Origin of the sequence: Paracraurococcus lichenis, from assembly GCF_030657435.1 — a bacterium.
In the GTDB taxonomy this organism is placed as follows: Bacteria; Pseudomonadota; Alphaproteobacteria; order Acetobacterales; family Acetobacteraceae; genus Paracraurococcus; species Paracraurococcus lichenis.
In genome coordinates this window covers 1-55,922 of record NZ_JAUTWS010000011.1, presented here as the reverse complement: position 1 = coordinate 55,922, position 55,922 = coordinate 1, and the positions used below count along the sequence as shown (strand labels likewise).

General features: G+C 73.8%; 49 protein-coding genes (1 of these 49 running past the window's edge). 24 read left to right on the top strand and 25 right to left on the bottom strand.

Going from position 1 to position 55,922, the window contains the following annotated elements:
• The 3 genes in view from hypC to hypE are tightly spaced (each overlapping or abutting the next) and all read left to right on the top strand, a layout consistent with a single transcriptional unit that may run on beyond the window.
• Positions 1-197, top strand: partial view of a HypC/HybG/HupF family hydrogenase formation chaperone gene (gene hypC, locus Q7A36_RS13290; protein ID WP_305104185.1) — the 3' portion only. 25 nt of this gene lie to the left of the window's left edge; 197 of the gene's 222 nt are visible here — the last part of the coding sequence; its start codon lies beyond the left edge, outside the window; it ends in the stop codon at positions 195-197.
• Positions 197-1,327, top strand: coding sequence for a hydrogenase formation protein HypD (gene hypD, locus Q7A36_RS13285; protein ID WP_305104184.1), 1,131 nt, complete (start codon positions 197-199; stop codon positions 1,325-1,327). Before hypC ends, hypD begins: the two co-directional genes overlap by 1 nt.
• Entirely contained in the window at positions 1,324-2,355 is a 1,032-nt protein-coding gene (hypE, locus tag Q7A36_RS13280) for a hydrogenase expression/formation protein HypE (RefSeq protein WP_305104183.1), read from the top strand. The genes hypD and hypE overlap by 4 nt, the downstream gene beginning before the upstream one ends.
• Positions 2,356-2,389: 34 nt before the next feature.
• On the opposite strand, the gene Q7A36_RS13275 is transcribed toward hypE, so the two are convergent.
• Entirely contained in the window at positions 2,390-7,117 is a 4,728-nt protein-coding gene (locus Q7A36_RS13275) for a PAS domain S-box protein (RefSeq protein ID WP_305104182.1), read from the bottom strand.
• On the bottom strand, positions 7,114-7,893 hold the full coding sequence (locus tag Q7A36_RS13270; RefSeq protein WP_305104181.1) for a Crp/Fnr family transcriptional regulator: 780 nt from the start codon (positions 7,891-7,893) through the stop codon (positions 7,114-7,116). Before Q7A36_RS13270 ends, Q7A36_RS13275 begins: the two co-directional genes overlap by 4 nt.
• 285 nt (positions 7,894-8,178) lie before the next feature.
• On the opposite strand from Q7A36_RS13270, the gene Q7A36_RS13265 reads away from it, so the two are divergent.
• The 4 genes from Q7A36_RS13265 (at position 8,179) to Q7A36_RS13250 (ending at position 14,193) form a co-directional block, all read left to right on the top strand.
• Positions 8,179-9,831 (top strand): acetolactate synthase large subunit, encoded by a 1,653-nt coding sequence (locus Q7A36_RS13265; RefSeq protein ID WP_305104180.1) that lies wholly within the window; start codon positions 8,179-8,181, stop codon positions 9,829-9,831.
• A 139-nt stretch (positions 9,832-9,970) separates the two neighbouring features.
• Positions 9,971-12,832: a bifunctional diguanylate cyclase/phosphodiesterase gene (locus tag Q7A36_RS13260; RefSeq protein WP_305104179.1), complete on the top strand. Its 2,862-nt coding sequence runs from the start codon at positions 9,971-9,973 to the stop codon at positions 12,830-12,832.
• 446 nt (positions 12,833-13,278) lie between these two features.
• Positions 13,279-13,695: a rhodanese-like domain-containing protein gene (locus Q7A36_RS13255; protein ID WP_305104178.1), complete on the top strand. Its 417-nt coding sequence runs from the start codon at positions 13,279-13,281 to the stop codon at positions 13,693-13,695.
• 24 nt (positions 13,696-13,719) lie between these two features.
• The gene (locus tag Q7A36_RS13250; RefSeq protein WP_305104177.1) at positions 13,720-14,193 is read left to right on the top strand and encodes a DUF3237 domain-containing protein; all 474 of its coding nucleotides are present in this window, start codon (positions 13,720-13,722) and stop codon (positions 14,191-14,193) included.
• 63 nt (positions 14,194-14,256) lie between these two features.
• Here Q7A36_RS13250 and Q7A36_RS13245 read toward each other — a convergent pair whose 3' ends face one another.
• The gene (locus Q7A36_RS13245; protein ID WP_305104176.1) at positions 14,257-15,201 is read right to left on the bottom strand and encodes a tripartite tricarboxylate transporter substrate binding protein; all 945 of its coding nucleotides are present in this window, start codon (positions 15,199-15,201) and stop codon (positions 14,257-14,259) included.
• A 57-nt stretch (positions 15,202-15,258) separates the two neighbouring features.
• Positions 15,259-16,227 carry a tripartite tricarboxylate transporter substrate binding protein gene (locus tag Q7A36_RS13240; protein WP_305104175.1) on the bottom strand — a complete coding sequence of 323 codons (969 nt, stop codon included), beginning with the start codon at positions 16,225-16,227 and terminating at the stop codon, positions 15,259-15,261.
• Between the two features lie 129 nt (positions 16,228-16,356).
• On the opposite strand from Q7A36_RS13240, the gene Q7A36_RS13235 reads away from it, so the two are divergent.
• Positions 16,357-17,052 (top strand): substrate-binding domain-containing protein, encoded by a 696-nt coding sequence (locus tag Q7A36_RS13235; protein WP_305104174.1) that lies wholly within the window; start codon positions 16,357-16,359, stop codon positions 17,050-17,052.
• Between the two features lie 8 nt (positions 17,053-17,060).
• Here the strand turns inward: Q7A36_RS13235 and Q7A36_RS13230 are convergent, their stop codons facing one another.
• Positions 17,061-17,741, bottom strand: a complete 681-nt coding sequence (locus Q7A36_RS13230; RefSeq protein ID WP_305104173.1) for an amino acid ABC transporter permease — start codon at positions 17,739-17,741, stop codon at positions 17,061-17,063.
• 64 nt (positions 17,742-17,805) lie between these two features.
• A complete protein-coding gene (locus tag Q7A36_RS13225; RefSeq protein WP_305104172.1) occupies positions 17,806-18,486 on the bottom strand; it encodes an amino acid ABC transporter permease in 681 nt (226 codons plus the stop codon).
• Between the two features lie 56 nt (positions 18,487-18,542).
• Here Q7A36_RS13225 and Q7A36_RS13220 point away from each other — a divergent pair, with 56 nt between their 5' ends.
• The gene (locus tag Q7A36_RS13220; RefSeq protein ID WP_305104171.1) at positions 18,543-19,157 is read left to right on the top strand and encodes an MORN repeat-containing protein; all 615 of its coding nucleotides are present in this window, start codon (positions 18,543-18,545) and stop codon (positions 19,155-19,157) included.
• A gap of 24 nt (positions 19,158-19,181) precedes the next feature.
• Here the strand turns inward: Q7A36_RS13220 and Q7A36_RS13215 are convergent, their stop codons facing one another.
• A complete protein-coding gene (locus tag Q7A36_RS13215) occupies positions 19,182-19,940 on the bottom strand; it encodes an amino acid ABC transporter ATP-binding protein (protein ID WP_305104325.1) in 759 nt (252 codons plus the stop codon).
• A 77-nt stretch (positions 19,941-20,017) separates the two neighbouring features.
• On the bottom strand, positions 20,018-20,884 hold the full coding sequence (locus tag Q7A36_RS13210; RefSeq protein ID WP_305104170.1) for a transporter substrate-binding domain-containing protein: 867 nt from the start codon (positions 20,882-20,884) through the stop codon (positions 20,018-20,020).
• A gap of 337 nt (positions 20,885-21,221) precedes the next feature.
• Here Q7A36_RS13210 and Q7A36_RS13205 point away from each other — a divergent pair, with 337 nt between their 5' ends.
• Together Q7A36_RS13205 and Q7A36_RS13200 are read left to right on the top strand one after the other, a co-directional pair.
• A complete protein-coding gene (locus Q7A36_RS13205) occupies positions 21,222-21,437 on the top strand; it encodes a hypothetical protein (protein ID WP_305104169.1) in 216 nt (71 codons plus the stop codon).
• Positions 21,438-21,520: 83 nt separating this feature from the next.
• The gene (locus Q7A36_RS13200; protein WP_305104168.1) at positions 21,521-21,937 is read left to right on the top strand and encodes a cupin domain-containing protein; all 417 of its coding nucleotides are present in this window, start codon (positions 21,521-21,523) and stop codon (positions 21,935-21,937) included.
• Positions 21,938-21,980: 43 nt separating this feature from the next.
• Here the strand turns inward: Q7A36_RS13200 and Q7A36_RS13195 are convergent, their stop codons facing one another.
• The gene (locus Q7A36_RS13195) at positions 21,981-23,546 is read right to left on the bottom strand and encodes a porin (RefSeq protein ID WP_305104167.1); all 1,566 of its coding nucleotides are present in this window, start codon (positions 23,544-23,546) and stop codon (positions 21,981-21,983) included.
• 331 nt (positions 23,547-23,877) lie between these two features.
• On the opposite strand from Q7A36_RS13195, the gene Q7A36_RS13190 reads away from it, so the two are divergent.
• Positions 23,878-25,302, top strand: a complete 1,425-nt coding sequence (locus tag Q7A36_RS13190; RefSeq protein WP_305104166.1) for a DUF839 domain-containing protein — start codon at positions 23,878-23,880, stop codon at positions 25,300-25,302.
• A gap of 206 nt (positions 25,303-25,508) precedes the next feature.
• Positions 25,509-26,429 carry a hypothetical protein gene (locus tag Q7A36_RS13185; RefSeq protein ID WP_305104165.1) on the top strand — a complete coding sequence of 307 codons (921 nt, stop codon included), beginning with the start codon at positions 25,509-25,511 and terminating at the stop codon, positions 26,427-26,429.
• 70 nt (positions 26,430-26,499) lie between these two features.
• Here the strand turns inward: Q7A36_RS13185 and mtnA are convergent, their stop codons facing one another.
• Entirely contained in the window at positions 26,500-27,591 is a 1,092-nt protein-coding gene (gene mtnA, locus Q7A36_RS13180) for an S-methyl-5-thioribose-1-phosphate isomerase (protein WP_305104324.1), read from the bottom strand.
• 204 nt (positions 27,592-27,795) lie between these two features.
• Here mtnA and pal point away from each other — a divergent pair, with 204 nt between their 5' ends.
• Complete coding sequence (gene pal, locus Q7A36_RS13175) at positions 27,796-28,308, top strand: peptidoglycan-associated lipoprotein Pal (protein ID WP_305104164.1); 513 nt, start codon at positions 27,796-27,798, stop codon at positions 28,306-28,308.
• Positions 28,309-28,705: 397 nt separating this feature from the next.
• Positions 28,706-29,095 carry a response regulator gene (locus Q7A36_RS13170; protein ID WP_305104163.1) on the top strand — a complete coding sequence of 130 codons (390 nt, stop codon included), beginning with the start codon at positions 28,706-28,708 and terminating at the stop codon, positions 29,093-29,095.
• 200 nt (positions 29,096-29,295) lie between these two features.
• Here the strand turns inward: Q7A36_RS13170 and Q7A36_RS13165 are convergent, their stop codons facing one another.
• From Q7A36_RS13165 to Q7A36_RS13155, 3 genes are all read right to left on the bottom strand, one after another.
• Positions 29,296-30,189, bottom strand: coding sequence for a sulfite exporter TauE/SafE family protein (locus Q7A36_RS13165; RefSeq protein ID WP_305104162.1), 894 nt, complete (start codon positions 30,187-30,189; stop codon positions 29,296-29,298).
• A gap of 670 nt (positions 30,190-30,859) precedes the next feature.
• Positions 30,860-31,378, bottom strand: coding sequence for a UPF0262 family protein (locus Q7A36_RS13160; protein WP_305104161.1), 519 nt, complete (start codon positions 31,376-31,378; stop codon positions 30,860-30,862).
• Complete coding sequence (locus tag Q7A36_RS13155) at positions 31,371-31,844, bottom strand: DUF983 domain-containing protein (RefSeq protein ID WP_305104160.1); 474 nt, start codon at positions 31,842-31,844, stop codon at positions 31,371-31,373. Before Q7A36_RS13155 ends, Q7A36_RS13160 begins: the two co-directional genes overlap by 8 nt.
• Positions 31,845-32,078: 234 nt before the next feature.
• Here Q7A36_RS13155 and Q7A36_RS13150 point away from each other — a divergent pair, with 234 nt between their 5' ends.
• Positions 32,079-32,786: an aspartate/glutamate racemase family protein gene (locus tag Q7A36_RS13150; RefSeq protein WP_305104159.1), complete on the top strand. Its 708-nt coding sequence runs from the start codon at positions 32,079-32,081 to the stop codon at positions 32,784-32,786.
• Positions 32,787-33,168: 382 nt separating this feature from the next.
• Positions 33,169-36,039, top strand: coding sequence for a PAS-domain containing protein (locus tag Q7A36_RS13145; RefSeq protein ID WP_305104158.1), 2,871 nt, complete (start codon positions 33,169-33,171; stop codon positions 36,037-36,039).
• A 63-nt stretch (positions 36,040-36,102) separates the two neighbouring features.
• On the opposite strand, the gene Q7A36_RS13140 is transcribed toward Q7A36_RS13145, so the two are convergent.
• From Q7A36_RS13140 to Q7A36_RS13115, 6 genes are all read right to left on the bottom strand, one after another.
• Positions 36,103-36,396 carry a hypothetical protein gene (locus Q7A36_RS13140; protein WP_305104157.1) on the bottom strand — a complete coding sequence of 98 codons (294 nt, stop codon included), beginning with the start codon at positions 36,394-36,396 and terminating at the stop codon, positions 36,103-36,105.
• A gap of 107 nt (positions 36,397-36,503) precedes the next feature.
• Positions 36,504-37,328: a calcium-binding protein gene (locus Q7A36_RS13135; protein WP_305104156.1), complete on the bottom strand. Its 825-nt coding sequence runs from the start codon at positions 37,326-37,328 to the stop codon at positions 36,504-36,506.
• A gap of 186 nt (positions 37,329-37,514) precedes the next feature.
• Entirely contained in the window at positions 37,515-38,492 is a 978-nt protein-coding gene (locus Q7A36_RS13130) for an N-carbamoyl-D-amino-acid hydrolase (RefSeq protein WP_305104155.1), read from the bottom strand.
• Positions 38,493-38,665: 173 nt separating this feature from the next.
• Positions 38,666-39,175, bottom strand: coding sequence for an AAA family ATPase (locus tag Q7A36_RS13125; protein WP_305104154.1), 510 nt, complete (start codon positions 39,173-39,175; stop codon positions 38,666-38,668).
• A gap of 212 nt (positions 39,176-39,387) precedes the next feature.
• Positions 39,388-40,785 carry a dipeptidase gene (locus tag Q7A36_RS13120; RefSeq protein WP_305104153.1) on the bottom strand — a complete coding sequence of 466 codons (1,398 nt, stop codon included), beginning with the start codon at positions 40,783-40,785 and terminating at the stop codon, positions 39,388-39,390.
• A gap of 79 nt (positions 40,786-40,864) precedes the next feature.
• On the bottom strand, positions 40,865-41,449 hold the full coding sequence (locus Q7A36_RS13115) for a TetR/AcrR family transcriptional regulator (RefSeq protein ID WP_305104152.1): 585 nt from the start codon (positions 41,447-41,449) through the stop codon (positions 40,865-40,867).
• Between Q7A36_RS13115 and Q7A36_RS13110 the strand changes: the two genes are divergently transcribed.
• The 4 genes from Q7A36_RS13110 to Q7A36_RS13095 all read left to right on the top strand — a co-directional run bounded on the left by Q7A36_RS13110 (position 41,402) and on the right by Q7A36_RS13095 (position 46,490).
• Positions 41,402-41,503: a zinc-binding dehydrogenase gene (locus tag Q7A36_RS13110; RefSeq protein WP_305104323.1), complete on the top strand. Its 102-nt coding sequence runs from the start codon at positions 41,402-41,404 to the stop codon at positions 41,501-41,503. The two genes, Q7A36_RS13115 and Q7A36_RS13110, sit on opposite strands and share 48 nt — an antisense overlap.
• A 269-nt stretch (positions 41,504-41,772) precedes the next feature.
• The gene (locus tag Q7A36_RS13105; RefSeq protein WP_305104151.1) at positions 41,773-42,468 is read left to right on the top strand and encodes a CBS domain-containing protein; all 696 of its coding nucleotides are present in this window, start codon (positions 41,773-41,775) and stop codon (positions 42,466-42,468) included.
• A 24-nt stretch (positions 42,469-42,492) separates the two neighbouring features.
• Positions 42,493-44,958: a cation-translocating P-type ATPase gene (locus Q7A36_RS13100; RefSeq protein ID WP_305104150.1), complete on the top strand. Its 2,466-nt coding sequence runs from the start codon at positions 42,493-42,495 to the stop codon at positions 44,956-44,958.
• 545 nt (positions 44,959-45,503) lie between these two features.
• Positions 45,504-46,490, top strand: a complete 987-nt coding sequence (locus Q7A36_RS13095; RefSeq protein ID WP_305104149.1) for a Bug family tripartite tricarboxylate transporter substrate binding protein — start codon at positions 45,504-45,506, stop codon at positions 46,488-46,490.
• Between the two features lie 110 nt (positions 46,491-46,600).
• On the opposite strand, the gene Q7A36_RS13090 is transcribed toward Q7A36_RS13095, so the two are convergent.
• Entirely contained in the window at positions 46,601-47,407 is an 807-nt protein-coding gene (locus tag Q7A36_RS13090; protein WP_305104148.1) for a class I SAM-dependent methyltransferase, read from the bottom strand.
• 113 nt (positions 47,408-47,520) lie between these two features.
• On the opposite strand from Q7A36_RS13090, the gene Q7A36_RS13085 reads away from it, so the two are divergent.
• Positions 47,521-48,948, top strand: a complete 1,428-nt coding sequence (locus Q7A36_RS13085; RefSeq protein ID WP_305104147.1) for an alkaline phosphatase family protein — start codon at positions 47,521-47,523, stop codon at positions 48,946-48,948.
• A gap of 104 nt (positions 48,949-49,052) precedes the next feature.
• Positions 49,053-49,373: a hypothetical protein gene (locus Q7A36_RS13080; protein ID WP_305104146.1), complete on the top strand. Its 321-nt coding sequence runs from the start codon at positions 49,053-49,055 to the stop codon at positions 49,371-49,373.
• A 246-nt stretch (positions 49,374-49,619) separates the two neighbouring features.
• On the opposite strand, the gene Q7A36_RS13075 is transcribed toward Q7A36_RS13080, so the two are convergent.
• Positions 49,620-51,017 carry a carotenoid oxygenase family protein gene (locus Q7A36_RS13075; protein WP_305104145.1) on the bottom strand — a complete coding sequence of 466 codons (1,398 nt, stop codon included), beginning with the start codon at positions 51,015-51,017 and terminating at the stop codon, positions 49,620-49,622.
• A gap of 72 nt (positions 51,018-51,089) precedes the next feature.
• Between Q7A36_RS13075 and Q7A36_RS13070 the strand changes: the two genes are divergently transcribed.
• Positions 51,090-51,998: a DUF1186 domain-containing protein gene (locus tag Q7A36_RS13070; RefSeq protein ID WP_305104144.1), complete on the top strand. Its 909-nt coding sequence runs from the start codon at positions 51,090-51,092 to the stop codon at positions 51,996-51,998.
• A gap of 9 nt (positions 51,999-52,007) precedes the next feature.
• On the opposite strand, the gene Q7A36_RS13065 is transcribed toward Q7A36_RS13070, so the two are convergent.
• The 4 genes from Q7A36_RS13065 to Q7A36_RS13050 form a co-directional block, all read right to left on the bottom strand.
• Positions 52,008-52,955, bottom strand: a complete 948-nt coding sequence (locus Q7A36_RS13065) for an N-carbamoyl-D-amino-acid hydrolase (RefSeq protein ID WP_305104143.1) — start codon at positions 52,953-52,955, stop codon at positions 52,008-52,010.
• Between the two features lie 3 nt (positions 52,956-52,958).
• Positions 52,959-54,350 (bottom strand): dihydroorotase, encoded by a 1,392-nt coding sequence (locus tag Q7A36_RS13060; RefSeq protein WP_305104142.1) that lies wholly within the window; start codon positions 54,348-54,350, stop codon positions 52,959-52,961.
• Positions 54,351-54,437: 87 nt separating this feature from the next.
• The gene (locus Q7A36_RS13055; protein ID WP_305104141.1) at positions 54,438-54,929 is read right to left on the bottom strand and encodes a VPLPA-CTERM sorting domain-containing protein; all 492 of its coding nucleotides are present in this window, start codon (positions 54,927-54,929) and stop codon (positions 54,438-54,440) included.
• A 96-nt stretch (positions 54,930-55,025) separates the two neighbouring features.
• Positions 55,026-55,922: LysR family transcriptional regulator (locus Q7A36_RS13050; protein ID WP_305104140.1), on the bottom strand; the 897-nt coding region annotated here is incomplete at its 5' end.

Genomic DNA, 55,922 nt, shown 5'->3' with positions numbered 1-55,922 from the left:
TCCTGGAGCTGCGCGGCGAGACGGAGGCGGTGGCGGAGCTCGGCGGGGTGCGCATCCCCGTCTCGCTCGCCCTGGTCGAGGATGTCGCGGTCGGTGACCATGTGGTCGTCCATGTCGGCTATGCCCTGGCGAAGATCGACGCGGCGGAGGCGGCGCGCATGCTGGACGCCCTCGAACAGCTTCCGCAGGTGGCGTGATGCGCTACGTCGAGGAGTACCGCGACCCCGGCCTGGCCCGTCGCATCGCCGCAGCCCTGGCGGCCGAGGCCGATCCCGCCCGGCGCTACCGGCTGATGGAGTTCTGCGGCGGCCATACCCATGCGATCTGCCGCTATGGCCTCGAGGACCTGCTGCCGCGCAACGTGGAGCTGATCCATGGCCCGGGCTGCCCGGTCTGCGTCCTGCCGGTCGGCCGGCTGGACATGGCGATCGACCTCGCGCTCAGCCGGGGCGTCATCCTCTGCACCTTCGGCGACATGATGCGCGTGCCCGGGCGCGACCGCCGCAGCCTGATGCGCGCCAAGGCGGAGGGCGCCGATATCCGCATGGTGCTCGGCAGCGCCGATGCGCTGCGGCTGGCGCGGGAGAATCCCGGGCGGGAGGTGGTGTTCTTCGCCATCGGCTTCGAAACCACGGCGCCGACCACCGCCGTCGCGCTGCTGCAGGCGGCGGCCGAGGGGCTGCGGAATTTCTCCGTCTTCTGCAACCACGTGCTGACGCCGGCCGCCATCGCCGCCATCCTGGCCGCGCCCGAGACCGGGGAGGGGCGGCTGCGCATCGACGGCTTCATCGGCCCCGGCCATGTCAGCACCATCATCGGCAGCGGCCCCTACGAGGTCTTCGCCGCGCTGCACCGCCGGCCGATCGTCGTCGCGGGCTTCGAGCCGCTCGACCTCATGCAGGCGGTGCTGATGCTGGTACGGCAGATGAACGAGGGCCGCGCCGCGGTGGAGACGCAGTTCGCCCGCGCCGTGACGCGGGAGGGGAACCGCCGCGCCCTCGACCTGCTGCAGCGGGTCTTCGTCCGGCGGGACGGCTTCGAGTGGCGCGGCCTCGGCCATCTGCCGGACAGCGCGCTGGCGATCGCACCGGACTATGCGGCCTTCGACGCCGAGCGGCGCTTCGGCATGGCCTACCAGGCGGTGCCCGACCACAAGGCCTGCGCCTGCGCCGAGATCCTGCGCGGCGTGAAGAAGCCGGCGGATTGCCGCATCTTCGGCACCGCCTGCACGCCCGACATGCCCATGGGGTCCTGCATGGTCTCGCCCGAGGGCTCGTGCGCCGCCTATTACAGCTATGGCCGCGCCCGCATGGAGGCAGGGGCATGAGCGCGGTGAGGCGCCGACGCCTCGACCTCGCGCAGGGGCGGGTCGAGCTGGCGCATGGCGGCGGCGGCCGCGCCATGGGCCAGCTCGTCGAGGAGGTGTTCCGCGCCGCCTTCGACAACCCGGTGCTCGCTCGCGCCGAGGATGCCTCGCCCATCGGCGGCGGGCTGGTGATGACGACGGACAGCTTCGTCGTCTCGCCGCTCTTCTTCCCCGGCGGCGATATCGGCTCGCTCGCCGTGCATGGCACGGTGAACGACCTTGCCATGGCCGGCGCGGCGCCGGTCGCCCTCTCGGCCGCCTTCGTGATCGAGGAAGGGTTCCCGCTCGCCGACCTCGCGCGCATCGCGGCCTCCATGGCCGCGGCGGCGCGGGAGGCGGGCGTGCCGGTCGTCACCGGCGACACCAAGGTGGTCGAGCGCGGCAAGGGCGACGGCGTCTTCGTCACGACGACGGGCATCGGCCGCTGCCGGCCGGGCATCGCGCCTTCGGCCGGGCAGGTGCGGCCGGGCGACGTCATCTTGCTGAACGGCCCCGTCGGCGACCACGGCGTCGCCATCATGGCGGCGCGGGAGGGCATGGAATTCGCCGAGCCCCTGCTCTCCGACAGCGCGGCGCTGCACGGGCTGGTCGGCGCGCTGCTCGCGGCCGCGCCGGGGGTGCGCTGCCTGCGCGACCCGACCCGCGGCGGCCTCGCGGCGACGCTGAACGAGGTCGCCGACCGCTGCGGCTGCGGCATGCTGCTGCAGGAGGCGGCGATCCCGGTCCGCCCCGCCGTCGCCGCGGCCTGCGAGCTGCTCGGCCTCGACCCGCTGCACGTGGCCAACGAGGGCAAGCTCGTGGCGATCCTGCCGCCCGGGGAGGCGGAGGCGGCGCTCGCGGCGCTGCGCGCCCATCCCCTGGGACGCGAGGCCGCCCGCATCGGCACGGTGACGGAGGATGCGCGGCGCTACGTGCAGATCGACACGCGCTTCGGCGGCCGGCGCATGGTGGACTGGCTCGCGGGCGAGCAGCTTCCGCGCATCTGCTGACCGGGCCGGTCCGTCCCCACCCTGCGCCGCCGCGTCAGTGCGCCGCCTTCAGCCCGGGGATCCCGGCCTGCCGCAGCACGCGGGCGAGCCGGTCGAAGAGCGCCTCGGGCGCGGCGGGCTTGCGCAGCAGGGCGAAGGGGCCACCATGCTCGGCGAGCTCCAGGCGCCCGGGCCCGGCATCGCCGGCATGCCCGGTCACCAGGACGGAGGGCAGCCGCGGCAGCCGCGCCCGCAGCGCGGCGAGGAGGTCGAGGCCGTCCATCGGCCCAGGCATGGCGAGGTCGGTGACCAGGGCATCCGGCCGCAGGCCCGCCTCCACCAGGTCCAGCGCCGCGCCGGCGTTCTCGGCCTGCCACACCGCATAGCCCTGGTCCTCGAGCTGCGCCGCCAGGACCGTCCGCACCTCGGGCGTGTCCTCGGCCAGCAGCACCCGGAGTTCGCCGGAAAGCGGCGGCATTCGGGAGACGCCGTCCCGGGTCCCCTCGGGCAGGCCGGCATGGCGGTCCGGCACGCGCGGCAGCCAGACCGAGACGGTGGTGCCGCGCCCCGGCGCGCTCTCGATCGACAGGCCACCGCCCGACTGCTCGGCGAAGCCGCGCGCCATGGCGAGGCCGAGGCCGGTGCCCTTGCCCTTGGGCTTGGTCGTGAAGAAGGGCTCGCTGACCCGCGCCAGCACCTCGGGCGGCATGCCCTCGCCGTCATCGGCGACGAAGAGGCGGACATAGACGCCCTCCGCGAGGCCGGGCGGGGCGCCCGCCGCGCCCGGCACCGTCGCGGCCTCGGCGCCGAGGGTCAGCCCGCCGCCGCCGGGCATGGCGTCGCGCGCATTGTTGGCGAGGTTGACCAGCACCGCCTCGAGCTGGCCCTTGTCGGCGAGCAGCGGCGGCAGGCCCGGCGGCACCTCGGCCCGCAGCGCGATGTTCGCCCCGATCATCGGCCGCAGGAAATCCATCAGGCCCGCGAGCAGCGGCGCGGGGCCGACCGGCTCGGCCTGCAGCTCGCCGCGGCGGGCGAAGGAGAGGAGACGGCTGGTCACCGCGGCGCCGCGCCCGGCCGCCTCGGCGGCAAGGCCAAGATAGCGCCGCGCCTGCTCCGGGTCCCGCAGCAGGCGCTTGGAGGCGAGCGTGATGCCGCCCTCCACCGCCTGCAGCACGTTGTTGAAGTCATGCGCGATGCCGCCGGCGAGCCGCCCGAGCGCCTCCATCCTGGCCGCATGCGCCAGCCGCGCCTCGGTCGCGGCCAGCGCCCGGCCGCGCTCCTCGGCCAGGCGGTCGAGTTCCTCGGCCAGGCGGTCGAGTTCCTCGGCCTCGCGGGCCAGGACCTCCCGCGCATGGACCATGTCGGTGACGTCGAAGTTCAGGCCGACCAGGCGCAGGGCATGACCATCGGGCCCGGGCATGGCCTGGGCATGGCTCCGCAGCCAGCGGACCGCGCCGTCCCGGTGCACGATGCGGAACTGGTGGCCGAAGGTGCCGTTGCCCGCCGCGACGGCGGTGGCGATGGCGGCGTTCAGGCCCGGCGCGTCGTCCGGATGCACGCGGGACAGGGCCTCGGCGCCGCCCGGCGGCTCGCCCGCCGGGTCCAGGCCGAAGAGCGCGGCCACCCGGGCATCCATCTCCACCCGGTCGGACAGCAGGTCCCAGGACCAGTGGCCCATGCCGCCCGCCTCGAGCGCGAGCTGCAGCCGGGCCTCGCCCTCCAGCCGGGCCTCCTCGGCCCGCTTCTGGTCGTCGATGTCGGTGCAGGTGCCGACCCAGCCGGTGATTCGGCGCTCGCCGTCGCGGATCGGCGCGCCGCGGCAGAGGAACCAGCGGAAGGCGCCGCCGCGGTGCCGGAAGCGGAACTCCTGCGCATAGGGCGTGCCGGCCGCGACCGCGGCGGACCAGGCCGCATGGGCGGCGCCGCGGTCGTCCGGATGCAGGGCCTGCTGCCAGCCATCGCCCATCAGGGCATCGGCCGCGATGCCGGTGAAGGCGGCATAGCGAGGGTTGACGTAGAGGTTGCGGCCCGCCGTGTCGGTCTCAAAGACCAGCGCCGGCAGGGATTCGGCGATGGCGCGGAAGCGTGCCTCGCCCTCGGCCAGGACGCGGGCGGCCAGCACCCGCTCGGTCACGTTGGTGATGACCACGACCACGATCGGCTCGCCCGCACCGGTCGAGCCCGGCTCGTAGGTGACGGCGAAATGCTCGTCGGCCACGCCCGCCGCACCAGGCCGGTGCAGATCGTACTCGACCCGCTCGCCGCCGAAGGCGCGATCCAGCCGCGGCCGGATCTGCCCGGCATAGACCGAGGGCAACACCTCGGCGACCGACCGGCCGAGGATGTCATGCGTCGGCAGGCTGAGGATCTCGGCATAGGCGCGGTTGGCGAAACGGTAGCGGTGATCGCGGCCGACCACGACGAGGCCGACCCGCGCATTCTCGGTCGCGGTCCGCAGCCGCGACTCGCTCTCGGCCAGGGCCTCGCGCGCCCGTCGCTCGCTGTCCACGTCCAGCAGCGCCACCACGCCGCCGGTGACCTTGCCCTCCGCATTGCGCACCGGGCGGCCCATGATGCGGGTCCAGGCCCGGGTGCCGTCGCCGCGCTGGTAGAGGACCTCGATGGCCGGGCTCTCCTCGCCCTCCTGCACCATGCGGGCGAGCGGGTATTCGTGCCCGTCCACCCGGCTGCCGTCGGCGTGGTAGGAGACCCACTCGTCATAGCTGTCGATGTCGGGCGAGTGCAGCACCGGGTGGCGCAGCATCTGCTCGACATAGCGGTTGCCGCCGATGATCCGGCCCGAAGGCAGCTCGGCCATGACCAGGCCGACGGGCACCGTCTCCACCACGGTGCGGAGCTGCGCCTCGCTCGCGGCCAGCGCCGCCTCGGCACGCCGCTGCCGGGTGAGGTCGATCAGCACGCCGAGCCCCCGCAGTGGCCGGCCCGCGGCATCGCGCTCCACGATGCCGCGGGAGACCAGCCAGCGTTCGCCGCCATCCGCGGCCGGCTCGGCCGAGCGGAAGCTGGCCTCATAGGGCGCGCCCTCCGCCATGGCCCGGCGCCAGGCCTCGGCCGCCGCGGCCCGGTCGTCCGGGTGCAGCGCCTCCACCCAGGTCTCCGCGCCGGCCTCCAGCGGCCCGATGCCGAGGAGGTCACCGGCCTCGCGCGACCAGCGGCCCTGGCCCGTCACCAGATCCAGCTCCCAGGTGCCGACGCCCGCCCCGGAGGTCGCCAGCCGCAGCCGCGCCTCGCTCTCGGCCAGCGCCTCGGCCGCGCGGCGCTTGGCGTCGATGTCCAGGGTCGCCACCACCGCGCCGGTGATCGTGCCGGCGGCGTCGCGGATCGGCGCGGCATTGGAGCGCAGCCAGGCGAGGCGGCCGTCGCCGCGGCGGTAGCGGTATTCGAGGACCGGCGTCGCCTCCCCGGCCAGGGCCCGGGCCAGCGGAAACTCGCTGCCGGCGACGCGCCGGCCGTCCGGGTGGTAGGCCTCCCACTGGCCGTACTCGGCGATCCCCGCGGCGGTCATCACGGGATGGCCGAGGATCGCGTCGAGCCGCAGGCTGGAGAAGGTGATCCGCCCCGAAGGCGCCTCGGCCAGGGACACGCCGACGGGCATGTGGTCCAGCACCGTGCGCAGCCGCGCCTCCCGTCCGGCGAGCGCGGCCTCCGCGGCGGCGAAGCCCTGGCGCAGCGCCTCCAGCTCCGCCACCCCCGCGGGTGGGATCGCCGCCGCGGAGCCGGCCGCCGGCGGCCCATCGGCTTCCGCGAGCGCGCGCGCATAGACCTCCAGCCGGCGGACCGGCAGCAGCACGCCGCGCGCGATGACGACCGCAAGGGCGCCGCCGAGTGCCAGGGCGAGGGCGGCGCCGGCGCCCAGCGCCAGGGCCGGGGCGCGCCAGGCGGCGTTGAAGGCGGCGGCGGGCTGCGCCACGACGGCCGCCCAGCCGGGGGCGCTGCCGAGCCGGTGGACGCCGAAGACCCGCTCGGCCCCGTCGAGCGCGACCGCGCGGTAGAGGCCCGAGGGGGCGGCGGCCAGCCGGCGCCGGCTCTCCTCCGGGATGGTCTGCCCGGGCAGCCGGGCGTCGAGCGCATCCGAGCGGGCGACCGGCGCGCCATGCCCGTCCGTGACCGCGGCGAAGAGGCCTGCCGCGAGACCCTCCTCGGCGAGGAGGCGCCGGAGATCCTCGGGGTCCAGGCGCAGCGCGAGCACGAAGGGAATGCGGCCGTCGCGCAGCACCGGCACGGCGACGCCGACCACGGGCCGGCCCGCCACCGCGCCCGCCACCAGATCGGTCACGAGGGGCCGGCCGGTCTCCGCCACCGACCGGAAGTCGGCCGCGGCCACGGCCCCGGCCGGCCTTCCCGGCGGCAGCGCGGTGTTGACGACCTGGCGGAGCGAAGCGGCGTCCAGCAGCACGGCGGTGGTGCCGAAGCTCGCCAGGACACGGCGGGCCTGCGCCTCGAAGCGTGCCAGGTCGGGCTCCGGCCCATCGAGGGCCTCTGCTGTGGCGAGGCCGCGGGCGAGGTCGATGTGGCGGTCGATCTCCCGGTCGAGCGCGAGGGCGAGGGCGCGCGCCGTGTCGCGCAGCCGTGCCTCGGCGGCGGCCTGGCGGCCTTCCACCGCCTGCCAGGCGGCGAGGCCGCCGAAGGCGAGGGCGGGCAGCAGCACCGCGAGCACGAGGCCGAGCAGCAGCGTCGTGAAGCGCACCCGGGGCAGGCGGGGAGGGCGCCGATCGCCGTCCGGCGGGACATCGAGCCCCGCCGGGCAGGAGCGATGCCTCACCGGCCGGCCTCCGGTCCCGGCAGCAACCGGCCATAACGGCAACGGAGGGCGGCGTGGCACTCGCAGGCGGCGCCCTCCAGCCCGGCGCGGTCGAGCACCCGGACGCCGCCCCGGCTCAGCCGCACCAGCCCCTCGGCCTGCAGCGCGAGGGCCACCTCGCCCACGCTGGCGCGCCGGACGCTCAGCATCTCGGCCAGGACTTCCTGGGTCAATGGCAGGGGCGCGGCGGCGTCGCCAGACCGGTCCTGGGCGGTGAGCAGCCAGCGGGCAAGGCGGGCGCGGAGCGGATGCTGCGCATTGCAGGCGGCGGTCTGCAGCGCCATCGACATCGCCGCCTCGGCATGGCGCGCCAGCAACTGCCGGAGCGCGGGCGAGGCAGCGGCCGCCCGGGCCAGGCTGGTGGTCAGGATCCGCGCCGCGGCGCCGGGCATCTGCACCACGCCGCGGGTATAAGCCTCGACGGCGGCATCCGCGGCATCGACACCGAGCCCGACGGCGCCCTCCAGGCCGACGGTCACCGTCTCGGTCGTGCCGCCGTCGCGCAGCGGCAGGACCAGCGAGATGATGGTGCCCGCATGCGGGAAGTGGACATGCGGGGGGACCTGGCCCGGCTCGAACAGGATCTGGCCGCGCACCAGCCGCACCTCCTCGAACTGGTCGGCGAGGCCTGCCAGGTCCTGGCGCGGAAAGGCTGCGAGCAGGCGGTTGTGCGCAGCGGGGCGGGTGGGATGGCGGGCCGGGCGGGTGCGGCGAGCCGAGGCGTCCTGTGAAACCATCAACCCCAATCGTAATTGCATTGAGCACAACGCGCGGCACGATGGTCATCTCGCGCATTCGGGGGATAGCCATTTCGTATACCGACTTTCTGCACGGTAGACGGCAGATCTGTATATTTTTTCGATCCGTTACGCCGGGCGATGGTGGGAGAGCCTGGGTTCTGCCGGCGCGATGCTGCCTTCCCGGCCATTGGCAGCGCCCTCCCGGTGCGTGATCCTCCGCCCGGCGAGCCCGCGTCCTGCCCTCCACCCGACCGGGCCCCATGACCGACGAGGAAGACCGCGATGACCAAGGCGTCCGACCTGCTGGTGGCGGCCCTCGAGAACGAAGGGGTGGACCGCATCTTCGGGGTGCCGGGCGAGGAGAACCTCGACGTCGTCGAATCCCTGCGCGGCTCGCGGATCGACCTCGTGCTGACCCGGCACGAGCAGCCGGCCGCCTTCATGGCGGCGACCCATGGCCGGCTCACCGGGCGGCCGGGCGTCTGCCTCAGCACCCTCGGGCCGGGCGCCCTGAACCTCGTCACCGGCGCCGCCTATGCGCATCTCGGCGCCATGCCCATGGTCATGCTCACCGGCCAGAAGGGGATCAAGGGCAGCCGGCAGGCGGGCTTCCAGATGGTCGACACCGTCGCGGCCATGCGGCCGCTGACCAAGATGACGCGGCAGGTCGTCGCCGGCGCCACCATCCCCACCCTGGTCCGCGACGCCTTCCGCACCGCCATGGAGGAGCGCCCCGGTCCCGTCCACCTCGAACTGCCCGAGGATGTCGCGGGCGAGGAGGTCGGGCCGCCGCCGCTGATCCCACCGCACCCGATCGAGATCCCGGTGGCGCACCGCGCGGCGCTGGATCGTGCCGCCGAGATGATCCTGGCGGCGGAGCGGCCGCTGGTCATGCTCGGCGCGGCCTGCAGCCGGCCGCGCACCACCGCCGGTCTGCAGGGCTTCGTCCGCCGCACCCGCATCCCCTTCTTCACCACGCAGATGGGCAAGGGGACGGTCGCGGGCGGCTCCAACCTCTACATGGGCACCGCCGCGCTGTCGGAGCGCGACTACGTGCACGAGGCGATCGAGCGCGCCGACCTCATCATCGCCATCGGCCACGATACCGTGGAGAAGCCGCCCTTCCTCATGGGGCCGGGCGGGCCGAAGGTGATCCATGTCAGCTATACCCCGGCGCATGTCGAGCAGGTCTATTTCCCGCATGCCGAGGTGGTGGGCGATGTCGGGCCCAGCCTGGAATTGCTGGCCGACCGGCTGGATGGGCGGCTGCACCGGGCCGGCGCCCTGCTGCCGCTGCGCGAGGGCATCCTCGGCCGCATCGCCGACCGCGCCGAGGAGGACCGCTTTCCGCTGACCCCGCAGCGCCTGGTGCATGACGTCCGCCGGGTCATCCCCGAGGACGGGATCGTCGCGCTCGACAACGGCATGTACAAGATCTGGTTCGCCCGCAACTACCGCACCACGGTGGCGAACACGCTGCTGCTGGACAATGCGCTGGCGACCATGGGGGCGGGCCTGCCCTCGGCCATGATGGCGGCGATGCTGCATCCGGACCGGCGGGTGCTCGCGGTCTGCGGCGATGGCGGCTTCATGATGAACAGCCAGGAGATGGAGACGGCGGTCCGGCGCCGGCTGAACCTCGTGGTCCTCGTCCTGGAGGACGGCGCCTTTGGCATGATCCGCTGGAAGCAGTCGGTGGACGGCTTCCCGGACCATGGCATGACCTTCGGCAACCCGGATTTCGTCCGCTACGCCGAGGCCTATGGCGCGCGTGGCCATCGCATCGGCGCCGCCGCGGAGCTGGTGCCGACGCTCGAGGCGGCCTTCCGGGCCGGCGGCGTGCACCTCGTCGCGGTGCCGGTCGACTATGCGGAGAACCGGCGCGTCCTGGTCGAGGAACTGGCCGCGCGCCTGCCCGTCGCCCCGCCGGCCTGATCCGCAGACCTTGTCGGGTGTGGCGCCGATCGGCGCCGCTTTCCGTCGTCCCCTGGCGATTTAGGCACCGGTCCGCTCGGTTCGTGTCGGGCGCGCGCTGTACACGGCGCCACCGCTTGCACACGCGACCAGGGGCACCATGGACGGCGACGCGAACAGAATGGGGCGCGAGCTCTCGCCGCCGGCCGGTCCCGGCGCCGGGGAACGGCAGGCGGCTGACGCTCTCCCGGCGCCGCCGCAGGCCGCCTCCCCGAGGGCAGGCGGCCTGCGGCTCCTGGTCGTCATGGCCTTCCTCCTCGGCCTCGGCGTCGCCGCGAATGCCGCCCTCTCCGTCGTCAGCCAGCGGGACCGTGCGCTGCATGCGACCGGGGAGCATCTGCAGCGCCTCGCCCTGATCCTGGCGGACCAGGCCGAACGCTCGTTCCAGGGCGTGGAGCTGGTGCAGACCGGCATCGCGGAGCGGCTGCGCGCCCAGGGCGTCACGACCCTCGACGCCTTCCGCGCCGCGACGAGCGGCCTCACGGTGCACGAGGAGCTCCAGGGGCGCATCGCCGGCCTCGAGCAACTCGACGCCCTCACCCTCGTCGATGCCGATGGCAGGCTGATGAACTTCAGCCGCTACTGGCCGATCCCTTCCGTGGATGTCTCGGACCGCGACTACTTCAAGGCGCTCAAGGCCGACCCGGCGCTGACTCACTTCATCGGGGAGCCGGTGCCCAACCGCGGGACCGGGACGCTGACCTTCTACATCGCCCGCCGGGTGTCCGGCCCCGGCGGCGAATTCCTCGGCATGATCCTCGGCGCGGTCGAGCTGGCCTATTTCGAGCGCCTCTACGCGGCGGCCGCGGCCGGCGCGGAAAGCCGCATCTCGATGCGGCGCGACGACGGGCTGCTCCTCGCGCGCTACCCCGCCGCGGCCGGGCAGGCAGGGCAGCAGCGCGCCAATGCCGACCTGCTGCAGGCGATGCTGCATTTGGGCACGCCGGAGCGCCTCACCCGCGGCGCCAGCTCCATCGACGGCGTGGACCGCCTCACCGCGACGCGCCTGCTGAAGCGCTATCCCGTGGCGGTATCCACGAGCCTGACCGTGGAGGAAGCCCTGCGGGACTGGCGCAAGGAGGCGTTCTATCTCGTCTCCTCCGCGGTCGTGCTCGAACTCGCGCTCGGCTGCGTGGCGATGGTCGGCTTTCGCCGCGCGCGCGACCAGATCCGGCTCGCCGCCGCGCAGAGCCAGGCGGAGCGGGCCGAGGCGGAGCGGGCCCGGGCGGAGACCGAGCTCGCGGCGGCCATGCAGCGCGAGGCCGCCGAGCGGTCGGCGCGGCTGTTGAACGCCCGCTTCGGCGCCGCCCTCGATGCGATGTCGCAGGGCCTCTGCATGTTCGATGCCGAGGCCCGGGTGGTGGTGGCGAACGGGCGCCTCGGCGCGCTGTTCGGCGTGCCGGCCGGCGTTCAGGCCCTGGGCCTGCACTACGACGACATGGTGGACCACGCCGTCGCGGCCGGACACCTGCCGGCCTCCCTTGCCGCGATGGTCAAGGCGGAGACCGCGGCGCGCGTCGCAGCGCGGGAGACAGTGTCCTATGTGCGCGACCTCGGCGATGGCCGGAGCGTGGCGACCTGCCTCACGCCGATGGAAGGGGGGGGCTGGCTCGCCACCTTCGAGGACATCACCGAGCGCCGCCGCGCGGAGGCGCGCGTCGCCCATATGGCGCACCACGACACGCTGACCGGGCTGGCCAACCGCGCGCTGTTCATGCAACGCCTGCAGGAGGCGCTGGCGCGGGCAAGGCGCGGCGGCGGCGTCGCGGTGCTCTGCCTCGACCTCGACCGCTTCAAGGCGGTCAACGACACGCTCGGCCACGGGGTCGGCGACGGGCTGCTGCGGCAGGTGGCGGCGCGGCTGCGCGAGAGCGTCCGCGAGACGGACACCGCCGCCCGCCTCGGCGGCGACGAGTTCGCGGTGATCCAGGACAGCACGGACCAGCCCCGGGACGCCCGGGCACTGGCCGAGCGCCTGATCGCGGTTCTCTGCGAGCCCTACGAGGTCGAGGGGCACCGGCTGTCGATCGGGGCGAGCGTCGGCGTCGCCCTCGCGCCGACCGACGGCGACACCACCGAGACCGTGATGCGGAATGCCGACCTCGCCCTGTATCGGGCGAAGTCGGAGGGCCGCGGCGTCTTCCGCTTCTTCGAGCCGGAGATGGACGCGGTCATGCAGCGCCGGCTCTCGCTCGAAATGGATCTGAGGCGCGGCCTCGAGGCCGGCGAGTTCGAGCTGTTCTACCAGCCGGTGGTCGATGCGGTCACTGGGCGCATCGGCGCCTTCGAGGCGCTCGTCCGGTGGCGCCACCCCGGGCGGGGTTTCGTCCCGGCGGAAGAGTTCATCCCGCTCTGCGAGGAGACCGGCCTCATCGTCCCGCTCGGCGCCTGGGTCCTGCAGCGGGCCTGCGCGGATGCCGTGTCCTGGCCCGGCAGCCTCAAGGTCACCGTGAACCTCTCGCCGGCGCAGTTCGCCGGGGCGGGGCCGGGTGCCGCGGTGGCGGCGGCGCTGGAGGCCTCCGGCCTCCCCGCGTCGCGGCTGGAGGTGGAGATCACCGAGGCGGTGATGGTCAGGGATGCCCCGGCGACCCTGGCGATCCTGCGCGCGCTGAAGTCGCTCGGCGTCAGCGTCGCCCTCGACGATTTCGGGACCGGCTACTCCTCGCTGAGCTATCTCCGGGAGTTCCCCTTCGACCGGGTCAAGATCGACAAGTCCTTCGTCTCCGACCTCAGCCGCGACGAGGGCAGCGCCGCCATCGTCACGGCCATGATTGCGCTCTGCGGCAGCCTCGGCATGGCGACGACCGCCGAGGGCGTCGAGACCGTGTCGCAGATGGCGGCGCTCGGCTCCATCGGCTGCACGAACCTCCAGGGTTTCCTGTTCAGCCGCCCGGTCCCGGCCTCCGAGGTGCCGGCGCTGTGCCAGCGCCTCGACGAGGCGGGCGCGCTGCGCGCTCTCTGACCCGGTCGCGCCGGCGGCGGCGCGGCGAACCCGATGCATGCCGGTCGGCATTCATGCAGGCCGGCATCGGGCCGCGGCAGGGGTGGGATCGCCGCCCGGACCGCCGGTGTGGAGGCGGCGGGGCAGGGGCCGCGCCCGCACCGGGTCGCCACCTGGGTCACCGGCGTGAACCGCAGCATCGGGGCAGGCGGATCCGCATCATCGCGCGCGGCAGCGGCTGCGCGTGGTCTCGGCCAGCGGCTCCGCCGCCGGCCGCGGCGTCCCGGCCCGGACCGCCGGTCGCTCGCTGACCAGGCTGGAACCCTACGCGGGCTACCTGGCACCCCGTCGCCGACCACCCGGGGCGACCCTCGGCGGTCATGACCCGGGCTGTCGTCCGAAAGCGCGATTTGCCCGCATCCCCGCCCGGCCGCATGCTCGCGCTCCCGCGAAGGAGGCCGCATCCCATGCCCGCCGTGCCCGACATCTCCCCGGCCGAGACCTGGGAGGCACTGAAGAGCGATCCCGATGCCGTCCTGATCGACGTGCGCACCGATGCCGAATGGAATTTCGTCGGCCTGCCGGACCTGTCGGACCTCGCCAAGCAGCCCTTGCTGATCCCCTGGCAGGTCTATCCCAGCATGGCGGTGAACGGCGCCTTCCCCGACCATCTGCGCAAGGCCGGTCTGACCGAGGCAAACAGGCTGTTCTTCATCTGCCGCTCGGGCGCCCGCAGCCTCTCCGCCGGCATGGCGGCGCAGGCCTCCGGCTTCCCGCATGCCTTCAACGTCGCCGACGGCTTCGAGGGGCCGGTGGATGCCGAGGGGCATCGCGGCACGGTGGCGGGCTGGAAGGCCACCGGCCTGCCCTGGCGGCAGCGCTGACCACGAGAGAGGGAGGAGACGCGCATGGCGATCGAACCGCTGCCGCTGAAGACCGAATTCCTGTTCCGCATGGTCCTCGAGGCCGGCACGCCGCAGATGGCCGCCGCCGGGCCGGGCAAGGAACTGCGGGTGATCCCGGTCACCGGCGGGACCTTCGAGGGCCCGTCGCTGAAGGGCAGGCTGGTCCCTGGCACCACGGCGGACTGGCTGCGGGTGGAGGCGGACGGCACCGCCCATATGGATGTCCGCCTAGTGATGCGGACCGAGCAGGGGCAGACCTTCTTCATGCACTACAGCGGCGTCCGCAGCGGCCCGCCGGAGGTGCTGGCGCGGCTCGGCCGCGGCGAGGCGGTGGACCCGGCCGACTACTATTTCCGCATCGCCATCCGCTTCGAGACGGGCGAGCCCGACCTCGCCTGGATGAACCGCGTGCTGGCGGTGGGCGTCGGCCAGCGCCCGCCGGCCGGCCCCACCTACGACGTCTACGCCGTGCGCTAGGGGTGCGCGCGGGACGGATCGCCGCCGCCGGCATGGCTGCTCCCGCGGCACCGGCGGGGGCCATCAGTCCGGCCGCACCCCCAGCCGTTCGAAGAGCAGCAGGTGCCGGTCCCGCTCCCGCAGCGCGAAATCCTGCAGCGCCGCGCCGTCCAGCGGGAAGATGGACAGGCCGGCGCCTTCCAGCCTGCCCGCCACCTCCGGCTCCGCCCGCACCTGGCGCACCGCCTCGGTCAGCCGCGCCTGCAGGGGCGCGGGCACCGCGCGGTGCACCGTCACCGCGAACCAGGCGGCGATCTCGACCGCGGGGATGCCGAGTTCGGCGAAGCTCGGCACCTCCGGCAGCAGCGGCGAGCGGGCGCGCGTCGTCACCGCCAGCCCGACCAGCTTGCCCGCCCGGACCTGCGGCGCGGCATCGCCGAGGAAGCCGAAGGCGCAGTCGACATCGCCCGAGAGCAGCGGCGTGACCGTGTTGCGGAAGGCGACCCCCATCGGCCTGATGCCCGCCGCCTCGGCCAGCAGCGCCATGGCGAGGTTCGGCACGCCGGCATGCCCGGCATGGGCGAAGCCGAGCCGATCGCCCCGCGCCCGCGCCAGCGCCAGGAACCCGGCGAGGTCCGTCACGCCGAGCGCGGGCGGCACCAGCAGCACCATCGGCGCCTGGCCGGTGCCGGCCAGCGGCTGCAGGTCGGCCACGTCGAAGCCGGAGACCCGCTGCACCGCCGGCAGGGCGGGCACGAATTGCGGCATCATCATCAGCGTGTACCCATCCGCCGGGGCGCGCAGCAGCGCCTCGGTGGCGAGCGCGGTATTGGCGCCCGGGCGGTTCTCCACCAGCACCGGCTGGCCCAGCCGCTCCCCCATGCCGGGCCCGAAGACCCGGCCGATCAGGTCGGGCGGGCTGCCGGGCGGGTATCCCACCAGCATGCGGATCGGCCGCGTCGGCCAGGACTGGGCGAGCGCCGGGGCGGCCAGCGCGACGGCGCCGAGCAGGGCACGACGGGTGGGCAAGGGCGGATCCTCCGGGACGTTGCGGCGTCCGAGCATCGCCCGCCCGCCGCCGCCCGGCTACTCCGGCTGCACGCCGAGGCGGCGGAACAGGCCGAGCTGCCGGTCGCGCTCCACGGCGGTGAAGGCGGCCAGCGCCGCGCCCTCGAGGTCGAGCGGCAGGCAGCCCGCCGCCCCCAGCCGTGCGCGCGTCTCGGGCATGGATCGCACGGCGCGCACCGCCCCGGTGATCCGCGCCTGGACCGCCGGCGGCGTCGCGCGCGGCACCGCGACCGCCCACCAGGCACCGATCCGCACTGCGGGCAGGCCAAGCTCGGCGAAGTCCGGCACCGCCGGCAGCAGCGCCGCCCGCCCGGCCGCGGTGATGCCGAGGCCCTGCAGCCGCCCGCCGCGGATCTGCGCGCTGGCGCCGGCGAGGAAGCCGAAGCCGCATTCGACCGCGCCGGTCAGCAGGCCGTTCAGGATCTCCGGCTCGCCCTTGTACGCGACGGCGAGCGGCGCGATGCCGGTCGCGTCGCGCAGCAGCGCCATGGCGAGGTTGGGCGCGCTGGCGAGGCCGGAATGGCCATAGGGCAGGGACTCGCCGCGCGCCCTGGCCAGGGCGAGGAAGCCGGCGAGGTCCCGCACCCCGAGCCCGGGCGGCACCAGCAGCACCAGCGGCGCCTGGGCGGTGCCGGCGAGCGGCAGGACATCGCCGACGTCGAAGGGGACGTGCCGCTGCACCGCCGGCAGCACCGGCAGGTACTGGGCCATCATCATCAGCGTCTGGCCATCGGCCGGGGCGCGCAGCAGCGCCTCGGCGGCGAGCGCGCCGCCCGCGCCGGGGCGGTTCTCCACCACCACGGGCTGGCCGAGCGCCTCGGTCAGCGCCGGCGCGAGGATGCGGGAGACCAGGTCCGGGATGGCCGAGGGCGGGAAGCCGACGAGCAGCCGGACCGGCCGGGCGGTCTGCGCGGCGGCGGGCAGGGCGAGCGGCGCGGCGAGCAGCGCGCGGCGGGCCAGGGCGCGGCGAGGCGGGGCGATCGGCATTCTCTCGGACCGTTTCCGCCCCCAGCCTGCCCGCTGCCGGCCCGCATGCGCAACCGCGCGTCGCCGGAGATTGAGGCGCCGCGCCGCGGGCCGCAGGATGCCGTTTGGCGCAGCGGAGCGGAGGCGGCGATGGCAGCGGGGACCACATCCATCAGGGTCATGGCCGACATCCCGCTCGAGCCCGCGCTGGCCGCGCTGGCCGCGGACTTCGCGCGCGCGGAGGGCATCGCGGTGGACCTCGCCTGCGCGCCCTCGCCGGAGGTCGAGGCGCGCATCATCGGCCAGGGCGAGGCCGCCGACCTCGTCATCGTCCAGCCGGAATTCCTCGCCCGCCTCGCGCGCGCCGGCCGGGTCGCGGCCGGGGAGGGCGAGCCGGTCGGGACGGTCGGCGTCGGGCTCGGCAACCGGCCGGACGCGCCGGCGCATGATGTCTCCACGTCCGAGAGGCTGCGGCAGGTGCTGCTCGGCGCCGACCTCGTCGTGTTCAACAGCGTCGCCTCGGGCCAGGTCTTCGCCCGCGCGCTCGAGCACCTCGGCATCGCCGATGTGCTGCAGGGGCGCATCCGGCGCACCACGCCGACGGGGATCTTCGCGCCGGTGCTGGCCGGCCGGGGCAACGAGATCCTCGCCGGCACCATGACGCTGATCGCCGAGGAGCCGCGCATCCGCCTGCTCGGCCCGCTGCCGGGGGACCTGCAGGCGCCGCTCGTCTATCGCGCCCTGGCGATGGCCGGCGCGCGGCAGCCTGCGGCGGCGGAGCGGTTCCTCCGCTTCCTCCGCAGCCCGGAGGGGCAGCGGAGGCTGCGCGAGCGCGGCGTGCTGTGAGGCGGCGTCTACTGCCGAGCCGCGAGCTGCCGGTTCTCCAGCCGGCTCAGCAGCCGCACCACCGGCCAGAGCAGCAGGAAGTAGATCACCGCCGCGGCCATGATGGGCGTCGCGTTGTAGGTCACGCTCTGCGCCTGCCGCGCCTGGAAGAGCAGTTCCGGCATCGCCACCACTGAGGCGATGGAGGTGAGCTTGACGACCTCGAGCGTGTTGCTGATCAGGTCGGGCAGCACGTTGCGCACGGCCTGCGGCAGGATCACCCAGGCCATGGCCTGGCCGCGCGTGAGGCCGGTGCTGCGCGCCGCCTCCATCTGGCCCCTCGGCACGCTCTCGATCCCCGCCCGCAGGATCTCGCCGTAATAGGCGCCGGTATTGAGGAAGAAGCCGATGGCGACCGCGCCGAGCGCCGAGACCTCCAGCCCCGCGAAGGGCAGGCCGGCATAGACGAAAATCAGCAGCACCAGCGGCGGCAGGGCGCGGAACAGGTCGACCCAGGCCATCAGCGGCCAGCGCACCAGCGGGTGGTGGATGGTCGAGAGCAGCGCGAGGATGACGCCGCCGAGCAGGCCAAGCGGCACCACCAGCGCCGAGAGCAGCAGCGTCTGCTGCAGCCCCTGCCAGAGGATCGGCCAGGCCTGCTGCAGGATATCGAGCGAGAAGAAGGCGAGCAGGAAGTCGTCGAATGTCATGTGTTGGCCATGCGATTCACGCTCCGGTCCTTGGCTCCGCCTGCGGGCCTCCGCGATCGCATGGCTACCTCTTCCACGCGAAGCGCGTCTCGATCCAGCGGCCGAGGATCACGACGGGGACGAAGAGCACGACATAGGCGATGGCGCCGAGCGTCAGCGGCGTCGGGTTGAAGGAGAAGGACACGCCCGCCTGCGCCGCGCCGAGGATCTCGGAGACCGCGACGACCGAGCCGAGCGCCGTCCCCTTGGTGATGGCGATGGTGCGGTTGGTCAGCGGCGGGATCACCATCCGCACCGCCTGCGGCAGGATCACCCAGCCGAGGGTCTGCAGGAAGGAGAGGCCGGTGCTGCGCGCCGCCTCCCACTGGCCGCGCGGCGTCGCGGTGATGCCGGCCCAGAAGATCTCCTCGGCGAAGGCCATCAGCACCAGCGAGAGCGACAGCCAGGTCGCGGCGAAGCCCGAGAGCTGCACGCCCGCCGCCGGCAACCCGAAATAGAGCAGCGCGATGATCACGAGCGGCGGCAGGGCGCGGAACAGGTCGACGGTGAAGACGATGAACCAGTTCAGCGGCCTGAGGCCGAGGCTCCGCGCCACCGCCAGCACCAGCCCGGCGAGCAGGCCGCTGACGATGATGCAGAGCGCGAGCAGGATGGTCAGCCAGAAGCCGTCGATGATCTTCGGCAGGTAGTCCCAGGCCACCTTCGCGTTGAAGAAGGACTGGAGGAAGCGGTCCCAGCCGCTCATGCCAGGATGCCCTTGAACCCGAACGGCCCGCGGGTGCAGACCTGCGGGATGCCAGGATGGAGCCCGATGCGATGACCCTGCCCGGACGACACGCCGCCCGCTGGGCCCTGCCGCTGCTGGCGCTGCTCGGCGCCGCCGCCTTCGGCCCGCCGCCGGAGGCCGAGCGCGCCGTCCCCGGCCAGCGCTCCGGCTTCATCGCCGATGGCGCCGGCGGCTGCTGGCTCTGGGTGGGCGGCCTGCCCGCCTCGGCGGAGGCGCTGACGGGAAGCTGGACCGGGTCCTGCCCGGAAGGGGCGGCGGAGGGCGAGGGCACGGCCGTGACCACCTGGCGCGAGGCCGGGCGCGAGCGGCAGATGGTCTACGAGGGCACGCTCCGCCGCGGCAAGGCGGAAGGGCCGGGGCGCCTCTCGCACTACGACGCCGGCCGGCTCGTCGTGCAGGAGGAAGGGCAGTACCACGAGGACTACTTCACCGGCGGCCGCTTCAGCATCCCGAATGCCGGCCTGGTCTACGAGGGCGCCTGGTTCCGCGACGGGCCGCATGGCCAGGGCAAGCTCAGCGTCGACGGCAAGGTCTTCGAGGGGAAATGGGAGTTCGGCTGCTTCGATGCGGGGCATGCCTGGATCGCCTTCACCCGCTCGCCGCAGAGCTGCGAGGACAAGGCGACCTGACGGCGGCGCGTTGGGCGGCATGGATCAGTGCCGCTCCACCTGGCCGATGAAGGCCCGGGTCCGCTCCTGCCGCGGCGCGCCGAAGATCTGCGCCGGCGGGCCTTCCTCGACGATCCGGCCATCGGCCATGAAGACCACGCGGTCGGCGGCGGCGCGGGCGAAGCCCATCTCGTGGCTGACCACCACCATGGTCATGCCGTCCTCGCGCAGCTCGCGCATCGCCTGCAGCACGCCGCCGACGAGTTCCGGGTCCAGCGCGCTGGTCGGCTCGTCGAACAGCATCACCCGCGGCTCGAGCGCGATGGCGCGGGCGATGGCGACGCGCTGCTGCTGCCCGCCGGAGAGCTGGCTGGGATAATGGCCGGCACGGTCGGCGAGGTGCACGCGCTCGAGCGCCGCGCGGGCGCGCGCCTCGGCCTCCGCCTTGCTCTTCCCCTGCACCTTGCGCAGGGCGAGGGCGACATTCCCGAGCGCGGTCATGTGCGGGTAGAGGTTGAAGGACTGGAAGACCATCCCGATGCGCTGCCGCGCCTCGTTGATGTCGGTCCTGCGGTCCAGCAGGTCGATGCCGTCCACGGTGATGGCGCCGCTGGACGGCTCCTCCAGCCGGTTCAGGCAGCGCAGCAGCGTCGACTTGCCCGAGCCGCTCGGGCCGATGACGAAGACCAGCTCGCGCTCCGCGACCACCAGGTCCACGCCCTTCAGCACGTGCAGCGGGCCGAAATGCTTGTGGATGGCGCGGGCCTCGACGATCGGGCGATTGGGTTGGAGCGGCCGATTCAGACCATCGCGGCCATCGGGGTCCCCACGAAGCGCGGCTTCGTGGGGCACCCCTTCGCCGCTCCGGTCATCGGGCGCTCTCACGAACAGGCCGCCTTGTTCGGCGTCTCGTCATAGCCGGGCAGGCCGGGCGGGCCGAAGCCGGGGAAGACGACCTTCTCGGCATCGTCATCCCTCGGCTCGGCGCCGAACCACTTCTTCGACAGCGCGGCGACGGTGCCATCCTTCTTCAGGCACTCGATCGCCTGCTCCACCTGGTTGCGCATCGCGCCGCTGTCCTGCCGGAAGGGCGTCGCCCAGTGGAAGCGCGTGCCGGGCAGGGCGTAGTCCGCCACGTATTGCGGGGTGCGGGAGGCGCTGTACCTGATGACCGTATTGCCGGAGAGGTTGGCATAGGCGCGGCCCTGGATCACCGCCTGCGCCGCATCCGCCTGGCTGTCGAAGGCGAGCAGCGTGAGGTTCAGCCGCTCGGCGTTGCGGGTCACCCACTGCTCGTAGGGCGTGCCCTTGTTCACGCTGATCGCCTTGCCGCGCAGGTCCTCCTCGGACTTGATCGGCGGCGTGCCGCGCCTGATGCCGAATTGCAGCTCGGTCCAGAGATAGCCCTCGGTGAAGAGCAGGTTGGCCGCGCGCTCCGGCGTCACCGTGGTCGGCGCGCAGAGGAAGTCGTAGCGGCCGGCGTTCAGCGCCGGGATGAGGCCGGAGAAGCTGGCCGAGGTGATCTCGAGCGGCCGCCCCAGCTTCTTCGCCACGGCATCGAAGAGGTCGATCTGGAAGCCCTGCACGCCGCCCTGCAGGGAGGGGAAGGCATGCGGCGCGAAGGTGCCGTCGACACCGCAGCGGAGCGGCGGCTGGCCGGAGTCCTTGGCGCCCACCGTGATGGTCTGCGCCCCGGCGGCCGTGGCGAGGCCGGCGGAGAGCGTGAGGGCGGCGAGCAGCAGGCGCATGGGCGGATCGGCTCCGGCAGGGGTCTTCTGGGCGGCCGGAGGTTCCCGCATCCGCCCAGGGGGCGCAACCGGGCGGGGGGCGGTGCCGGCGGCCCCGCGGCGCGCGGTTGCCCGCCGCTTGGGCAGAAGCACGGCCCTTTGCCTGCCGCCGCGCCGGGCGGGGGTATCGGCCACGTCGCAGGCGGCACGGTGCCATCCGAGGCCCGGTCGCGCCCGCGCGAGCGGCCTCCCTGCCACGAAATCGCCCCAGCCTCTCCCCCTTCGCGCCCCGCTGCGGGTGTTCAAACCATGCCACGGGCGATCCGCCCGCAGGCCAGCCGAAGGGACAGAAGGCACCATGCAACGCTTCGCCTGCACACTGATCGGTAGCGCGCTGGTGCTGATCACCGCGCTCGTCGGGCTGCTGCTGAGCGACGCGCTCGCGCCCGGCCGCGTGCCGCCCATGCTCGCCTTCTGGGCCGCCTGCGGCTCCGGCGCCCTGCTGATCGGCGGCCTCGCCCTACTCGAGCGCGGCAATACCGCGCTCCAGGCCATCCCCTCCCGCCTCGGCTGAGCGCGGCCGCGGCGCTGGGCTGCCGTAGCGTGAACCCGTAGGGTTCTTGCGCTAGCCTCCGGCCACCGCAGGAGAGGATGGCGATGCCCGAGACGATCCGGATGGGCGGCCTGGAGCTGCGCTTCCTGCGCAGCCGGGAGGACACGGAAGGCAGCCTCGACCTCTTCGAGATGGTGGTGCAGCCCCGCGCCCGCATGCCGGTGCCGCACTACCACGAGAGTTGGGACGAGACGGTCTATGGCCTCTCCGGCACCGTCACCTGGCGCATCGACGGGCAGGACGTGCCGGTCGGTCCCGGCGGGACCGCCTTCATCCGCCGCGGCGTGGTCCATGGCTTCCGCAATGACGGCGAGGCGCCGGCGACCTGCCTGAGCGTCCTGACGCCGGGCATCCTCGGCCCGGCCTATTTCCGCGAGATCGCCGGGCTGCTGCGGGACGGTGCGCCGCCCGAGCGGCTGGGCGAGGTGATGCGCCGCTACGGCCTGATCCCGGTGCCCTGATCCCGTGCGGGGCGGCTGGGCGCCGCCCGGCCCGGGGCACGTCTCAGAAGGCGAGCTGGGTGCGCAGCGCGACGGTGTGGAAGCGCTGGCCGATCTGCTGCACGCCCGCGGCGTTCAGCCGGTCCACGTTCACGATGTCCCAGTTCAGCATGAAGCGCAGGTAGTTGTTGGGGTACCAGGACAGGCCCATCCCGACCACCTCCTGCCGCCCGCCATAGACGCCGCCGGTCGCCGCCGCGGCGCGGCCGCGCGTCACCCTATCGTTCAGGTCGGCGACGCTGTAGCGGGCCATCGCCTCCCAGGCGCCCCAGCCGCCGCCCGCGAGGTCGAAGGGATGCGCGGGGTTGGGCCGGCCGAAGGCGCCGGACGAGGTGCTGTAGCGCCGCGGCTCGCCGGTTATGACCCAGCTCCCCTCGACATAGCCGCCCTCGAAGGTCAGGTCGGGCCGGACGGCGCCGGCGGCCTGCGCCTGCTCCACGCTGATCTGCTGGTACTCGCCCTGCAGCATGAAGTTGCGCCAGCGGACGCCGAATTCCGGGCCCCAGGTGGAGGCGCTGTCGGCGTTCAGCGCGCCGGTGTCGATCAGCCGCGTCTGGTCGATCCGCAGCTCCGGCCGGTCGCGCAATTGCAGCGTCTGGCCGCTGGCCGTGCGCCGCAGGTCGAAGGCGTGCGAGCCGGTGAAGCCGAGATGCACGTCGGTATCGGCATCGGCATAGGGGCGGCCGGCGATGCGGCCGACGAAGCCGGTCTGCCCGGTGGTGGATTGCGTGGTGTTGTTGCTGCCGGTGCTGTCGCCGGTGAAATAGGCCGAGACGAACCAGCGATCCGCCGCCCAGCGGCCGCCGAGCGAGGCGCGGCCGTCGCCGCCCGAGACGTTGCGCGCGATCTCCATGATGCTCGGCCGCTCGAGGAAGAGGAAGTCGTTCGAGCTCATGGAATCGGCCAGGCCGAAATAGGGCTTGTAGTAGCCGAGGGTCAGCGTCAGCGGCCGCAGCGGCGACCAGTTCAGGTTCGCCTCGTAGAGCGAGGGCGTGCCGTCCGGCGAGCCGCCGAAGTCCGGCGTGACGTTGAGCTGGAAGTCGTCGTACTTGAAGCCGAAGAAGAGCCGGCCGCGGCGGAGGTTCTGCCCGAAGGTGTCGAGCCGCGCGGCGGGCGAGCCGGCGACGCCCGCATTGCCCTGCAGGCTGCCGCCGATGTCGTACTGGAACTGCCCGCCGAGGGAGGCCTGGAAGCGCCCATCGCCGGAGGTCATGGTCGGCCGGCCGCGCTCGAAGGCGAGGCGCACCTGGTCGGCCGGCGGCGCCGCGGTCAACTGCGCCTGCTGGGCGCCGGCGGGCGGCCCTGCGGGCGTGGTGTCGAGCCGGCGCTGCGCCGCCTGCGCCTCGCTGCGGGCCTGCGCGGCCTCCTGCTTGGCGGCGCGCGTCTCGGATTCACGGGCCTGCATGTCGCGGCGCATGCGCGTCAGTTCGGATTGCAGGGCGCGGATCTGGCGCTCGATCGCCTCCATGCGGGCGGCATCCTGGGCGCGGGCGGCGGTCGGCACGGCAAGCCCGAGGGCCAGGCCGCCGGCCAGCAGCGCGGCGCCCGTCCTCATCGGTTGTCGCGGCATGGGCAGGTCTCTCCCCTGATTTCCACCGTCAGACACCAGCATTGCGCCGCAGCATGGCAAGTCATTTCTGTGATGTTTACACAACGGGACGTATTTCCGGCAGAATCTATCCCATACTATTGAGTGATTCTGCTGTCGTTCCGGGCCAAATCAGCGAGGAGTTGAGACGTATCGGCAGATTTCAACCGAAACAGTATTGGCGATAGTCATATACATTTCTTGGAATCGGCATTGCCCGGCCTGGAGGGCTGCGGTGATTTGGCAACGCCGGGCATAGCGGCTCCGCCGCACGCCCTGCCTTCGACCACGCAGCCGGGAGAGACGCAGACCCATGGCCAGCACCGGACCCTCCACCAGTCAGACGCCCTACATCGTCCCGAGCATCGACGGCGTATCCTTCGCCAGCCTCCTCAGCGCCGGCGACACGGTCCGCGGCTGGGACAATGCCGACGGCAATCCCTGGCGCTTCGTCGGCACGCCCGACGGCATCGGCGCCTATGACAATGGCGACGGGACGGTCACCGTCCTGGTGAACCACGAGATCGGCGCGGCCGACGGCATCGCACGTGCCCATGGCGCGACCGGCGCCTTCGTGGACGAACTCGTCATCGACACCGCGACGCTCGAGGTGGTGCAGGCCGGCGACCTCGCCCACCGCATGTTCCTCTGGGACGCGGAGGGCGGCCATTACGTCGAGACGGCCGAGGCGCTGGCGCGGCTCTGCTCCGCCGACCTTGCCGCGCCCACCGCCTTCTACGACCCGGAAACCGGCCTCGGCACCACCGCCCGCATCCTGCTGAACGGCGAGGAGACGACGCCGAACGGCCGCGCCTTCGCCTGGGTGGCGACCGGGCCGGACCAGAACCGGGTTTATGAGCTGCCGGCGCTCGGCAATTTCGCCATCGAGAACGTCCTCGCCTCGCCCTATGGCGGCGCGAAGACCGTCGTGATCGGCAATGACGATGCGACGCCCGGCCAGGTCTATGTCTATGTCGGAGAGAAGCAGGCGAGCGGCAGCACAATCGAGAAGGCCGGCCTTGCCGATGGCCAGCTCTACGGCATCAGGGCGGAGTTCGCGGTCGAGAGGGCGGAGGGCACGCCGCTCTCGGGCGACTTCACCCTCGCGCCGCTCGGCGATGTCCGGGACCTCGACGGCGCGGCGCTGCAATCCGCCAGCGACGCGGCCGGCGTGACGCAATGGCTGCGGCCGGAGGACGGCGCCTGGGACACCGTCAACCACAACCGCTACTACTTCGTCACGACCGACGCCTTCGACGCGCCCTCGCGCCTCTGGGCGCTCGACTTCAAGGATGCCTCGCGGCCCGAGCTCGGCGGCAGCTTCACCGCGCTGCTCGACGGCACCGAGGGGCAGAAGATGCTCGACAACATCACGGTCGCGGCGGACGGCTCGCTGATCCTGCTCGAGGATGTCGGCAACAACCCGCGGGCCGGCAAGGTCTGGCATTACGACCCGGCGACCGACGCGCTCACCGAGATCGCGCACCATGACACCGCGCGCTTCGGCGACGAGGCGACGCCGCCGACCCCGCCCTTCACCCAGGACGAGGAGAGCTCGGGCGTGCTCGACGTCACCGCGCTCTTCCCGCACGAGGCCGGGGAGAAGGTCTACCTGCTCGACACCCAGGCGCATTACGCCTTCGGCGAGGCCGGCAGCGCCGACCGGACCGAGGTGGTGGAGGGCGGCCAGCTCATGCTCATGCGCGTCGCCGCCGATGCGCTGAGCCCGATCGGCTGAGCGTCCGGATCGGCACCGGTTCCCGTCACCCCGGCGTGCGGGCCTTGCACTGTGCGCGAGCGCGAAGGCCCGCATGACCTCGCGCCGCCGTGTGGCGCAGAAATTCCCATGAAAAGGCATGATGTCCCCGCCGCGCCGCTTGGCGTGGCGGGAAAGGAACGACGCCACTCATGCCGAATACGATCAGTGATTTCGAAGGACTCGTTGTGCCCCTTCCGAGTGCTTCGGCGGGCCAGATTGCCTATGGCGAATATGGTGACAGCACCGGCACGTTGGCCGGCCGCAGCCAGGCCGGGCCCCAGTCCTTGCCGCTGCACCTGACTGATTTCCTGGGACAGCACCAGACCGGCCCTGCCTCCGTCTACCTCACCCTTACGGGCGATGCCGATACGCTGTCCGGTCAGGCCAGCGGCGGCGACGACCACCTCTTCGGCGCCGGCGGCACCTCGGTCCTGTTCGGCGATGCGCGCCTCATGCAGGGCCAAGCGCAAGGCGGGGCGGACGTGATCACCGCCGGCGGCTTCCGGATCATGGCTTTCGGCGATGCCGAGCTGATGTCCGGCCATGCGCAGGGCGGCCATGACGACATCACCGGCAGCTCCGGCCAGGGCGCGCGCGCGGTGGCGGTGAACGACCTCTTCGGCGATGCCTATGCGCTGGCCGGCAATGCGCAGGGCGGCAACGACCACCTGGTGGGCGGCGGCACCTTCGCCGGCACGGTCAACCGGCTCTATGGCGATGGCTACCAGCTCTCCGGTCATGCCGTCGCCGGCGACGACGTCCTGGTCGGCGGGCGGAACGCGGTGAACGACTTCTGGGGCGATGCCGCGGTGATCGAGGGGCCGAACGTCACGACGGGGCACGACACCTTCGTCCTCCGCCCGGACAGCCAGGCCAATACCATCCACGACTTCGAGGCGGGGAAGGACCTGCTCGACATGACGGCCTTTGCCGCGGCCGGCATCCATTCCTTCGCCGACCTCGCCGGGCTCATCCAGGACCGCGCCGAGGGCAGCTTCCTCCTGCTCGGCAGCACGCCCGCGAGCGGCTCATCGCCGGCGATGCAGAACAGCCTGCTGGTGCTGGGCGACCACGCGCTGGCCGCGGGCGATTTCCTCTTCGCCTGAGCGCGGCCCGAAGACCTGAACCGCCCCACCCGAGGTCCGGGCGGGGCGCCCCTCCCGGATGCGGCCGGTCTCAGGGCGTCTCGGGGTAGAGCCCGCGCAGCCCGGCCTCGGAAGCGTCGCAGCGCCCGCGCTCGGTGATCAGGCCGGTGACGAGGCGGGCGGGCGTGACGTCGAAAGCCGGGTTGGCGGCGGGGCTGCCCTCGGCCGCGACGCGCACCGTCTCCAGCCGCCCGTCGGCGGTGCGGCCGGTGAGGTCGGTCACCTCGGCCTGGCTCCGCTCCTCGATCGGGATCTCGAGGACGCCGTCGGCGACGCGCCAGTCGATGGTGGAATGCGGCAGCGCCACCCAGAAGGGCACGCCGTTGTCGCGCGCCGCCAGCGCCTTCAGGTAGGTGCCGATCTTGTTGGCGACATCGCCCTGCCGCGTCACCCGGTCGGTGCCGGTGATACAGATATCCACCTCGCCATGCTGCATCAGGTGGCCGCCGGCATTGTCGGCGACGACGGTGTGCCGGACGCCGTGCTTGCCGAGCTCGAAGGCGGTCAGCGCCGCGCCCTGGTTGCGCGGCCGGGTCTCGTCCACCCAGACATGGATGGGGATGCCCGCGTCATGCGCCTGGTAGATGGGGGAGAGGGCGGTGCCGTAATCGACCGTCGCCAGCCAGCCGGCGTTGCAATGCGTCAGCACGTTGACGGTCTCGCCGGGCTTCCTCGCCGCGATCTCGCGCAGCAGCGGCAGGCCGTGCTCGCCGATGCGGCGGCAGGTCTCGGCATCGTCGTCGGCGATCGCCTGCGCCTCGGCATAGGCGGCGGCGACGCGCTGGTCCGCCGGCAGGTTGTGCAGCCGCGCGCGCATGCGGTCCAGCGCCCAGCGGAGGTTGATCGCGGTCGGGCGGGTCTCGCCCAGCATCGCCACCGCGCGGTCGAGCGCCTCGGTCGAGGCATCGGCGCGCAGCGCCAGCGCCACGCCATAGGCCGCGACCGCGCCGATCAGCGGCGCGCCGCGCACCTGCATGGTGCGGATGGCATGCGCCGCCTGCGCCGCATCGGTCAGGCGGAGGATGTCGAGTTGCCAGGGCAGCTTCGTCTGGTCGAGGATGCGGACGGACCAGCCATCCGCATCCACCCAGACGCTGCGATAGGGGGTGCCGTCGATCTTCATGCCCGCCATGTGCGGCGCGCGATGCGGAAAGGCAACCGCCCGCGGCGGTCGGGAAAGGCCACCGTCAGCGGCGAGGGCGCCGCGCCGCAGGCTTTTCCGCCCGCGCGATGCCGGTTCCGCTTGCGTCCCGACCGGGACCGGGGCCATGCCCTGCCCGCCGGGGCCGCCATGCCGCCCCGAGTCCGTAGCAGAGAGATGGGTCCCATGAAGATCGTGCCGGCCGCCGCCCTGGTCCTTGCCCTGTTCGCCGCGGCCTGTTCCGACAGCACCGAGAATGCCGCGGCCACCGGCAATGCCGCGACCGACCCGTCCGGCCTCGCCGGCTCCGCCCTGACCGGCGGCCGTGCCGGCGCCGGCCGCCCCGGCAGCCAGGAGGACCTGGCCGCGACCGCGGGCGACCGCGTCTTCTTCGTGACGGACAGCGCGACGGTCGGCGCCGACCAGCGCCCGACGCTGCAGAAGCAGGCGCAGTGGCTGCAGCAGTACCGCCAGGTGCAGGTGACGGTCGAAGGCCATGCCGACGAGCGGGGCACACGGGAATACAACCTCGCGCTCGGCCAGCGGCGGGCCAATGCGGCGCGCGACATCCTGGTCGGCAACGGCGTCGCCGGGACGCGGGTGCAGACCATCAGCTACGGCAAGGACCGGCCGGAGGCGCTGGGCTCCTCCGAGGAGGCCTGGGCGCAGAATCGCCGGGCGGTGACGGTGGTGCGTTGAGCAGGCCCCTCGGGGGTTTGCGCTGCAACAGCCCTCCAGGCAGGCTTTCGGCTTGAGGGGGCGGGCCGCACGACGCGTGGCCCAACCCGCGACAGGCCGCTGAGACCGGCCGCGCGCCTCTCGTCCGCCTGAGACATCCGGCAGGGCGGGCCGCGTCATGCCGGTCCGCCGAGGTCCCGCCGGCCTGCTCCGGCCTGGGGCCTTTTCGCCCGGCCCATTGCCATCCGGCCGCCGGTCCGGCGGTGCACTCCCCATGCGCGCCGCGGCGCCTGAAGGAGGCGGATGTCAGGTGCCCGACTCGGAGCGGCGAATTCGCGTTCTTGTTGTGGAGTCTCCATGAACCACAACCGCATCCGGTGCTTACATCTTCGTTGTAGAGCAAGCGGGGTGGTCCGCCATGGATGTCCTCGTCGTCGAAGACGAGCCTCTCGTGCGCGAGGTGGTGACGGACGGGCTGCAGAACGATGGCCTGCACGTGGTCGAGGCGCCGACTGCCGAGGATGCCGTGGCGCTGGTGGAGAATGATGGCCGCCCGCAGGTCATCGTCACCGATGTCAATCTGGGTCCCGGGATGAACGGGCTGAGGCTGGCCGAGTGGGCGCGTCGTCGCTGGCCGGACGCCGGGGTGGTGATCATGACGGGCAATCCGGCCAATGTGCATGGCCGTCCCCCTGACCCCTGTGAGCGCATCCTCCTCAAGCCGTTCGGGCCTGCGGTCCTGACCCGGTATGTGCGGGAACTGCTGGGTGGCGCATGCCGCCAGGAGGACCGTGCCGCGGCGAGTTGAGGCCCTCGGGAGCCTGCCTTGCCGGCGCCGGGACGCCGGATCCGCCCAGGCGGGGCGACAACCTCCCGTGGCGGCGGAGAAGGATCCGGCAGGAAGGATGCGGACCGAACGCGCCCCGCCTCCCACGCCGTCATGGTCGGCGCGCGTGCCGGCAGGTCCTTTCGCGTGCGTGCCGGCCAGCAAGAGCCTTGGCCTGCTCCTCACAGGGCCAGGCCAAGGCCCGCGACGATCAGCAGGAGTGCCACGGCCGTCCCGAACTGGCGGTCGGTGAGCCGGCGGAAGATCGCGAGCCCGGCCAGGCTCCCGAGGAGCGCCGCGGGAATGCAGGCGAGGGCCACGCCACCAGGCGCGGCCGCCTTGCCCTGCAGGAGGTAGAGCAGCAGCAGCGCTGCCAACTGCATCGCCAGGATGAAGGGCTGATAGACGCCGCGCTGCCGCGCCTTGTCCCAGCCCTGCAGGCCGCACCAGATCGTCACGAAGGCGCCGGGGAAGGCGGCGAGCCCTCCCGTGATGCCGCTCGCCGCGCCCACCAGGATGTCCGGCACCGCGCCGCCCTGCACCCGTCCGGGCTTCCGGAACAGCGAGACGGCGCCATAGGTCACCAGGAGAAGGCCGATCGCGCGGCCATAGCCGGCTGCCTGGATGTGCAGCAGGAGATGGAGACCCACCGGCAATCCCAGGATGCCGCCGGCCAGGAAGCGGGCCAGGCTCGGCCAGTCGATGGCATGCCGCAGCGTCCAGACGCTCAGGGCCTGGATCGCCACGCTGCTCAGCAGCATGATGCGCACGACCTGCAGCGGTTCGTGCAGCAGGGGCAACAGCATGGCACCGCAGATCGCGGAGAATGCGAAGCCGGCGATGCTCGCGGTGGTCGCGGCGACCAGCACCGCCGGCATCACCAGCAATTCCGGCCAGCCCGACAGCAGCCCGGCCCGCTCAAGGAGGAGGTCGTAGAGGCCAAGCGTCATGGCGCCGAGGGCCAGCAGGAGCAGTGGCCTTGCCAGGAGCAATGGCCTTGCCAAGCGGTGCGGCACCGGGGCGGCGGGCGCGGCGAGGGCGGTGGTATCGGCCTGCGCTGTGGCGATCCGGGACATGTGCTTTCTCCGCCTGTCTTCGGCGGGACGAATGCGACCCTTCGCGGGATCCGTCTGTGCAATGCGCCACTCTGTCGCCCCGGTGACTGCCTCCCGCCACGGTGCCGATCGCCGGCCGGCAGGGACTCGGCCCGCCACGGAAGACAAGGCCCCGCCATGGGGAGCGGCGCGCTCCGGATGGCCTGACGCGAGGCACCGGGATTGCGGACCGGCTCGCCGCCTCCGGCCAGCCGCACCCTTGCCATGCCTCCCCGCGCGCGGCCCCATGACGGGGCGGCACCTCGGGGCAGCACGATACGCCAGGGGGGAAGATCCGGCCTGCAGCGAGTGCGAGCGGCACAAGCTGGACCTGTTGCGGTTCTCCCGCGACCGGATGCCCGGGGACCGGCGGGCACGGCGGCGGGGTGCCGAACCGGGCCCGATGCCCACCCCGCATCATCGCGCCGGTGATGCCAGGCAAGCGCCTCGGGCTTCGCGCCGCAACAACGTCCCAGGCAGGCTTTCGCCAAGGGTCCGGGCCGCACGACGCGTGGGCCCGACCTGCGGAAGGCTGGTCAGGGTGACGGCACGACCGCCTGATCCCGCGCAGTCCGGCGGCGATGGTCCCGCTGCGCGGGATCGTCCCCGGCCATCGGGTGGCCCGCGAGGGGCCGGACGGGTTCCGGCGGCGTCAGATCCGCTGGTGCAGCGCGCAGACCAGGGTGAAGAGCCGCCGCGCGGTCTCGAAATCCAGCCCGATCCGCCCCTCCAGCCGCTGCGTCAGCAGCTCGGCGCCCTCGTTGTGCAGGCCGCGCCGGCCCATGTCGATCGCCTGGATCCGTGCCTCGTGCCCGCCCTCGGCCACCGCCTGCTCATGGCTCTCGACGATCAGGTGGTAGTCCTTGATCAGCCGCCGGAAGGGGCCGAGGGCGAGCGCCACCGCCCGCACCGGCACGTCCAGCGCATCGCGGATGTCGAAGACCAGCCGCCCCTCCCGCACGCAGAGCAGCAGGGCGAAGGGCCCGCCGGGCACGCCCACCGGGTCGAAGCGGTTCTCGGTCAGCAGGTCGGCCACCGCCTGGCGCCGGTCCGCCTCGGCATAGGCCGAGGGCAGGGGGGAGGCATCCGGCAGCACGATGTTCTCCAGCCGCCGCAGCGCCGGATCCTCCGGCGCCGCCGGGCCGGGGGCCTTGCGGGCGCGATCAGGCATGCGGGCCCCGGTCCGCGACCCCGCCCTCGCGGGCCAGCAAGGCCTCCTGCTCCGAGGCGACGAAACCGAGCGTGCTCATCCACCCCACCACGGCACCCTTGATCGGCCGGAGCAGCAGTGTGCAGACGATCGCAAACAGCGGCAACCAGACCACCATGTGCAGCCACATCGGCGGCTGGTAGGTCTTCTCCACCCAGAGCACGCCGGGCACCAGCAGGTGGCCGGCGATGAAGATGGTGAAATAGGGCGGCGCGTCGTCCGCCCGCAGCAGGCCGAGCGGCGCATGGCAATGGCTGCACTCCGGCACGACCGTGAGGTAGCCGGCGAAGACCTTGCCCTCGCCGCAGAAGGGGCAGCGGTTGCGCAGGCCCCGCCGCAGGGCGAGCCAGAGCGGCGGCACGGCAAGGCCGGCCGCCTCCGGCACGACGGCGGCGGGCGAGGCGGCGCTCTCGGGGGTCCAGCGCATCGGCGATTCTCCTGGGCGGCGGCCCTTGGCCCCGGCCCTCTCGTTCTGTTGGCGGCCCGACGGGCGCGGTGACCCGGCCGCAGCGCCCGCGGGCCCGGCCGGACCGCGACAGCGTTGTGCGGCGCAATATCGGGCCACCACCCGTCCCGGATCAAGCGCCGCTGGGCGGCCCCGCGTTCCAGGCGGGGCTTGCGCCATCCGCGCCGCCCGGGCGAGGGTCCCCAGGCCATGCCCATGCCCATGCCCATGTCCGAACGCATCCTGGTCATCAACCCCAACGCCTCGCTCTCCTGCACGCGCGGCATCGCGGCGGCGCTGGCGCCGCTCGCCCTGCCGCCCGGCCTGCGGCTGGAGGTCACCCACCTGCCGGAAGGCCCGCCCGCCATCGCGAGCTGGGAGGACTGGCATTCGGTCGCCCTGCCGCTCTGCCGGCTGGTCGAGCGCGAGCCGGCCGCGGCCTATGTCATCGCCTGCGTCTCCGACCCGGGGCTCGAGGCGGTGCGGGCCGCGACCCGCCGCCCGGTGCTCGGGATGTTCCGCTGCGCCGTCGCCGCCGCGATCACCCGCGCCGAGCGCTTCGGCATCGTCGGCTTCGTCGCCGCCAGCCAGGCCCGGCAGCGCCGCGCCCTGCAGGCCATGGGGCTGGAGGCACGGCTCGCCGCCTGGGAGCCGCTCGACCTGCCGATGGAGGTGCTGACCGACCCGGAGGCGCCGCGGGCGCGGATCGCGGCGGTCGCCCGGCGGCTCGCCGCGGCGGGGGCGGAGGCGATCGTCCTCGGCTGCACCGGCCTCGCCGGCCATGCCGCGGCGGCCGAGGATGCCTCGGGCCTGCCGGTGATCGAGCCCTGCCGGGCGGCGGGGGCGATGGCGCTGCTCGCGGCGGCGGGCGGCACGGCCCACGGCGTGCCGATGACCGGAGCGCCGCAGGGCGCAGAGGTCTGAATCGGCCCGCCCGACATGCCGCGCGTGCCGGTGACCGGAGCGCCGCGGGGCGCAGAGGTCTGAATCGGCCCGCCCGACAGGCACGGCTCTCGCGCCCGCGGCAAGCCGGCGCGGGCCAGGCCGGCGGGATCCGCGCCTGGCCATGGGAGCCGGCGCCATCGTTACGGAGCGTCCGCGCCCCTCCGCCGCGGCACCGATCGCCAGCGGGCGGACTCGGCCAGGCCCGTGCATCCAGTGTACCATCCGCGGATCGCCGCCCTTCACCCCTGCCGGCCGGGGCGATGCCGATCCGGGGCCGAGGACACCGACCGCCGATGCCGCCTTCCGCCTGCCAGGACTTCGGGCGCCATGCCGGGCCGCGGCCGCCGGCCCGGCCCGCGCCATGAGCGGCCCGCCGCCGGCGGCCGCCCCCTCCCGCGCCGGGCGGGTGCTGCGCGCCGCCCTCCGCGGCCGCGGCAGGCTGACCGCCATCGCCATCCTGCTGCTCTGGGCCGGCATCCTGCTGGCGATCCGCGCCGATGACCATGCCGCCGGCGAAGGGGCGCTGCGCGAGAGCGCCAACATGGCCCGCACGGTCGAGGCGCAGGTCGCCGGCCGCATCGAGGCGATCGACACCAGGCTGCGCTTCGCCCAGGCGCTCTATGCCCGCGACCCGGAAGGCTTCCGCTTCGGGCCCTGGAGCGGCATCGACCCGCAGGGCGACATCCCGGTCGGCTATGTGCTGGACCGCGCCGGCTTCCTGCGCATCGGCCGCGACGGGCCGACGACGGACGGGGAGGACCGGTCGGGCCAGGACTATGTCCGCGCCCATCTCGAGCATCCCGAGGACGACCGGCTGCTCATCTCGGCGCCGATCATGGGGCGCATCGCCGGGCGGCAGATCATCGTCTTCTCCCGGCCGCTGCGCCGGGACGGCGTGCTCGACGGCGTCGTGCTGCTCGCGGTCGATGCCCAGAGCTTCTCGCGCCTCTATCTCAGCCTCGACATGGGGCAGGGGGTGATCGCCCTCATCGGCTTCGACGGCATCGTCCGCGCCTGGGCGCCGAACCCGGAGGAGATGGTCGGCCGCCGCCTGCCCGATGCGCCGACCGCGGCGATCCGCGCCGGCGCGCCGCAGGTCTCCGGGCGCCTGGCCGGCATGGCCGACGGCCTGGACCGCTTCGTCACGCTGCGCCGGGTCGGCCACCATCCGCTCGTGGTCTCGGTCGGCCTGCCGGCCGAGGCGGTGCTCGCCCCGGTGCGGGCCGATCGGAACCGCCTGCTCGCGCTCGGCCTCGTGCTCTCGGTGCTGGCGGTCGCGGTCTCCGCCATGGCGGCGCAGCGGCGCCGCGCCGCCGGGCGGGCGCGCGCGGCGCTGGAGGCGGCGGTCAGCCATGTCAGCCAGGGCATCATGATGGTCGATCCCGACGGGCGGGTCGCGGTGGTCAATGCCCGCGCCGTCGAGCTGCTGGGCCTGCCGCCCGGCCTCGGCGTGCCGGGCCGGCCGATCGCCGACATCATCGCCTGGCAGGCGGCGACCGGCGAGTTCGGCCGCGACCCGCCGCCCGAGCTCCGCTACCGCAGCCTCGCCGCCGCCCCCGGCACGCCGCCCGACCGGCATGAGCGGGTGCGGCCGAACGGCACGGTGCTGGAGATCCGCACCGAGCACCTGCCCGACGGCAGCCATGTGCGGACCTATACCGACCTCACCGAGGCCCGCCGCGTCGCCGCCTCCATCGCCGAGGCGCGCGACCGGGCGCTGGCCGCCGAGGCCGCGCTCGCCGCGACGGTCGAGAACGTGCCGCATGGCGTGCTGATGATCGATGCCGCGAACCGGATCGTCATCATGACGCGGCGGGCGCTGGAGATGCTCGACCTGCCGGAGGAACTCGGCCGGCCGGGGACCGATGTGCGGGCGCTGCACCGCTTTCAGGTCGCGCGCGGCGACCTGGCCAATGCGCCGCGCATCGGGACCGAGACCCGCATGGCGCTGGCCGAGCGCCCGCCCTCCATCCCGACCTATGAGCGGGAGCTGGCCAATGGCCGGGTGATCGAGGTGCGCACGACCCTGCTCGCGGATGGCCGCGCGGTGCGCACCTATACCGACGTGACGGAGCGGCGCGCCGCCGCCCGCGCGCAGGAGCAGGCGCGGGTCGCGGCCGAAGCCAACATGCGCGCGCGCACCGAATTCCTGGCCATGGTCAGCCACGAGCTGCGCACGCCGCTCAACGCCGTCATCGGCCTCTCGGGCCTGCTGCTGGACCAGGGCCTGCCGGAGGCGCAGGCGCAGCAGATCCGGCTGATCCGCGAGGCGGGCGACCACCTGCTGGCGCTGGTCAACGACATCCTCGACATGACGCGGCTCGAGCGCGGCCAGCTCTCGCTGCAGGAGGCGCCGCTCGACATCGAGGCGGTGGTGCAGGCGGCGGTCGGGCTGATGGCGCCGCAGGCGGAGGCCAAGGGCCTGGGGCTGCGGCTGGAGGTGGCGGGGCCGCTGCCCGGCCCGCTGCTCGGCGATGCCGGGCGGCTGCGGCAGGTGCTGCTGAACCTGCTCGGCAATGCCGTGAAGTTCACCGATGCGGGCAGCATCGCGGTCAGGCTCGCGGTCCTTTCGGAGGCGGCCGGGACGGTGCGGCTCGGCCTCTCGGTCGCTGATACCGGCATCGGCATCCCGCCCGAGACCCAGGCGCGGCTCTTCGACGCCTTCGTCCAGGGCGAGAGCGGCGCCACCCGCCGCTTCGCCGGGGCGGGCCTCGGCCTGACCATCTGCCGCATGCTGATCGAGCGCATGGGCGGCAGCATCGCGCTGGAGAGCGCGCCCGGGTCTGGCAGCACCTTCCGCTGCGAGATCCCGCTGCGCCGGGCGCCGGCCGTGGCGGCACCGCCGGCGGGCGGGCTGCGGGTGCTGGTGGCGGAGGACATCCTGGCGAACCGCCTGCTGATCACCCACCAGCTCGGCCGTCTCGGCCATGCGGTCGAGGCGGTGGCGAATGGCGCCGAGGCGGTGGCCGCGGTCCGGCAGGCGCCCTACGACCTGGTGCTGATGGACGTGATGATGCCGGTCATGGACGGGCTGGAGGCGACGCGGCGGATCCGCGCCCTGCCAGGGGCGGCCGGGCGCATCCCGATCATCGCGCTGACGGCGCATGGCTCCCCTGAGGCCGAGGCGGAGTGCCTCGCGGCCGGGATGGACCGCTTCGAGTCGAAGCCCCTCGGGCCGGATGCGCTGCGCGCCGCGATCGCCGCGGTGCTCGAGGCGCGCGCCATCGCCTGATCGCCTGATCCCGGGTGGGCGGGCGGGCGCGACCGGCCGGCACGCGGCCTGGCCGGCGGCGGGTCAGCGCTGCGGGTTGCGGCCGCCGCCGGTCGCGGCGCGCTCGCCGCCCGTCACCGGCGCGGCATCCTCCTCCGGCCGGCCGACATCGGGCTGCAGCGAGCGGCGGTCGGCATCGAGTGCGCGGACGGTCGGCGTCGCCTCGGGCGGCCGGGGCCCTTCCGGCCCGCCGGCCTCCGCGGCGCGGTCGCGGCGGAGGTCGCGCTGCAATTGGCGCGAGGCCTGCTCGGCCGGGCTCTCGGCGCGGGCACCGGCGATGGGCGTGAGGGCGAGCAGCAGGATTGGGCGGCGGCGCATGCAGGGACTCCCCGGGCGCCGCGACAGTGCGATGCCCGGAATTGCAGCGCGCCGGCAACCCGCGGGTTGCCGGCGGCCGCTTCGCCGCCCCGGGAGGTGCCGGCGGGTCAGATCACCTTCACCCAGGTGGTCAGGTGCTGCAGGAAGTCGTCCTTGCCGACGCCCTCGAGGCGGATGCTGTCGTCGCCGATCTTGATGGTGGTGTGGTTGGCGTCGCCGGAGACGAACTGCGCCACGTCGCGGGCATTGGTGATGCCGGAGTCGTTGATGTTGGCGGAGAGCCAGATCTGGTCCTTCGCGCCGAAGTCGGCGATCACGTCGTCGCCGAAGTTGCTGTCGAAGACGAATGTGTCATTGCCGAGGCCGCCGATCAGGGTGTCGTCGCCGGCGCCGCCGTCGAGCGTATCCCAGCCCTTGCCGCCGTCGAGCAGGTCGTTGCCGCTGCCGCCGAGCAGCGAGTCCTCTCCGTCGCCGCCATAGAGGCTGTCGTCGCCCAGCCCGCCGGTGATGCTGTCGTCGCCCTTGTCGCCCCAGAGCTCGTCGGCGCCCTTGCCGCCATCGAGATGGTCGTCGCCGGCATCGCCGTGGACGGTATCGTCGCCATTGCCGCCGAACAGCACGTCGTTGTCGGCGCCGCCGCTGAGCTGGTCGTCGCCGTCCCAGCCGTAGAGGGTGTCGTCACCCCGGCCGGCCGCGAGCGCGTCGCCGCCGAAGCTGCCGAGGAGGTCGTCATTGCCCGACCCGGTGGTGACGTCGATGGCGTGGTGGTTGTCGGTGCCGTCGATGACGTCGTCGCCCTTCCGGTCGGACAGGTCGAGCGTGAACGACTTGGTCGCGAGGTGGTAGTAGGTGCTGAGGTCCTTCGGTACGTCGCCGAAGTGGTCCACGCCATAGAATGACCCGGAACCGATTACTGATGCGAAATCACCCATCTCTGGCAGCCTCCACAGGGGAGCTCACAAAGCTGCGAGCCGTGCCTGCTTCTCACAATCAAATGCTTCCGAATTGCTAATGCGATAAACCCAAGGTTGTAAGACGCACATGCAGCGCGAGCACCCCGGGGCGGCCGGCGGACGCGGACCGCGCCGCCCAAGTTCGCCGCAGAACCCTTTGAGAAGTCAGGAATCCCGGCCGCTCCCGCAGGGCGACCAGACAGGCGGCACGACGCTGCCGACCTGTGCGGTGATGCGCTCATAAGCCTCGGGCCGACGATGTGCCGAAAAGTTGAAGATCGTGGACCGGCCCAACGCGCACATGGCGAGATCGCAATCTGCGACGATCAATTCGTCGTGCCAGCTCGTGGCCTGCGCCATGATCTCGCCCTGCGGATTGACGATGATGGAATGGCCGAACAGCTCGTGCCCGTCCTCCGTCCCGGCCTTCGCCACGGCGGCGGCGAAGCAGGCATTCTGATAGCAGCCCGCCTGGACCGAGAGGTGGCTGTGGAAGACCCGGAGGTGGTGCGCCTCGAAGCCGCGGTTCTCCATGTTCAGGCTCGGCGTGTTGTAGCCGAGCATCACCAGTTCGACCTGCTGCAGGCCGAGCACACGCCAGGCCTCCGGCCAGCGGCGGTCGTTGCAGATCAGCATGCCGATATTGACCTCCGTCCCGCCGACGGGGGCGCGCACCACGGGGAAGCCGAGGTCGCCGACCTCGAAATAGCGCTTCTCCAGGTGCTGCACCCGGCGGTCCGGCGCGTATTCCGCATGGCCGGGCAGGTGGACCTTGCGGTACTTCAGCACGACCTCGCCCGAAGGATGCACGTAGATGGCGGTGTTGAAGCGCCTTCCCTCCGGCGTCCTCTCGGCGAAGCCGAGATGGAAGCCGATGCCGAACTTCCGCGCCGCCGCGAAGAGCGGGGCGGTGGCGTCGGAGGGCATCGCCGACTCGAACCAGTAATCCGCGGCGGCGAGGTCCTCCTCGTACCAGCGGGGGAAGAAGGTGGTGAGCGCGAGCTCGGGATAGACCACCACCTCCGCACCGCGGCGATGCGCCGTTTCCATCAGCCGGACCATGCGGCCGACCGCGACCTCGCGCCCCTCGGCGCGCTGGATGGGGCCGAGCTGGGCGGCGGCGAGGGTGAGGCGGCGGGACATGCGGTGGAGTCCGGGACTGTGGTGGCGGGCAGGGTAGACCCATGGTGCCGAGGCGGGGAGGGCGCTGCCCTCCCCACACCCCACCCGCCAAGGGCTTGAGGCCCTTGGAACCCGGGAGTCGGCCGGTGGGACGGCGGCATCCGCGGGACTCCGCCGTCGGCGCGCGCGCGGGGCTATGCGGCCGCGGCGTCGATGCGGGCGCGGAGTTCGGCGGCCGCCTGCGCGATGCTGCGGCCGGCCGTGTCGAGCACGATCCGTGGTCCGGCCCATGGCTCGTAGGCCTGCCGCTGCACGCTGTCCCAGCTCGGTCGGACCAGGCCGGGCAGGTCGATGGGGCGCGTCTCCACCCGGCGGCGGTGCTCGACGGGATCGGAGCAGACGACCTCGACCTCGAGGATGGGGGAGGAGGCCGCGGCCGCCACCCCGCGCCAGGCCGCGCGCGTCACGCCCAGCGGATTGACGCAGTCCGCGATGACGCCCTGCCCCTGGCGGAGATTGGCCTCGGCCAGGGCATAGGCGACCATATAGCCGGACGGCCCGACATCCCCCCTGAGCATGCCCGAGGACCGCAGCACCTGCTCGATGGCGTCGATGCGCAGCCAGGTGGCGCGCCGCTCGCGTGCCAGCAGGGCGGCGAGCGTCGTCTTGCCCGTCCCGGGCAATCCTCCGAAGACGATCAGCACGACTCCGTCCCTCCGGCGGACAGGGCGGACACGCCATGCGCCGATGGGCTGCCTGTGCCCGACCTGTGGAGAGGCCGCAACGGGGCGAACCGGCGGCCCTGCCGCCCATTGGCCCGGCAGGAGGAGCCGATCGGACAGCGAAGCGCGCGGCGTGGCCATGCGAGGGAAAGCCCGCCGCGGTGCTGCCCGGGTGCCGCCCGCAGGCGATCCGCTCAGCCCGGCAGCGTCGCCGCCAGGACCCTCGCGTAATTGCCGCCCAGGATCCTGGCCGCCTCGGCCGGCGCGAAGCCCTGCGCCAGCAGCGCCTCGGCCAGCGCCGGCGTCTCCCGGTAGTCGCCGAAGGCCGGCGTGGCGAGCAGCCCGAGCATGTCGCTGCCGATCCCCACATGCTCGATGCCGACTGCATCCACCATGCGGGCGATGCCCGCGGCATAGGCGCGCAGCGTCGGCGCCTCCGCCCCCATCAGGGGCCAGACGCCGACCACCCCGCCGGTCGCCGCCACCAGCCGCGCATGCTCCGCCGTGATCCAGCGGCTGCGCAGCCCGGGCCGGCCGGACAGGCCGGTATGGGAGAGGACGAGCGGCTTCTGCGTCACCTCCGCCGCGCGCTGCGTCAGCCAGTAGGTGCCATGCGCGACATCGACCACCACGCCGAGCCGGTTGCAGGCGCGGATCACCTCCGCGCCGAAGCCGGTCAGCCCCTCATGCACCGGCGCCGCGGTCTGGATGTCGCCCAACTCGTTCACCCGGTAATGGACGAGCTGCAGGTGCCGCAGGCGGTGCGCCTGCACGGCCTCCTCCAGCCGCTCCAGCCGGCCTTCCAGCCAGTCCGCGCCTTCCGAGGCGACCACCACGGACGGGCCGGCCCCGGGCTGCAGGGCGGTCCGCAGCGAGGCCTGGTCGGTCACCACCGCGAGGCCCTGGCCGGCGACCAGCGCGGCCAGGCGCGCGAAGGCCTCCTTCGAATGCGCGTACAGCTCGCCGGGCGCGGGCGAACGATAGGCTTCGATCCGGCGGTCCGGCGTGACCGTGGTGGTCGGGCTGTCGGCGACCATGGCGAGCGCGATCAGCCGCATCCCGCCCTCGCGCATCGGCGCCGCCACCGGGTCGAAGGGCCGCAGCCGCGTGCGGGAGAGGATGACGTGGCCGGCATGGCTGTGCAGGTCCATGGGCGCGGCCGCCTCCACCAGCGCCCGCGCCGCCGGGGAGGGGGCCGGCGCCTCGGCGCAGGCCGCGGCGGCGCAGAGCAGCGGCCCGGCGGCGAGCAGCGCCCGCCGCCGCAGCCAGGGGCCCGGCGCCGCGGCGGAGGGCAGCGCGCGGGCGCCGCGAAGCTGCCAGCGCCAGCCCGTGGGATCCTCGGCCGGCAGGGCATGCCAGGTGCCGGCCAGGCGGTGCGGCCCGGGGCCGGCCGGCGCCTCGTCGGCGAAGAGGACCTCGACCGCCATCGCCGGGTCGGGCCGGCAGCCCAGGCAGCAGGCCGCCTCCGGCAGCAGGATCGCATAGCCCCGTGGCATGTCCTGCGGGGCGAAGGCGACGCCTTCCAGCTCGACCGTCGCACCCGGCGGCGGCAGGCCATGTCCCGTCGCCAGCGCATCCCAGGGGAGTTGCATGAGCCCGATCCCGCCTCGACGGCGAAGGCTAGCCCGGGATCGTTGCCGTGTGGAAGCGATGCGGGCCGGGCAGCGCCGCTCAGGCGTGGCGGTCCTCCCCGGCATCGCCGCCCGCGGGCGGTGTCAGGATCGCCTGCGCGATGACGTCGAAGAGGTGATCGGCGCGCGACGCCAGCGAGGGCTGGTCACCGATCCAGGCGAGCGCGCCCAGCACGCCGAAGAGGTCGGTGCCGTCGATGTCGGCCCGCGCCAGGCCCTTCTCCTGGGCGCGGCGGAGGAGGCGGGTGCCGGCCGCGCGCATCGTGACGCAGGAGGCGTGCAGGGCGGACTCCTCCGCCGCGATCGCGGCCACCATGGCGGCGATGACACCGCTGTAGTGGCGCGCGACCGCGACGGCCTCCCGCAGCCAGGACAGCAGCGCGCCATCGGGGCTACCCGAGGCCTCGAGGTCCGCCGCCCGCTCCGTCAGCGCATCGAAGCTCCGGCGGAGCAGGGCCTCCAGCAGCGCCTCCCGCGTCGGGACGTGGCGGTAGAGCGTGCCGAGCCCGACGCCGGCCCGGCGGGCCACGTCGCGCAGCGAGGCCTCGGCGCCCTGCTCGGCGACGGCAGGCTGCGGATCGCCATCGACAGCACCTTCCCGCTCGCAGATGCGCGGGAGGCGCATGCGCGGGCCGGCCAGGGCCATATCCGGGGGAAGATCGTGCTGACGGTCGGGTGAGGGTGCCTGGACTGCCTGGCGCGACCGCCGCCCGCAGGCTGGCCCGACCGCGACGCAGCCAACCCGGTGATCCGGCGCCCGGAGGTCGACCCTGGCGTCCGGGCCTGGCGTCCGGGACCTCGGCGGCGGCGCGGATGACCGGCATGGGTGGGACGCGGTCCTCCGGCGCCGTGTCACTTGCGCTGTGTCAACGCAGGCGGGCACCATCGCCACCATCCTGCCGCCCGGCGGGGGCCGCCGGGGCCTGCCGCGAAATGCGGGAGGACAGCGTGAAAGCACGCGACCTGATGACCACCAGCCTGGTCCTGGTGCCGCCGGAGATGCCGGTCGGCGCCGTGGCGCAGACACTCGCCGGCCGTGGCATCTCCGCGGTGCCCGTGACGGATGCCGAGGGAAAGCTGCTCGGCCTGGTGACCGAGGGCGACCTGATCCGCCGGCTGGCGGAGGAGAAGCGGGGGCCGCTCGGCTGGTTCCTGGCGCTCTTCGGGGATAGCCGGAAGCTGGCGGACCGCTTCGCCAAGGCGCATGGCGCCAGGGCGGAGGACGTGATGACCCGCGACCTGGTCACGGTGGGCGAGGATACGGGCGCCGACGAGATCGCGCGCCTCATGGAACGGCACCAGATCCGCCGCGTGCCGGTGCTGCGGGACGGCAAGCTGGCCGGCATCGTCAGCCGGGCGGACCTGCTGCGGGCGGTGCTCAATCCGCCCGCCCAGGCGCCCGCCGCCGAGGCGACGGATACCGCCATCCTGCGGAAGGTCATCGCTGCGATGCGGGAGCAGCCCTGGGTCGATACCTTCTACCTCTATCCCGACGTGAAGGAGGGCAAGGTCACCTTCTACGGCTTCCACCGCTCGGCCGAGGTGCAGCGCGGCCTCGAGGTGCTGGCGCGGGAGGTGCCGGGGGTGACGGCGGTCGAGGACAGGACCGAGCCGATGCCCTTCTTCCTCCGCGGCTCCCTCTAGCGGCAGGGCCGCGCCAGGACCGCGATGCAGCGGAGGGGGCTCAGCACGGCGGAGGCCGCGGCGCGGCTCCGCCGGGAGGGGCCGAATGCCCTGCCCGATGCCGCCCACCGCTCCCTCGCCCGCGTCGCGCTGGACGTGGCGCGGGAGCCGATGTTCGCCCTGCTGCTGGGGGCCGGGGCGCTGTACCTCCTCCTCGGCGACCTGGCCGAGGCGCTGGTGCTGCTGGTCTTCGCCTGCCTCTCGGTCGCCATCGCGGTGGCGCAGGAGGCGCGGACCGAGCGGGCGCTGGAGGCGCTGCGCGACCTCTCCTCCCCCCGTGCCCTGGTGGTGCGGGACGGGGAGCGCCGGCGCATCCCGGGACGGGAGGTGGTGCGGGGCGACCTGCTGGTCCTGGCCGAGGGCGACCGCGTCCCGGCCGATGCCCGGCTGCTGGCGGCCGAGGCGTTCGAGGTGGACGAATCCCTGCTCACCGGCGAATCCCTTCCCGTGGCGAAGCGCGCCGGCGCCGCGCCGGGCAGCGGGGCGCCGCCGCGCCCGGGCGATGATCCTGCCGCGGTGTTCTCGGGCAGCCTCGTCGTGCGCGGCACCGGCGAGGCGGTCGTGCAGGCGACCGGGCCGCGGACGGAACTCGGCCGGATCGGCGCCGCCCTCGGCGGCATCAAGCGCGAGCCGCCGCGCATGCGGGCGCAGACCGCGGCGATGGTGCGCAGCTTCGCCGTGCTCGGGCTGCTGGCGAGCCTCGGCCTCGGCCTGCTCACCGGCCTGCTGCGCGGGGACTGGCTGCAGGCGGCGCTCGGCGGCATCGCGCTGGCGATGGCGATGCTGCCGGAGGAGTTTCCCCTGGTCCTGACCGTCTTCGCCGTCATGGGCGCGCGGCGCATCGCCCGGGTCGGGGTGCTGCTGCGCCAGGCCTCCGCGCTGCAGACGCTGGGCGCCACCACCGTGCTCTGCACCGACAAGACCGGCACCCTGACCCGCAACCGCATGGCCGTCGCGCTGGGGCAGCCGGAGCCGCCGCTGGACGGGCCCGGCCTGCTGCGGCTCGCCGCCGACGCCAGCGAGGACTCGCCCTTCGACGCCATGGAGGTGGCGCTGCGGCAGGCGGCGCCGGAGGCCGCGGGCGGCACGCCGCTCCGCCACTACGGGCTGCGTCCGGACCTGCCGGCCATGGGTCGCGCCTGGGCCGCGGGCTCGGGGGCGCGGCTGGCGGCCAAGGGCGCGCCGGAGGCCATCCTGCGGCTCTGCGCCCCGCCACCCGCCGTCGCGGAGCGCATCGCCGCCGCCGCCGCGGCGCTGGCCGCCCGCGGACTGCGGGTGCTGGGCGTGGCGGAGGCGGCGGGGCTGGAGCCGGCGCGACTGCCGGCGCGGCTGGAAGAGGCGGGCCTCGTCTTCCGCGGCCTGGTCGGCCTGGCCGACCCGCTCAGGCCGCAGGTGCCGGAGGCGGTGGCGGAATGCCGCACCGCCGGCATCCGGGTGGTGATCGTCACCGGCGACCATCCGGACACCGCGCGCGCCATCGCCGCCGAGGCGGGGCTCGACACCGCGCCGGTGGTGACGGGGGCCGAGCTGGCAGGGCTGGACGCGGCGGGCTTCGCCGCGCGCGCGGGCTCCGCCGCCATCCTGGCGCGGGTCCTGCCGGAGCAGAAATTGCGGCTGGTGCAGGTGCTGAAGGCGGCCGGCGAGGTGGTGGCGATGACCGGCGACGGGGTGAACGACGCCCCGGCGCTGAAGGCATCGCATGTCGGCGTCGCCATGGGCGCGCGCGGCACCGACGTGGCGCGGGAGGCTGCGGCGGCGGTGCTGCTGGAGGACGATTTCGGCGCCATCCTGCGCGCCATACGCCTGGGCCGCCGGATCATCGACAACCTCCGCAAGGCGATGGGCTACATCGTCGCGCTGCACGTGCCGATCGCCGGCATGGCCTTCCTGCCGCTGGCCTTCGGCCTGCCGCCGGTGCTGGGGCCGCTGCACATCGCCTTCCTGGAGATGGTGGTGGACCCGGTCTGCTCCTTCGCCTTCGAGGCCGAGCCGGAGGAGGCCGATGTCATGCGCCGCCCGCCGGAGGATCCGCAGGCGGCGCTGCTGGCGCCGGGGCTGATCGCCTGGGGCGTGGTCCAGGGCGTCGTGGCCTTCGCCACCACCGGCGTGCTCTATCTCTGGGCCTGGGGGGCGGGGCTGCCGGAGCCGGCGCTGCGCGCCATCGCCTTCACCGCGCTGGTCGCGGCGCTGGTGGCGCTGATCCTGGTGAACCGCTCCTTCAGCGCCTCGCCACTGGTCGCGCTGGCGCGGCCGAACCCGGTGCTGCTGGCGGTGCTCGGCACCGTCGGCCTCCTGCTGGCCCTGGTGCTGGTGGTGCCGCCCGTCGCGGCGCTGTTTCGCTTTGAAGGCTTCGCAGCCTGGCAGGCGGGGCTGGCGCTGGCGAATGGCGCGGCCGTGCTGCTGATCCTCGAGGCGGGGAAGCGGCTCCGGAATGCCCTGCCCCGGCGGTGACGCGGCACGCTGCCGATCCGGCCCCCGTCGCCGGCGTCGCTGCCGGGCGACCTTCCGGCGAGGCGGCGGAGGTCGGACGCGGGTCGCGTCCACCCGGTGCATGCGCGTCGCGGTGAGGGGGGGCCTGGAACCGGTCTAGGAAAATTATCTTCTCTGCGGTCCGCTCGTTGCGCTATCCTGCGCCGGTGACGAAGGGGTCCGCTCGACATGCCGCGCATTGCCCTGCACCGCGCTGCCCGAAGGGTCCTCCCGCCCCGGCCGCCGGGCGGCCCGTCCGCGCCCTGCCGCTCCACCCCCGCCGGACCCTGCGGCGCCGTCCTCCTGGCTCCGTGCCCCGAAGCCGCCGCAATTGCCCCCGCAGCTTTGTCCGAATCCCGCAAGCCGCCTCTCCGCAAAACGCTAATATTCCTAAAATGTCTCACCGTCCACGCCCAGGCTGCCTGGTTGATCAAGGCCTTGCCGCCGAAAGGTCCGCACCGGACTCAGCCCGCCCTGCTGCCCCACGGCTTGCCCGTCTCGCCACCCTCGGCCATCACGGCGGTGCCATGACGCACCCCACCCGCCGCGCCCTGCTCGCGCTTGCCGCTCCCGTCTCCCTCGGCCCGCTCGCCGCCCCGGCGCTCGCCCAGGGCGAGTTCCCCAACCGTCCGCTGCGGATGGTGATCCCCTTTCCGCCGGGCGGCGGCAGCGACATCCTCGGCCGCCTGCTCGCGCAGCGGATGGGCGATGCGCTTGGCCAGACCGTGGTGCCGGAGAACCGCTCGGGCGCCGGCGGCAACATCGGCACGGAGGCGGTCGCGAAGGCGGCGCCGGATGGCTATACCCTCGTCACGGTCTTCAATACGATCGTGGTGAACCAGTTCGTCTATGCGAAGCTGCCCTTCGACCTGAAGCGGGACCTCGTCCCGGTCGCCAAGGTGGCGCTGGCGCCGACCCTGATCTGCGGCGGCCCGAAGCTGCAGGCGAGGGACCTGCGGGAGGTGGTGGAGATCTCCCGCCGCCAGCCCGGCCTGCTCAACCACGGCACCCCCGGCCTCGGCACCATCACCCATGTGAGCGCCGAGCTGATGGATTCCATGTCCGGCGGCAAGCTGACGCATGTGCACTACCGCGGCACCGGCCCGGCCGTGACCGCCTGCGTGAGCGGGGAGGTGGAGCTGGTCTCCGCCCCCCTCTCGGCGGTGGAGGAGCTGGTCAAGGCCGGGCGCCTCCGCGCGCTCGGCAATCTCGCCGGCCAGGACAGCCCGCTGATGCCGGGCATCCCGACGGTGGCCGAGGCCGCCGGCCTGCCCGGCTATGCCGTGGACAATTGGGGTGCGGTCCTCGCCCCGGCCGGCCTGCCGGAGCCCATCCGCCAGCGCCTCGAGGCCGCCGCTCGCCAGGCGGTGGACACGCCGGAAGGCCGCGCGGCGCTGGCCGCGCGGGGGATCGAGGCGAGCTTCGCCGATGGCGCCGCCGTGTCGCGCATCATCGAGGAGGACAGCCGCCGCTGGGAGCCGGTGATCCGCAAGGCCGATATCCGGGTGGAGTAGGCGGATGGCGGCGGCGCTCGGCGGGCGCCCAGGCCGCCCGCGCCGCCTTGTATGTTAAGCGAGCCGATTCAGACCTCTGGGCCATCCGGCCCTTCGGTCATCGGCGCGCCTCAGGCCCGCGCCTCGGCAATCAGCGCCTGGATCGGGGTTTCGGTCGCGCCCTCGCCATAGCGGGCGGCGATGGCCCGCGCCGCGGCCTCCGTCGCCCGCGCCGGCCCGGCCGGATCCCGCGCCTCCAGCTCCGTCCGCAGCGGCGAGCCCTGGCAATAGCCCATCGCCGGCGCGTGCGGGGAGGGCGCCGGCCAGGTTGCCGGCACGGACTCGATCCGGATCTCGCCGAAGCCGGCGGCGGCGAGATCGGCCCGCAGCACCGCAGGGTCGTGATGGCCGAAGGGCGTGCGGCCTATGAAGCCCGGCGGGTCCGCCGGCCAGAGCGCCGCCACCACCTCCTGCACCAGCGCCGCCACGGGGTTCAGGTCCAGCCGGTCCCAGAGGCTGAGCAGGTAGCGTCCGCCCGGCTTCAGCACGCGCCGCGCCTCGGCATGGGCGCGCCTTCGGTCCGGGTAGAACATGGCGCCGAACTGGCAGACCACGGCATCGAAGCTGGCATCGGGGAAGGGCAGGTCCTGCGCATCGGCCGGCCGGAAGGCGACGCGCGCGAGGCCGGGCTTGCGCGCGGCGTGGTCGAGCATGGCCTGGTTCAGGTCGGTCGCGGTGATGGCGACCGTCGGGGGCAGCGCCGCCGCCAGCACCTCGGTGGCGATGCCGGTGCCCGCCGCCACCTCCAGCACCGCGCCCGCCTGCAGGTCGGCAAGGCGGTGCGCCACCGCGGCGGCATGCGGCCCGAACATGCCGGGGCCGAGGCAGCGGTCATAGATCTCCGGGATGGAGCCGGTGAAGCCCGCGTCGCCTGCCATCCTGCCCTCCTTCGTCGCCATGCCGGTTTGAAGCCCGGCTGCCGGCGGTTGCGCCAACCCTGGCGGCACACGAGACCGCGCGGCATGGTGCGGCGGCAAGGGAGGACGCGCCGATGACCCGCTGCATCATGGTCGCGCTGGACGGGCTGCGGCCGGACATGGCGACACCCGCCCTGACGCCGCATCTCTGCGCGCTGGCCGCCCGCGGCACCCGCTTCGCCCATGCGCGCAGCGTCTTCCCCTCCGAGACGCGGGTGGCCACGCCCTCCCTCATCACCGGCTGCCGCCCGGGTGGGCATGGCATGGTGGCGAACACCGTCTTCGACGCGGCGGTCGCGCCGGACCGGCTGCTGCGCACCAAGTTCGTCACCGACGTGCTGGCCATGGCGCAGGGCCGGGAGAGCCCGCTGCAGCGCCCCTCGCTGGCCGAGCGCCTGGCGCCCGCCGGCCGCAGCTTCGCCCTGGTCAGCGCCGGCACCCATGGCGCGGCGCATCTGCTGCACCCGGCCGCCGAGCGGCTCGGCAGCTTTCGCTGGAACGTGGAGGACGTGGAGGGTACGACCGCCGCCGCGATGCGCGAGCGCTTCGGCCCGACCCCGCCCGCCGGCGTGCCGAACACCGCCCGCGTGGCCTTCGCCGGCCGCGTGCTGCTGGAGCATGTGCTGCCCGTGCTCCGCCCCGATGTGGCGCTGCTCTGGCTCTCCGAGCCCGATATCGCCTTCCACTATCTGGGCCTCGGCCATGCGGCGACGCTGGCGGCGCTGCGTGCCGCGGATGCGGTGCTGGGCCAGGTCGTCGCCTGGCGGGACGCGCAGCCCGATGCGGCGGAGATCGCGATCCTCGTGCTCTCCGACCACGGCCATGTCACGGGCCAGGGCAAGCGCAGCCTGCGCGAGGACCTCTGCCGCGCCGGCTTCCGCGCGGGCGAGGGGCTGGCGCCCGGGACCGACATCGTCGTCGCGCCCGCCGCCGCGCCCGGCCTCTGGCTGCGCGATGCGGCGTTGGCGCCGCAGGTCGCGGACTGGCTCGCCGCGCAGGCCTGGGCCGGCCCGCTGCTGGCGCGCGACCCCGCCATCCTGCCGCCCGGCCGCGCCTTTCCGCTGGCCGCGCTCGGCAGCGCGCATGCCCGCAGCGCCGACCTGGTCGTGACCTTCGCCGGCGGGGAGGGGCCGGATGCCTGGGGCCTGCCCGGCACCGCGGGCTTCGACACGCCGGACGTACCGGAGGGCGGCGGCATGCATGGCGGCCTGCACCGGGCGGAACTGGCGACGGTGCTGGTGATGCAGGGCGGCCCCGTCCGCGCCGGGGCGGTGGCGCAGGAGGCCGCGGACCTCACCGACATCGCGCCGACCGTGCTGCACATGCTGGGCATGCCGACCGAGGGCATGGAGGGCCGCCCGCTGCGCGCCGCCTTCGACGCCGCCGCCGATGCGGAGCCTTTGCGCGAGATGCTGGACCTGCCCGGTGGCTTCCTGCTCGAGGCGATGCGGGCCGCCCCGGGCGGCCGCCTCTACCCGACGGCGCTGCGCCGGGCCGGCTGATCGCGCGAGGCGAGCGGCAACGGCGGAACGCGCCGCGCGGGCCGCCGTTCTCCGCCGCAGGCGGCGACCCGTGCGGGGAAGCGCCGCCAGCGGAGGAACGACCCATGCGCCCCATCCTGCTGGCCGCGGCTGCGGCCCTGCTCGCCACGCCGGTCCTCGCCCAGGGCGTGGACCCCAAGGCCAGCGGCGACCTTGCCGCGCTCGACAAGGCCTGCCGCGACGGCAGCGTGCAGGCCTGCACGGAGCTTTCGGTAAAGAGCGGGCCCTCCGGCCCCGGTGCCCCGGGGAGCGGCCGGGCCGGCGCGCGGGAGCGGGAGGAGGCGCATGGCCATCCGCCCGCGGACAGCGCGGCGGGCGGCAATGCCGTGCCGCGCGCTTCCGGCGAGGGCGGCGCGATGCCTGTCCCGTCGCAGAACCGCCGTTAAGGAAGCGCCGCCGGAGCCTGCCCGCGCCGGCCTCGCGCGCGGGTCGGCGCAGTGCGCCGGGGATGCGGCGGCTGCGCGCCGATCAGGACGCCGGACCGGTCAGCATCCATGCGGGCCGGCATGCATCGATCCGCCCGGGCCCGCGCCGTGCCCGGGCGGCGGAAAGGGACCGACGCTCCGGCCCGGGCCGGAGCACCGCGTGGATGGCCGCATGGCGGCGCAAGCCCTGCGCCGCCATGCGGGGCGCTAGACGCCCGGCACCCAGGCGCCGTGGAAGCCATGCGGCACGCGGCCGGGCAGGGTGACGGTCGCCACCGGCCCGGCCGCGACATCCTGCGTGTCCAGCACCAGCACCTCGCTGCGCTTCTCCGCGCCGCGCCAGGCGACCGTCAGCAGCCAGCCATCGCCCTCCGCCGCCGCGGCGTCGCGCGGGACGAAGACCGCCTCCGACAGCGCGTCGCCCTCCGGCACCGTGAAGCGCGCGCGGCCGCCGTTTGCCAGGTCGCACCAGACCAGCGTGTCGAGCGCGAGGTCGCGCCGCACCGCCGGCGACTGGCCGACGAAGACGCCGTGGCGGTTCGGCAGCCCGGCGCGCCGCTCGTCGAGACGCGGGAACTCGCCGGTCATGTCGTCCAGCCTCTCCCGCCGGAAGGCATCCGTCCCCGCCGCCGGGTCGAGCGTCCAGCGGGTGAGGTGCGCCTGCGTCTCCTCCGGCCGGCTCGGCGTGCCGTCGGCGCGGGGGAAGAGCGGCGGCGCGGCGAATTCCATTACATCGGCCAGCACGCGGCCCACTGCGTCCTCCCAGGCATTCAGCACATGGAAGGCGAAGCAGGACTCCGCGCGGAACCAGCGCAGCGAGGCGACGCCCGCGTCGCGCCGCAGCAGGCCGACCTGCCCGCCGAGCTCCGGCTCCCACGCGAAGGGCGGGCCGCCGCGCATGGCGCGGCCGAGGCTGCCGGTCAGCGGCATAAGCGGGAAGAGCACGTGCCGCGCGGTGACGGCAAAGTCGTGCACCATGGCGCAGAAGGCGACCGGGAAGTGCTCGAGCCGTGTCACGCGCCCCGCGGCCGAGAGCGTGCCCCAGCTCATCACCGGGCTCAGCGGGCCGCCTGCGGAATAGCCGAAGAAGACCAGCTCGCCGGTCGCGGGATCGGCCTTGGGATGCGCGGTGAAGGGGCCGGAGAGCGCCCCGAAATCCTCGACGCCGAGCGTCTCGACCGTCGCGGGGTCGAGCGCGAAGGGCAGGTGCGCCTCCTCCAGCGCCAGCAGCCTCCCGGCATGCCAGGCCAGGGAGGTATTGGCGAGGCCGGTATCCGGCACGCCGATGGCGCGGCCGCCGCCGAAGCCGACGGAGAGCGCGTGGCCCGCCGCGCGCTCCGCCCGGAATTTGTCGGTGCGGACCCAGCGGTTGCGCCAGCGCGCGCGGCCGTCGCGCAGGGTGAAGGCATGCACCATGCCGTCGCCGAGGAACCAGTGGTGCCGCGCCGGATCGGGCGGCGCGAACTGCGGGTTGGGCCCGTTGCGGAACAGCGTGCCGTCGAGGCCGCGCGGGATCTCGCCGGTGACCGGCAGGTCGCCGATATCGTGCTCCTCGGCGATCGGGGCGAAGTTGCCCCGCTCGAAGAAATACTGGCCGTCCTCCATATACGCGGCTCCTGCCCCGGACCCGCCCATGCTAGCGCGGTTCGGCAGGCCCGCGGCGAGGGAGGAGAGGACATGCTGGAACCCTGGCGGCAATTCGCCGATCCGGACCAGGGCCCGCCGGGCGAGGCGATGCGCGCCACGCTCGATCGCTGGGAGGAGGCCGCGCCCCACCTGCTGCAGGTGCTGGACTCCTATGCCGAGGGTCGCGACCGCTCGGACGCCGCGGCGCGCATAGCCTTCCATGCGATTTACCTTGCTGCGCAGAAGCGGGAGCGGCGGGCCTTTCCTGCCCTCTGTCACCTTGCGCGTGACAACGACGCGCTGGAGGCGGCAATCGGTGACGGAATAACGCAGGATTTTGGTTCAATCCTCGCGCAATGCTTCGATGGCGACCTGGCCCGGCTGCGGGCGCTCGCGCTGGAGCCGACGGCGGACGAATACGTGCGGCACGCTGCGCTGGACGCCATCACGCTGCTGCATCTGCAGGGCCGGCTGCCGATGCCGGGCGCGGAGCCGCTGCTGCGGGACCTGCATGCGCAATTGCTGGCGCAGGCCGAGGTCCCCGACATGGTCTGGGTCGGCTGGCAGCAGGCTGTCGCGGTGCTGGGGATCGAGGCGCTGCGACCGGCGGTGGAAGCGCTGTTCCGCGAGGGGCGGATCGACGCGAGCTTCATGGGATTCGAGGATTTCGAATCCGACCTGCGGCAGGCGACCGAGCCCGGCGCCGACCGGATGGCGCTGCTCGAGCGGCTGGGCGTGCATCCCGTGGAGGACGTGCCGGCGCTGTTCGACGAATGGCACCGGATGCGCCAGCGGGAGGAGGCGGAGCGGGCGCGGCTGCGCGCCCGCGGCCTGCCGGCGCGCGATCCCGATGCCTGGGTGCAGCAGCCCGCGGTGAACCCCTATCGCGGCGTCGGCCGCAACGACCCCTGTCCCTGCGGCAGCGGCAAGAAGTTCAAGAAGTGCTGCATGCCGGCCTGAGGCGCTGCGTCAGCCCGGCGGGACCGCGCCCACCCGCTCGGTGATCATGCCATACCACTGCGGCCGGCGGTGCGCCGCGAAGTTGAACATCTTCTCCTTGCCCTGCCGGCAGGCGTCGAAGTCCACATCGGCTACGATCACCTCGTCGCCCAGCGTCTTCGCCTGCGCCACCACGATGCCGTTGGGATCGACGATGCAGGAGCCGCCGATCAGCCCGGCGCCGTCCTCGTCGCCCGCCTTCGCCACCGCCACCGCCCAGGTCGCGTTCATGTAGGCATTGGCCTGCGCCGCGAGCGTGGAGTGGAAGGTCCGCAGCTCGGCGCTCTCGTTCTCGCCGCCGTTCGGGTCGTAGGCCGCCGAGTTGTAGCCGACCATGACCAGCTCGACCCCCTGCAGGCCGAGCACGCGCCAGCCCTCCGGCCAGCGGCGGTCGTTGCAGATGAGCATGCCGAGCACCGGCGAGCCCCATCCCGCCGGGCCGCGCGCGGCGGGGAAGCCGGTGTCGCCGTACTCGAAGTACATCTTCTCCAGCTGCTGGTAGCGCTGGCCGGGCTTGACCGCGTCGCTGCCGGGCAGGTGCACCTTGCGGTACCTGAAGAGGATCTCGCCCCCCGGCCCGACGGTGATGGCGCTGTTGAAGCGCTGCCCGTCCGGCGTCAGCTCGGCATAGCCGACATAGAAGCCGACCCCGAGCGCGCGGGCGCGGTCGAAGAGCGGCTGCACCGCCGGGTTCGGCATCGCCGCCTCGAAGCAGCCGAGCAACTCCGGGCTGTCGCAGTCCATCGGCCAGCGCGGGAAGAAGGTGGTGAAGGCGAGCTCGGGGAAGACCACCAGCTTCGCCCCTTGCGCCGCCGCCTGCTCCAGCAGCGCGACCATGCGGGCGAGGATGGCGGCGCGGCTGTCGGCGCGCTGGTTGGGGCCCATCTGGGCGCCGGCGAGGCGAAGGATGCGGGACATGGCTCAGGCCTCTCCGAGGACGCTGTCGCGGTGCTGGCGCGGGACGAAGCGGCCGGTGCCGGGCTCCGCCAGCACCTCCCGCCCGTCCCAGATGCAGGCGCCGCGCAGGAAGGTGGCGGCGACGCGGGCCTTCATCGCCCGGCCGTCATAGGGCGACCAGCGTGCATCCTCCCGGTCGCGGATGTCGCTGGCGTCGAAGGTGAAGTCGCCCCGCTCCAGCACGCAGAGATCGGCGTCGCAGCCGATGCGGAGGGCGCCCTTCCTCGGGTAGAGGCCGTGGAAGCGCGCCGGCCGCTCGGCGCAGTAGAGGGCCATCAGGCTCGGGGGCAGCCCGCGCTCCGCCAGCAGGCTGTACATCAGCGGCGCGAAGCTCTGCATGCCCGTCAGCCCGGCGCCAGGAGCGAAGATGTCGCCCGTGTAGAGCTTGCGCTCGCGCGGCCAGGGCGCGTGGTCGGTCGAGACATAGGCGACCTGGCCGGCGGCGAACGCCGCCCACATCCGCTCCACCTCGGCCGCGGTGCGGAAGGGCGGGTTGCACTTCCCGAAGCCCTCCAGCCGGACCAGGTCCTCCTCCGTCATGCAGAGGTACTGGATGCAGGCCTCGCCGCTGGTCCTGGCGCCGGAGCGGCGGAAGACCTCCGCCAGCTCGAAGCCGCGGGCGATGGAGCTGTGCGCGATATGGACATGGCATCCGGTCTCCAGCGCCATCTCGAAGATCTCGAGGTCGGCCATGCTCTCGGCCAGCGGCGGGCGGGTGCGGGCATGCATGATCGGGTCGGTGCGGCCGGCGGCCCTGGCCTCCTCCGTCAGGCGCAGGACGAGTTCCTGATCCTCGTTGTGGATGGCGCACATCAGGCCGGTCTTCGCGATCTCGCGGAAGGCGGCCAGCATGGTCGGGTGGTCGATGCGCGGGAAGCGCACCGCGTCGTATTCATAGGTGGAGAGCTTGAAGGAGCAGGCCCCCGCCTCGGCGAGGCCGGCGATGGCCTCCACGCCGCCGGCCTTGGTGATGGTGCCGTAGAGCGCCATGTCGACATGCGACAGGCGGTTCACCCAGTCGATCTTCTCGTGGAGGATCGCCGCGTCGGTGACCGGCCGCGGCACGTCGTAGGGCATGTCGACGCAGGTGGTGACGCCGCCGGCGGCGGCGGAGCGGGAGGCGCCCTCGATCCCCGGCCAGCCCGTGGAGGAGGAGGTGTGCATGTGCCCGTCGACCAGGCCCGGCAGGATCAGCCGGCCGCTATGGTCGGCCGTCTCGCGCGCGGGTGGCGGCGCGCCCTGGCCGATCGCCGCGATCGTCTCGCCGCGCACCGCCACGTAGCCGCCGGGCAGGACGGCATCGGGCAGCACGAGGTCGCCGAGGATGACGCGGTCGAAGGGGCTGGCGGTTGGCATGCGACTCTTCCTGCTGGAGAGCCGCCAAGGTGGAGCGCGATGCGGCCGGAGGCCAGCCCCCGGGGCCGGCTGCGTCGCGCGTCGCGGTCAGGCCTTGCGGCGGCGGGTCGCGGCGAGGCCGGCGAGGCCGCCGAGCAGCAGGGTGAAGGCGGCAGGCTCCGGCACGGCGGACCAGGTACCGAGGGTGCCGGACACGGCCGCGGAACCTCCTGCGTCCCAGACACCGGTGAGCCGGGTCTCGAAGTAGTTGCCGTACCTGTCGTCGATCGACATCAGCGCCGGGCCTGGGATGGTTTCGAAATGGCCGAGAACCGGGGTGCTGTCGACGGGCGTGATGGTGAAGGCGCCGAGCAGGTTGGTGCCGTCGTAGTGGAAGGAGACGAAGGACGGCGCGAGCGGGTCGCCGAGCACGTAGCTGTCCTGCAGGGTCAGGGTCGCGCGGGCGAAGACGTCGTGGCCGGCGGCGGTGCTGCACGCCGTGCAGAGGCCCTCGAATTGATAGGTGATGGTGCCGGCCGCGGCGGGCGCGGCGATGGCCAGGCCGGCGGCGAGGAGGAGCGCGAGGCGCGAGGCGGACACGAGGATGCTCCGAAATCGTTGCGCCGGCATCCTGGCCACAAACCGCGGTTGATACAACCTGGTTGGAAACGATTATCCAATATTCCTGGTCCGGCCTCACCCGGCCGCGGCGGCCTCGCCATGGCCCGCGGCGAAGAGCCCGCGCGCCACGCTGACCGCGAGCCGCGCCGCCTCGCTCTCCCGCTCCCCGTTCCAGACCAGCGCGACGCCGACGCTGGCGACCGGCCCGGCGAGCTCGCGGAAGCCGACGCCGGGCGGCCGCAGCACCGCCATGCCGGAACTGACCAGCGCGACGCCGAGCCCGGCCGCGACGAAGGCGAGCTGCGCCATGGCCGAGCTGACCTCGCGCACCGCCACGGGCTCGAAGCCCGCGGCGCGGCAGGCGCTGACCTGCGCGTCGAAATAGGCCGGGCTGATGCTGCGCGGCAGCAGCATCAGCGGCTCCCGCGCCAGCGCCGAGAGCGGCAGCGGCCCCGGCCGGCCCAGCAGCGCATGGCCCTCCGGCAGCGCCACGACCAGCGCGTCGCGGCCCAGCGGCAGGACGCGCAGCGGCAGGCGGTCGCGGTCGAGCCGGGCGAGGGCGAAGTCCACCTCGCCGCGGCGCAGCGCCTCCACCGCATCGGCCGTGTCCATCTCCTGCACCGCCATCGCGGCGTCCGGCTGCGCATCGCGCAGCGCCCGGACCAGGGGGGGCAGGAAGTCGAAGAGGGCGGAGGTGACGCAGGCCAGGGCCATCGGCATCTGGCGCCCCGCGCGCAGCTCGCGCGCGAGCACCTCGACCTGCTTGGCATCCTCGGCGAGGCGGCGGATGACGGGCAGCAGTGCCTCGCCCTCCCGCGTCGGGCGGGCGCCCTTCCTCGTCCGCTCCAGCAGCTTCACGCCGAGCTCGGCCTCGAGCGCCTGGATCTGCGCCGAGAGCGGCGGCTGGGAGAGGCCGAGCCGCGCGGCGGCACGGCCGAAATGGCCTTCCTCCGCCACGGCGAGGAAATGCGC

Bases quoted from the DNA above. Each gene is read 5' to 3' on its own strand.
- Q7A36_RS13095 (WP_305104149.1), top strand. From the start codon at position 45,504: ATGACGCACCCCACCCGCCGCGCCCTGCTCGCGCTTGCCGCTCCCGTC.
- Q7A36_RS13230 (WP_305104173.1), bottom strand. From the start codon at position 17,741: ATGACATTCGACGACTTCCTGCTCGCCTTCTTCTCGCTCGATATCCTG.
- Q7A36_RS13190 (WP_305104166.1), top strand. From the start codon at position 23,878: ATGGCCAGCACCGGACCCTCCACCAGTCAGACGCCCTACATCGTCCCG.
- Q7A36_RS13100 (WP_305104150.1), top strand. From the start codon at position 42,493: ATGCAGCGGAGGGGGCTCAGCACGGCGGAGGCCGCGGCGCGGCTCCGC.
- Q7A36_RS13090 (WP_305104148.1), bottom strand. From the start codon at position 47,407: ATGGCAGGCGACGCGGGCTTCACCGGCTCCATCCCGGAGATCTATGAC.
- Q7A36_RS13120 (WP_305104153.1), bottom strand. From the start codon at position 40,785: ATGCAACTCCCCTGGGATGCGCTGGCGACGGGACATGGCCTGCCGCCG.
- Q7A36_RS13205 (WP_305104169.1), top strand. From the start codon at position 21,222: ATGCAACGCTTCGCCTGCACACTGATCGGTAGCGCGCTGGTGCTGATC.
- Q7A36_RS13130 (WP_305104155.1), bottom strand. From the start codon at position 38,492: ATGTCCCGCCGCCTCACCCTCGCCGCCGCCCAGCTCGGCCCCATCCAG.
- Q7A36_RS13140 (WP_305104157.1), bottom strand. From the start codon at position 36,396: ATGCGCCGCCGCCCAATCCTGCTGCTCGCCCTCACGCCCATCGCCGGT.
- Q7A36_RS13165 (WP_305104162.1), bottom strand. From the start codon at position 30,189: ATGTCCCGGATCGCCACAGCGCAGGCCGATACCACCGCCCTCGCCGCG.
- Q7A36_RS13195 (WP_305104167.1), bottom strand. From the start codon at position 23,546: ATGCCGCGACAACCGATGAGGACGGGCGCCGCGCTGCTGGCCGGCGGC.
- Q7A36_RS13115 (WP_305104152.1), bottom strand. From the start codon at position 41,449: ATGCGCCTCCCGCGCATCTGCGAGCGGGAAGGTGCTGTCGATGGCGAT.
- hypD (WP_305104184.1), top strand. From the start codon at position 197: ATGCGCTACGTCGAGGAGTACCGCGACCCCGGCCTGGCCCGTCGCATC.
- Q7A36_RS13085 (WP_305104147.1), top strand. From the start codon at position 47,521: ATGACCCGCTGCATCATGGTCGCGCTGGACGGGCTGCGGCCGGACATG.
- hypE (WP_305104183.1), top strand. From the start codon at position 1,324: ATGAGCGCGGTGAGGCGCCGACGCCTCGACCTCGCGCAGGGGCGGGTC.
- Q7A36_RS13075 (WP_305104145.1), bottom strand. From the start codon at position 51,017: ATGGAGGACGGCCAGTATTTCTTCGAGCGGGGCAACTTCGCCCCGATC.
- Q7A36_RS13260 (WP_305104179.1), top strand. From the start codon at position 9,971: ATGGACGGCGACGCGAACAGAATGGGGCGCGAGCTCTCGCCGCCGGCC.
- Q7A36_RS13145 (WP_305104158.1), top strand. From the start codon at position 33,169: ATGAGCGGCCCGCCGCCGGCGGCCGCCCCCTCCCGCGCCGGGCGGGTG.
- mtnA (WP_305104324.1), bottom strand. From the start codon at position 27,591: ATGAAGATCGACGGCACCCCCTATCGCAGCGTCTGGGTGGATGCGGAT.
- Q7A36_RS13210 (WP_305104170.1), bottom strand. From the start codon at position 20,884: ATGCGCCTGCTGCTCGCCGCCCTCACGCTCTCCGCCGGCCTCGCCACG.
- Q7A36_RS13170 (WP_305104163.1), top strand. From the start codon at position 28,706: ATGGATGTCCTCGTCGTCGAAGACGAGCCTCTCGTGCGCGAGGTGGTG.
- Q7A36_RS13220 (WP_305104171.1), top strand. From the start codon at position 18,543: ATGGAGCCCGATGCGATGACCCTGCCCGGACGACACGCCGCCCGCTGG.
- Q7A36_RS13150 (WP_305104159.1), top strand. From the start codon at position 32,079: ATGCCCATGCCCATGTCCGAACGCATCCTGGTCATCAACCCCAACGCC.
- Q7A36_RS13200 (WP_305104168.1), top strand. From the start codon at position 21,521: ATGCCCGAGACGATCCGGATGGGCGGCCTGGAGCTGCGCTTCCTGCGC.
- Q7A36_RS13070 (WP_305104144.1), top strand. From the start codon at position 51,090: ATGCTGGAACCCTGGCGGCAATTCGCCGATCCGGACCAGGGCCCGCCG.
- Q7A36_RS13225 (WP_305104172.1), bottom strand. From the start codon at position 18,486: ATGAGCGGCTGGGACCGCTTCCTCCAGTCCTTCTTCAACGCGAAGGTG.
- Q7A36_RS13240 (WP_305104175.1), bottom strand. From the start codon at position 16,227: ATGCCGATCGCCCCGCCTCGCCGCGCCCTGGCCCGCCGCGCGCTGCTC.
- Q7A36_RS13160 (WP_305104161.1), bottom strand. From the start codon at position 31,378: ATGCCTGATCGCGCCCGCAAGGCCCCCGGCCCGGCGGCGCCGGAGGAT.
- Q7A36_RS13235 (WP_305104174.1), top strand. From the start codon at position 16,357: ATGGCAGCGGGGACCACATCCATCAGGGTCATGGCCGACATCCCGCTC.
- Q7A36_RS13265 (WP_305104180.1), top strand. From the start codon at position 8,179: ATGACCAAGGCGTCCGACCTGCTGGTGGCGGCCCTCGAGAACGAAGGG.
- Q7A36_RS13065 (WP_305104143.1), bottom strand. From the start codon at position 52,955: ATGTCCCGCATCCTTCGCCTCGCCGGCGCCCAGATGGGCCCCAACCAG.
- Q7A36_RS13270 (WP_305104181.1), bottom strand. From the start codon at position 7,893: ATGGTTTCACAGGACGCCTCGGCTCGCCGCACCCGCCCGGCCCGCCAT.
- Q7A36_RS13155 (WP_305104160.1), bottom strand. From the start codon at position 31,844: ATGCGCTGGACCCCCGAGAGCGCCGCCTCGCCCGCCGCCGTCGTGCCG.
- Q7A36_RS13255 (WP_305104178.1), top strand. From the start codon at position 13,279: ATGCCCGCCGTGCCCGACATCTCCCCGGCCGAGACCTGGGAGGCACTG.
- Q7A36_RS13080 (WP_305104146.1), top strand. From the start codon at position 49,053: ATGCGCCCCATCCTGCTGGCCGCGGCTGCGGCCCTGCTCGCCACGCCG.
- Q7A36_RS13250 (WP_305104177.1), top strand. From the start codon at position 13,720: ATGGCGATCGAACCGCTGCCGCTGAAGACCGAATTCCTGTTCCGCATG.
- Q7A36_RS13060 (WP_305104142.1), bottom strand. From the start codon at position 54,350: ATGCCAACCGCCAGCCCCTTCGACCGCGTCATCCTCGGCGACCTCGTG.
- pal (WP_305104164.1), top strand. From the start codon at position 27,796: ATGAAGATCGTGCCGGCCGCCGCCCTGGTCCTTGCCCTGTTCGCCGCG.
- Q7A36_RS13135 (WP_305104156.1), bottom strand. From the start codon at position 37,328: ATGGGTGATTTCGCATCAGTAATCGGTTCCGGGTCATTCTATGGCGTG.